This is a genomic window from Hominiventricola sp. (assembly GCF_057604405.1).
This window is the reverse complement of record NZ_DBLYVB010000011.1, coordinates 1-56668: the sequence shown is the minus strand read 5'-3', so window position 1 is coordinate 56668 and position 56668 is coordinate 1. Positions and strand designations below refer to the sequence as shown.

55 protein-coding genes and 1 riboswitch are annotated in these 56668 nt (G+C 46.5%); of the genes, 3 read left to right on the top strand and 52 right to left on the bottom strand.

Annotation, left to right across the window (positions count from 1 at the left end; all coding sequences use genetic code 11):
- Positions 1-95 precede the first annotated feature (95 nt).
- From ACZMB2_RS08510 to ACZMB2_RS08430, 17 genes are all read right to left on the bottom strand, one after another.
- Positions 96-266 (bottom strand): hypothetical protein, encoded by a 171-nt coding sequence (locus tag ACZMB2_RS08510; protein WP_487596401.1) that lies wholly within the window; start codon positions 264-266, stop codon positions 96-98.
- Positions 267-294: 28 nt separating this feature from the next.
- Complete coding sequence (locus tag ACZMB2_RS08505; protein WP_487596400.1) at positions 295-1470, bottom strand: pyridoxal phosphate-dependent aminotransferase; 1176 nt, start codon at positions 1468-1470, stop codon at positions 295-297.
- A 50-nt stretch (positions 1471-1520) separates the two neighbouring features.
- Entirely contained in the window at positions 1521-4052 is a 2532-nt protein-coding gene (locus ACZMB2_RS08500) for an excinuclease ABC subunit UvrA (RefSeq protein WP_487596399.1), read from the bottom strand.
- A gap of 117 nt (positions 4053-4169) precedes the next feature.
- Positions 4170-5411 carry a saccharopine dehydrogenase family protein gene (locus ACZMB2_RS08495; RefSeq protein ID WP_487596398.1) on the bottom strand — a complete coding sequence of 414 codons (1242 nt, stop codon included), beginning with the start codon at positions 5409-5411 and terminating at the stop codon, positions 4170-4172.
- A 53-nt stretch (positions 5412-5464) separates the two neighbouring features.
- Positions 5465-6031 (bottom strand): NUDIX hydrolase, encoded by a 567-nt coding sequence (locus ACZMB2_RS08490; RefSeq protein WP_487596397.1) that lies wholly within the window; start codon positions 6029-6031, stop codon positions 5465-5467.
- 156 nt (positions 6032-6187) lie between these two features.
- Complete coding sequence (locus tag ACZMB2_RS08485; protein ID WP_487596396.1) at positions 6188-6913, bottom strand: nitroreductase family protein; 726 nt, start codon at positions 6911-6913, stop codon at positions 6188-6190.
- A 2-nt stretch (positions 6914-6915) separates the two neighbouring features.
- On the bottom strand, positions 6916-7311 hold the full coding sequence (locus ACZMB2_RS08480; RefSeq protein WP_487596395.1) for a DUF2500 domain-containing protein: 396 nt from the start codon (positions 7309-7311) through the stop codon (positions 6916-6918).
- A gap of 1 nt (position 7312) precedes the next feature.
- Complete coding sequence (locus ACZMB2_RS08475; protein WP_487596394.1) at positions 7313-8773, bottom strand: P-loop NTPase family protein; 1461 nt, start codon at positions 8771-8773, stop codon at positions 7313-7315.
- A gap of 28 nt (positions 8774-8801) precedes the next feature.
- A complete protein-coding gene (locus ACZMB2_RS08470; RefSeq protein WP_487596393.1) occupies positions 8802-9383 on the bottom strand; it encodes a thiamine phosphate synthase in 582 nt (193 codons plus the stop codon).
- The gene (gene thiH / locus ACZMB2_RS08465) at positions 9376-10635 is read right to left on the bottom strand and encodes a 2-iminoacetate synthase ThiH (protein WP_487596392.1); all 1260 of its coding nucleotides are present in this window, start codon (positions 10633-10635) and stop codon (positions 9376-9378) included. Before thiH ends, ACZMB2_RS08470 begins: the two co-directional genes overlap by 8 nt.
- A gap of 12 nt (positions 10636-10647) precedes the next feature.
- The gene (locus ACZMB2_RS08460; RefSeq protein WP_118769664.1) at positions 10648-11412 is read right to left on the bottom strand and encodes a thiazole synthase; all 765 of its coding nucleotides are present in this window, start codon (positions 11410-11412) and stop codon (positions 10648-10650) included.
- Positions 11413-11436: 24 nt separating this feature from the next.
- The gene (thiF, locus tag ACZMB2_RS08455) at positions 11437-12072 is read right to left on the bottom strand and encodes a sulfur carrier protein ThiS adenylyltransferase ThiF (RefSeq protein WP_487596391.1); all 636 of its coding nucleotides are present in this window, start codon (positions 12070-12072) and stop codon (positions 11437-11439) included.
- A 5-nt stretch (positions 12073-12077) separates the two neighbouring features.
- On the bottom strand, positions 12078-12272 hold the full coding sequence (thiS, locus tag ACZMB2_RS08450) for a sulfur carrier protein ThiS (protein WP_487596390.1): 195 nt from the start codon (positions 12270-12272) through the stop codon (positions 12078-12080).
- A gap of 158 nt (positions 12273-12430) precedes the next feature.
- Positions 12431-12539: riboswitch (TPP riboswitch) on the bottom strand.
- Between the two features lie 130 nt (positions 12540-12669).
- On the bottom strand, positions 12670-13794 hold the full coding sequence (locus tag ACZMB2_RS08445) for a DUF362 domain-containing protein (RefSeq protein WP_487596389.1): 1125 nt from the start codon (positions 13792-13794) through the stop codon (positions 12670-12672).
- A 20-nt stretch (positions 13795-13814) separates the two neighbouring features.
- A complete protein-coding gene (locus ACZMB2_RS08440; protein ID WP_487596388.1) occupies positions 13815-14441 on the bottom strand; it encodes a lactate utilization protein in 627 nt (208 codons plus the stop codon).
- A 213-nt stretch (positions 14442-14654) separates the two neighbouring features.
- Positions 14655-14858, bottom strand: coding sequence for a hypothetical protein (locus ACZMB2_RS08435; RefSeq protein WP_487596387.1), 204 nt, complete (start codon positions 14856-14858; stop codon positions 14655-14657).
- Between the two features lie 21 nt (positions 14859-14879).
- Complete coding sequence (locus tag ACZMB2_RS08430) at positions 14880-15527, bottom strand: Crp/Fnr family transcriptional regulator (protein ID WP_487596386.1); 648 nt, start codon at positions 15525-15527, stop codon at positions 14880-14882.
- A 137-nt stretch (positions 15528-15664) separates the two neighbouring features.
- Between ACZMB2_RS08430 and ACZMB2_RS08425 the strand changes: the two genes are divergently transcribed.
- Positions 15665-17455, top strand: a complete 1791-nt coding sequence (locus tag ACZMB2_RS08425) for a flavin reductase (RefSeq protein WP_487596385.1) — start codon at positions 15665-15667, stop codon at positions 17453-17455.
- 63 nt (positions 17456-17518) lie between these two features.
- On the opposite strand, the gene ACZMB2_RS08420 is transcribed toward ACZMB2_RS08425, so the two are convergent.
- From ACZMB2_RS08420 to gmd, 30 genes are all read right to left on the bottom strand, one after another.
- Complete coding sequence (locus ACZMB2_RS08420; RefSeq protein WP_487596384.1) at positions 17519-17962, bottom strand: EutQ-related cupin domain-containing protein; 444 nt, start codon at positions 17960-17962, stop codon at positions 17519-17521.
- A gap of 73 nt (positions 17963-18035) precedes the next feature.
- Positions 18036-19289: an ethanolamine utilization protein EutH gene (locus tag ACZMB2_RS08415; protein WP_487596383.1), complete on the bottom strand. Its 1254-nt coding sequence runs from the start codon at positions 19287-19289 to the stop codon at positions 18036-18038.
- A gap of 21 nt (positions 19290-19310) precedes the next feature.
- A complete protein-coding gene (locus tag ACZMB2_RS08410) occupies positions 19311-19583 on the bottom strand; it encodes a EutN/CcmL family microcompartment protein (protein ID WP_118771609.1) in 273 nt (90 codons plus the stop codon).
- A 3-nt stretch (positions 19584-19586) separates the two neighbouring features.
- A complete protein-coding gene (locus ACZMB2_RS08405) occupies positions 19587-19889 on the bottom strand; it encodes a hypothetical protein (RefSeq protein ID WP_487596382.1) in 303 nt (100 codons plus the stop codon).
- Between the two features lie 6 nt (positions 19890-19895).
- Complete coding sequence (pduL, locus tag ACZMB2_RS08400; protein ID WP_118771607.1) at positions 19896-20507, bottom strand: phosphate propanoyltransferase; 612 nt, start codon at positions 20505-20507, stop codon at positions 19896-19898.
- Positions 20508-21320, bottom strand: a complete 813-nt coding sequence (locus tag ACZMB2_RS08395; protein ID WP_487596381.1) for a cobalamin adenosyltransferase family protein — start codon at positions 21318-21320, stop codon at positions 20508-20510.
- 74 nt (positions 21321-21394) lie between these two features.
- The gene (locus tag ACZMB2_RS08390; RefSeq protein WP_118771605.1) at positions 21395-21676 is read right to left on the bottom strand and encodes a BMC domain-containing protein; all 282 of its coding nucleotides are present in this window, start codon (positions 21674-21676) and stop codon (positions 21395-21397) included.
- Between the two features lie 47 nt (positions 21677-21723).
- Positions 21724-23202 (bottom strand): acetaldehyde dehydrogenase (acetylating), encoded by a 1479-nt coding sequence (locus ACZMB2_RS08385; RefSeq protein WP_118771604.1) that lies wholly within the window; start codon positions 23200-23202, stop codon positions 21724-21726.
- The gene (locus tag ACZMB2_RS08380) at positions 23202-23774 is read right to left on the bottom strand and encodes a BMC domain-containing protein (protein WP_487596380.1); all 573 of its coding nucleotides are present in this window, start codon (positions 23772-23774) and stop codon (positions 23202-23204) included. Before ACZMB2_RS08380 ends, ACZMB2_RS08385 begins: the two co-directional genes overlap by 1 nt.
- Positions 23775-23794: 20 nt before the next feature.
- Positions 23795-24445: an ethanolamine utilization microcompartment protein EutL gene (gene eutL / locus ACZMB2_RS08375; protein ID WP_118771602.1), complete on the bottom strand. Its 651-nt coding sequence runs from the start codon at positions 24443-24445 to the stop codon at positions 23795-23797.
- A gap of 14 nt (positions 24446-24459) precedes the next feature.
- Complete coding sequence (gene eutC / locus ACZMB2_RS08370) at positions 24460-25377, bottom strand: ethanolamine ammonia-lyase subunit EutC (RefSeq protein ID WP_487596379.1); 918 nt, start codon at positions 25375-25377, stop codon at positions 24460-24462.
- A 19-nt stretch (positions 25378-25396) separates the two neighbouring features.
- A complete protein-coding gene (locus ACZMB2_RS08365) occupies positions 25397-26767 on the bottom strand; it encodes an ethanolamine ammonia-lyase subunit EutB (protein WP_118771600.1) in 1371 nt (456 codons plus the stop codon).
- Positions 26768-26781: 14 nt separating this feature from the next.
- Positions 26782-28212 (bottom strand): ethanolamine ammonia-lyase reactivating factor EutA, encoded by a 1431-nt coding sequence (gene eutA, locus ACZMB2_RS08360; RefSeq protein WP_487596378.1) that lies wholly within the window; start codon positions 28210-28212, stop codon positions 26782-26784.
- Positions 28213-28236: 24 nt separating this feature from the next.
- Positions 28237-29640, bottom strand: a complete 1404-nt coding sequence (locus ACZMB2_RS08355; RefSeq protein ID WP_487596377.1) for a GAF domain-containing sensor histidine kinase — start codon at positions 29638-29640, stop codon at positions 28237-28239.
- 9 nt (positions 29641-29649) lie between these two features.
- Positions 29650-30234, bottom strand: coding sequence for an ANTAR domain-containing response regulator (locus tag ACZMB2_RS08350; RefSeq protein ID WP_487596376.1), 585 nt, complete (start codon positions 30232-30234; stop codon positions 29650-29652).
- A 38-nt stretch (positions 30235-30272) separates the two neighbouring features.
- Entirely contained in the window at positions 30273-30716 is a 444-nt protein-coding gene (locus tag ACZMB2_RS08345; RefSeq protein WP_487596375.1) for a EutP/PduV family microcompartment system protein, read from the bottom strand.
- Positions 30713-31060 (bottom strand): ethanolamine utilization microcompartment protein EutS, encoded by a 348-nt coding sequence (gene eutS / locus ACZMB2_RS08340; RefSeq protein ID WP_118771595.1) that lies wholly within the window; start codon positions 31058-31060, stop codon positions 30713-30715. The genes ACZMB2_RS08345 and eutS overlap by 4 nt, the downstream gene beginning before the upstream one ends.
- Positions 31061-31066: 6 nt before the next feature.
- Positions 31067-32221, bottom strand: coding sequence for a 1-propanol dehydrogenase PduQ (locus ACZMB2_RS08335; protein ID WP_118771594.1), 1155 nt, complete (start codon positions 32219-32221; stop codon positions 31067-31069).
- A 234-nt stretch (positions 32222-32455) separates the two neighbouring features.
- Complete coding sequence (locus tag ACZMB2_RS08330; RefSeq protein WP_487596374.1) at positions 32456-33844, bottom strand: MATE family efflux transporter; 1389 nt, start codon at positions 33842-33844, stop codon at positions 32456-32458.
- A 9-nt stretch (positions 33845-33853) separates the two neighbouring features.
- A complete protein-coding gene (gene carB / locus ACZMB2_RS08325) occupies positions 33854-37051 on the bottom strand; it encodes a carbamoyl-phosphate synthase large subunit (RefSeq protein ID WP_487596373.1) in 3198 nt (1065 codons plus the stop codon).
- Positions 37044-38123: a carbamoyl phosphate synthase small subunit gene (locus tag ACZMB2_RS08320; protein ID WP_487596372.1), complete on the bottom strand. Its 1080-nt coding sequence runs from the start codon at positions 38121-38123 to the stop codon at positions 37044-37046. The genes carB and ACZMB2_RS08320 overlap by 8 nt, the downstream gene beginning before the upstream one ends.
- 107 nt (positions 38124-38230) lie before the next feature.
- A complete protein-coding gene (locus ACZMB2_RS08315; protein ID WP_487596371.1) occupies positions 38231-38872 on the bottom strand; it encodes a phosphoribosyltransferase family protein in 642 nt (213 codons plus the stop codon).
- Positions 38873-39002: 130 nt separating this feature from the next.
- The gene (locus tag ACZMB2_RS08310; protein WP_487596370.1) at positions 39003-39500 is read right to left on the bottom strand and encodes a heme-degrading domain-containing protein; all 498 of its coding nucleotides are present in this window, start codon (positions 39498-39500) and stop codon (positions 39003-39005) included.
- Between the two features lie 60 nt (positions 39501-39560).
- Entirely contained in the window at positions 39561-40394 is an 834-nt protein-coding gene (locus ACZMB2_RS08305) for a GDSL-type esterase/lipase family protein (protein ID WP_487596369.1), read from the bottom strand.
- A gap of 9 nt (positions 40395-40403) precedes the next feature.
- On the bottom strand, positions 40404-41711 hold the full coding sequence (locus ACZMB2_RS08300) for an MBOAT family O-acyltransferase (RefSeq protein ID WP_487596368.1): 1308 nt from the start codon (positions 41709-41711) through the stop codon (positions 40404-40406).
- A gap of 203 nt (positions 41712-41914) precedes the next feature.
- A complete protein-coding gene (locus ACZMB2_RS08295) occupies positions 41915-44197 on the bottom strand; it encodes a type I phosphomannose isomerase catalytic subunit (protein ID WP_487596367.1) in 2283 nt (760 codons plus the stop codon).
- Positions 44198-44227: 30 nt separating this feature from the next.
- Positions 44228-45952 carry a phospho-sugar mutase gene (locus ACZMB2_RS08290; RefSeq protein WP_487596422.1) on the bottom strand — a complete coding sequence of 575 codons (1725 nt, stop codon included), beginning with the start codon at positions 45950-45952 and terminating at the stop codon, positions 44228-44230.
- A gap of 39 nt (positions 45953-45991) precedes the next feature.
- Entirely contained in the window at positions 45992-47059 is a 1068-nt protein-coding gene (locus ACZMB2_RS08285) for a mannose-1-phosphate guanylyltransferase (protein ID WP_487596366.1), read from the bottom strand.
- Positions 47060-47069: 10 nt separating this feature from the next.
- A complete protein-coding gene (locus tag ACZMB2_RS08280) occupies positions 47070-48011 on the bottom strand; it encodes a GDP-L-fucose synthase family protein (RefSeq protein ID WP_487596421.1) in 942 nt (313 codons plus the stop codon).
- Positions 48011-49069 (bottom strand): GDP-mannose 4,6-dehydratase, encoded by a 1059-nt coding sequence (gmd, locus tag ACZMB2_RS08275; protein WP_487596365.1) that lies wholly within the window; start codon positions 49067-49069, stop codon positions 48011-48013. Before gmd ends, ACZMB2_RS08280 begins: the two co-directional genes overlap by 1 nt.
- A 124-nt stretch (positions 49070-49193) precedes the next feature.
- On the opposite strand from gmd, the gene ACZMB2_RS08270 reads away from it, so the two are divergent.
- A complete protein-coding gene (locus ACZMB2_RS08270) occupies positions 49194-50057 on the top strand; it encodes a helix-turn-helix domain-containing protein (protein WP_487596364.1) in 864 nt (287 codons plus the stop codon).
- Complete coding sequence (locus ACZMB2_RS08265; RefSeq protein WP_487596363.1) at positions 50057-51433, top strand: MATE family efflux transporter; 1377 nt, start codon at positions 50057-50059, stop codon at positions 51431-51433. Before ACZMB2_RS08270 ends, ACZMB2_RS08265 begins: the two co-directional genes overlap by 1 nt.
- Here ACZMB2_RS08265 and ACZMB2_RS08260 read toward each other — a convergent pair.
- From ACZMB2_RS08260 to ACZMB2_RS08240, 5 genes are all read right to left on the bottom strand, one after another.
- The gene (locus ACZMB2_RS08260; RefSeq protein ID WP_487596362.1) at positions 51412-53544 is read right to left on the bottom strand and encodes an ATP-binding protein; all 2133 of its coding nucleotides are present in this window, start codon (positions 53542-53544) and stop codon (positions 51412-51414) included. The genes ACZMB2_RS08265 and ACZMB2_RS08260 overlap by 22 nt on opposite strands.
- Before the next feature lies 1 nt (position 53545).
- Positions 53546-54613, bottom strand: a complete 1068-nt coding sequence (locus tag ACZMB2_RS08255; protein WP_487596361.1) for a metallophosphoesterase family protein — start codon at positions 54611-54613, stop codon at positions 53546-53548.
- Complete coding sequence (locus ACZMB2_RS08250) at positions 54613-55077, bottom strand: low molecular weight protein-tyrosine-phosphatase (protein WP_487596360.1); 465 nt, start codon at positions 55075-55077, stop codon at positions 54613-54615. Before ACZMB2_RS08250 ends, ACZMB2_RS08255 begins: the two co-directional genes overlap by 1 nt.
- Positions 55078-55386: 309 nt before the next feature.
- Positions 55387-55827: a hypothetical protein gene (locus ACZMB2_RS08245; protein WP_487596359.1), complete on the bottom strand. Its 441-nt coding sequence runs from the start codon at positions 55825-55827 to the stop codon at positions 55387-55389.
- Between the two features lie 331 nt (positions 55828-56158).
- Complete coding sequence (locus ACZMB2_RS08240; RefSeq protein ID WP_118627653.1) at positions 56159-56536, bottom strand: hypothetical protein; 378 nt, start codon at positions 56534-56536, stop codon at positions 56159-56161.
- Positions 56537-56668: the final 132 nt, after the last annotated feature.

Sequence of the window (56668 nt, the reverse complement as noted above, 5' to 3'; positions counted from 1 at the left end):
CCGATCATGGTCAGGCTCGCGTTGGGCTGAATACTCATAATGTAAGCAAATGGCAGACGTATCAACAAAGTCTGAATAAGTCCCTGGGTCATGACTCACACTACATGCCTGGACGGCCATCGTCGCAATTCGGAAGTGGAACCGATGGCATCCAGGTAATGAATATCAGAAGACGTTACTCCATCCGGCAGTGGCGGCAGCAGATCCCTTGCCCTTTTTGCCTGATAACAGGCATCAAACATTTTTTTCAGTGTTTCAGTTCTCATAATAAAAAATTGTCAATACTGTTTTTCTTTACAACAATTCTTTCAATTTTCCCAAACGGACCAGCGCTTCATCCAGTGTCTTTTCCTCTCGTGCAAAATGCAGACGGATCAAATGATTGACCTCCTCGCGGAAGAAACTGGAACCCGGCACTGCTGCCACTCCGATATTTTTAATCATCCATTCACAGAATTCCAGATCCGTAAATCCGGCAAACTGCGGCAAGTCAAGGAATTCTTGGATGTCAATCATAACAAAATACGTTCCCTGGGGCACATTGTGCTTTAATCCGATCTGATCCAGTCCTTTCAGAAAACGATCCCGTTTCTTCGTATAAAGCTCCAGAAGTTCCTCATAATATGTTTCTGGAAAATTTAAGCCTGTTACGGCTGCTTCCTGAAGCGGTGCAGCTGCTCCTACGGTCAGAAAATCATGCACTTTTTTGGCACCTTCAATCACTTCTGCAGGGCCGATGAGATAGCCCAGACGCCATCCGGTGATGGAATAAGTCTTGGAAAGGGAATTGCAGGTAATGGTGTGATCATACATGCCCGGCAGGGATGCCATACAAACATGCTTGTTCGGTGCATAGACCATATGCTCATACACTTCATCCGTTACTACAAATGCGTCATATTTCAGCGCCAGTTCACCTATGGCCATCAGTTCTTCTCTTGTAAATACTTTTCCGCACGGATTGGACGGGTTACAGACAATAATTGCCTTTGCTCCTGCTTTAAATCCTTCTTCTACCAGACGAATATCAAACTCATAAGTCGGCGGTACCAGCGGAATGTAGATTGGTTCTGCTCCTGAGAGAATCGCATCTGCTCCATAATTCTCATAAAATGGAGAAAATACCATAACTTTATCTCCCGGATTGCAGATGGTCATCATGGCACTCATCATTGCCTCGGTTCCACCGCAGGTGACCACAATCTCTGTATTGGGATTGATCTTTCTTCCAATTGCTTTTTCCTGCTTTCTGGCAAGGGCTTCCCTGAAATTCTGTGCACCAAATGTTACTGCATACTGATGTGGCCCCTTATAAGACACTTTCGCCAATGCATCCAGCATAGCCTTAGGTGGATCAAAATCCGGAAATCCCTGGGACAAATTGATTGCCCCATATTGGTTGCTGATTCGGGTCATACGACGGATGACGGAATCGGTAAATGTGTTTACTCTGTCACTTAATTTAGGCATCTATTTGTTTCCTCTTTTCGTATTTCTATATAAACAAATTTTAGACCTTTTTACAGAAATCTACCTGTAATACTATCTTTATTTTTCTTGATCTGCTCCGGGGTACCACAGGCCACAACTCTGCCGCCTGCCTCTCCTCCGCCCGGACCCATATCAATAATGTAGTCCCCATTCCGGATCACATCCAGATCATGCTCAATGATCACCACCGTGGCTCCATTTTCAATCAAGGTCTGGAATACCTGCAGCAATGTCTGCACATCCAGCGGATGCAGTCCGATGGTCGGCTCGTCAAATATAAAAAGAGAATCCGACTGAGCTTTTCCCATTTCGCTGGCCAGCTTCAGACGCTGTGCTTCTCCTCCTGACAGGCTCGGCGTCTCCTCTCCCAACGTCAGATAACCAAGTCCCAGCTGTTCCAGCACTTCCAGTCTCTGATGTACGGTCTTCAGATCCTTTGTCGCCTGCAATGCCCTATGCACATCCATCTCCATCAATTGTGGCAGTGAATAAACGTTTCCCTTTTTGTTGGTATAATGAATCTGCCAAGCCTCTTTACCATACCGGGAACCTTTGCACTCGGGACAGGGCACATCCACATCCGGCAGGAACTGGACATCCAGGCTGATCTCCCCGGTACCATCGCAGACCGGGCAGCGCAGTTTTCCCGTATTATAGGAAAAATCGCCTGCCTTGCACTGATGATCCTTCGCCTCCGGCGTTCTGGCATAAATTTTTCTCAATTCATCATGCACATTTGCATAAGTAGCTACCGTTGAACGGACATTGATACCGATAGGAGTCGCGTCGATCAGCTTCACATGGAAAATCCCCTCCGCCGAAACCTGTTTTACATGTTCCGGCAGCTTCATCCCACTGATCATGGCTTCCAATCCGGGAATCAGGCTTTCCAACACCATGGTGGTCTTTCCTGAACCTGACACACCGGTTACGACGGTCAGTCTTCCTTTGGGAATATCCACCTCCAGAGGCTTTACCGTATGAATCCGATCCGTAGATAAATGAATGGTTCCCAGTGAAAATAATTCCTGCTCTTCTGCCCTCTCACGCACCTGTGTCTTCGCCTGTCCGGAAAGAAACGGGCCAATCATGGACGCTTTATTTTTCACAATCTCCGGAATACTTCCCTCGGCAATGACATAACCTCCGCCATTTCCAGCCTCCGGTCCCATTTCGATGATCCAGTCCGCCTCCGACAGCACTTCCGTATCATGATCCACCAGCAATACGGAATTTCCATCAGCCACCAGGTCATGCATGACGGCATTCAATCCCACAATATTGGATGGATGCAGACCGATGGACGGCTCATCCAGCACATAGAGAACTCCTGTAGTCCGGTTTCTCACTGCTCTTGCCAGCTGCATTCGCTGCCGCTCACCAGTAGACAGGGTGGAAGCGGCACGATCCAGTGTCAGATAAGACAATCCGAGATCCATGAGCCGCTTCGCCACCGTCTGGAAAGATTCACAGATACTTTCCGCCATAGGACGCATTTCCTCCGGAAGAGTATCCGGCATGCCAGCTACCCACTGTACCAAATCCCCCAGCGTCATCCGGCATGCTTCGTCAAGACCGATTCCGCGAAGTCTCGGCGCTCTGGCCACTTCTGATAATCGGCTTCCATGACATTCCGGGCAGATTTCTTCTTTTAAAAATTTCTCCACCCGCTTCATGCCCTTTTCATCTTTTACTTTTGCAAGGGCATTTTCTACCGTATAGACTGCATTATAGTAGGTAAAATCCAGTTCCCCGGCCTGGTTGGATTTCTTTGCTTTATAAAAAATATGCTTCTTCTCCGCAGGTCCATGATAAACAATCTCTTTCTCCTCTTCCGTCAGATCCCGGAAGGGCACATCCGTCCGTACCCCCATCTCCCGGCAGACATCCGTCATCAAAGACCACATGAGACTGTTCCACGGAGCAACGGCTCCATCGTCAATGCTGATAGAATCATCCGGCACCAGAGAATCCAAATCTACCGTGCGGACACTTCCGGTACCACCACATTTCGGGCAGGCACCCTGGGAATTAAACGCCAGTTCTTCCGCACTGGGTGCATGGACTCTCTCGCCGCACTCCGGACAGAAAATGTCCTGCTCCGCCGCCACATTTAAAGTCGGCGGTACATAATGGCCATTAGGGCATCGGTGAGATGCCAGTCTGGAATACATCAGCCGCAGACTGTTCAAAAGCTCTGTTCCGGTTCCAAAAGTACTACGGATACCAGGCACGCCTGGGCGCTGATGAAGAGCCAGTGCCGCCGGTACATGCAGGACTTCATCCACCTGCGCTTTCGCCGCCCCGGTCATCCTTCTTCTCGTATAAGTGGACAAGGATTCCAGATATCGTCTGGAACCTTCCGCATACAAAACACCCAGCGCCAGTGATGATTTTCCGGAGCCGGACACGCCTGCAATGCCGACGATCTGATTCAGCGGCACATCTACATTTACATTTTTCAAGTTATGTACCCGTGCACCCTTCACCCGGATGCACTTCGGTACCATACGTTTCTCTTCCATCTTTTCTTTTAATACATTTTCTTTTATTTGTACCATTCTGTCCTTCGTAGCCCGGTATAAGGTCTGCGATTTCTGATTTCGCGCGATCTGGTTAAACCAATTTCTGCATTCTTCATCTGACAAAGTGCGATTTTCAAACTGCCCTCACTCCTTCTAAAGCTCCATTACATGCCACTCATATCCAGTCTCATCCATCAGTTTCAGATACGGTTCCGGATCAAAGTACTCCGGTGAGAAGACTCCTGTATCTTTCCAGATACCTCTTCCAATCAGTTCAATGGCCAGTGCCGCACCAAATCCAGTCTGTGCTACCACTGCCTGGGAGCCCCACTGTTCCATGGATGCCTGATTATCAAAATTCTGATACAGGAAATATTCTTTTCTGACTCCATCCTTTTCTCCAATGCAGTGGACGCCTACCAGCATTTCTCCGATCATCTCTGTACCAATATCCTTGGGCTGTGGAGCACATGCGGCTACCACATCCCTTGGAACCACTTTCACATTTCCCACCTGTACCGGTTTCAGGCTCCGAAGCCCCAGATGGTCAATGACTTTCAGAGCAGTGATCAGATTATCATCCAAGCTGATTTTGAAGGTTGCTTTTTTCAGACCATACTGGGCCAGATAACGGGCAAAGGTAACCACTTCCTCGTGTTCCACCTTGACAAGCGTGTTTTCTCCTACTCCGTCCGGCATCTGGAATGTTTCCTGTCCTGCAAATGCCTTTTCCACAATCAGTCCGCCTTTTTCCTGGTCATATTCTACATTCGGATTCATTACCTCATCTAGAACGGTCCACACATTAAATCCAAACTGAATCGCATCCGGATCTGCTCCCGGCACAGAAAGATTGCCGCCGTCTTTGACATGGGCCTCTGTCATCACATCAAACAGATGGGTTGCCGCATATTTCGCAAATACATTTACCACGCCCGGATCAATACCCAGACAGATAACTGCCATCTGTCCTTTTTCTTTCCACTGCTCATGCCGGTCAAAATTATATTTTGTCATAGGTTCCGTATAGCTGTTTTCAATTCCAAGCCCATAGGCCGGCTCTTCCATAGGAACAGACCAGGTTCCCATATTGGCATAATTGGCCCCTGCTTCATAAGCTGCATCAAAAATATAATTGCTGGCAAAGGGCGGTGCCGCATCCATGACAAAATCAATCTTGTGCTCCTGGATCAGATTTTTCATCTGCTCCTTGTCCGTTGCATTAATCTGAACCGCTGAAAACCGATCATCCGCAAGAAGCCCGGCTACCGCTTCTGCACGGGAAAGATCATAATCACCTACCAGTACATAAGACAGCCACTCTCCTTTTGGATCACGCCATTTTAAAATCTTTAACATACTTTCGCCGACCGCTCCGGCGCCAACTAACATCATTCGCATTTTTTCAGCCTCCATTTATCATCTTTCAAATTTCATTTCTTCTTATCTTACCACAGTTTTTCTTTCTCTGAAAGTTTCTTTCTGACCATCTGCAGTTCTTCCAATGAAATACAATTGAGAAATGTATTCTGTTCTACTCCGTGAATACACTTTTCAAAATCCATCCAACGTACACTGTCCACTTCTACCGGGTCAATATGGAACTGATCCTCCTCCAGATCACACCTCATTATGAATACTCTGGAAATCTGCCTGTCATGGAACGGTTTTCCCTGAAACACACAATCCCATACCACATTCCGATCTCCACAGACGATCAGATCTTTTTCCTCCGCGGTAATTCCCAGCTCTTCTTTTAATTCGCGCAATGCAGAAGATGCGAACTCGCCACCTGCCGGGATATGCCCCGCACTGGAAATATCATAGCAGTTCGGAAAGGATGGCTTATCTGCAGAACGTTTTTGAAGCAGAATCTGAAACGCACCATCTTTTTTCCGAAGCAGCCACAAATGGGATGTTCTGTGACGAATTCCGTCCCGATGCGCCACCTCTCTGGCAACTGTCTCTCCTGTCAGATTTCCATTGTCATCTATTACATCTAAATATTCAGCCATATTGGTATCCTCCGTATACGTTTGAAAGGCAGCAGTTTCACCTGCCCTCCTGATGTTACTCTTATTTTGTAACCGCCCCATTTGCATACCCTCTTGACCACCCAAACGGATAGGCTTCTATAAAGGCACATCAACCATTACTGATTGATGTGCCCCTTAAAAATAACTCTCCAGATATTTTGCTACTGACCTGCTCATTTCTTTTGAAAAATCCGAATTATATTTACGTTTGCAAAATGCGCTGCACCATTCTTCGTAAGTACGGTTCTTATGTTCATGTGCAAACATTTCCCGCAATTCTTCTCCATCCATGCTGCGGTATGTATTTTCATGTACGATATGTTTTCGGTCACACCGTGCCGGCTTCTGGCGCTGCTTCTGCTGCATGGTCGGCCATCCAAATACTAACATAACTACTGGGAACACATACTCCGGAAGCTGTAAAAGTTTCCGATGTTCTTCACAGTTTTCCATAATATCACCGATATAACAGGACCCGATCCCCAGACTTTCTGCTGCCACCACGGCATTCTGCGCCGCAATTGCGGTATCTGTAATCGCAAGCATCAGATCACCCACGCCCGGTTTTCTCGGCTCACATCCTGCTTCCAGATAAGCATCATACCATTTCTTACAGTCTGCACAAAATACCAGCACCATTGGTGCCTTTGCGATAAACGGCTGATGGTCACAGCTTTCTGCCAGCTTTTCCTTTAATTCCTGATCTGTGATGTCCAAAATCGTATATAACTGCTGACAGCCCGCTGACGGTGCCTGCATGGCCGCTTCCAGAATCAGATTCTTCATTTCTTCCGGAATTGCCCTGTCTTCATATGCTCTCACAGATTTTCTCTGATATAAACTTTCTATTATTTCATTCATTTTTAGTCAGATAACCTTTCCCGCTCAAATGACAGATATCTCGTTCCCTGAAAGCTTAATTTTCCTATATCCCCTTCTGCCAACATTCCGTATTCCATTCCATCTACAGCAAACTCCATCCGGTCACCGCTCTCCACCTGAAATGTCGCATAGTACCAGGTGGAGTGGGTTGCCATATCATTCCCATGATGATGTGTAACATCTGTCCGCTTTGCAACCACTGTTGCGTCTACCGTCAGTCTCGGCGAATGATTATTCTTATTCCAGGTGCTTAATCCTTTTACTATCATAAAAAGGAACATTCCAAGAATCAGAAAAAAGATCAGAAAAAACATCACATCGAATAACTGAAATCCCATACCAAATCCGGTGTCAAACTCATTGTATCCAAATCCCATACTATTTCCTCCCCTGTAAAAGATTCAAAAGCACCGTATAAACAGTTTCATTTTCCTTTACCACCAGTGCCAGTTCTTCTTTCGCCCTGCTCAGTTGATGAAAAAGTTTTCTCACATCCCGCTGCTCAGATCGTAAATAGCCTTTTTCATCATAATAATATCTGTCGTCCATCACCACGACCAGACATTCTTCGTTTTCCTGAGGCGGACGATACCCCTGCCGAAGATAATCTTTCCGGAAATTTTCGGCTTCCCTGTCATCGTTGGCATAGACCACTTCCACATGGGGATAAGGCCTTAAGCCCCGTCTCCCAGGAAGGTGCATCATGTTCAGAATGAACGAAGAGACCTCTGCATTGGTCCGAATCCGGTTGGTCAGGTGAAATACCTGTATATCCGGAAGGTGTACCAGATCTTCTGCCACATTCTGCTTTCGTTCTTCCGGAGAAATCATATCCTCGCAGTCACTGGAAAAGATCACCGGACACCGGGTTCCGGCCTGCTGCAAACATTCCAGCTTTTCCGGCAGTAAAAGATGCGCTTCATCTACCAGAATTGCACTGTAAGAACTTAATTTTTCTTCTGTAATTTCATTATCTGTTACATAATCAATGCGTCTTAACCGCTCATGAAGGGTTTTCCACTCCTGTCCGGCTTCTCCGCAATGGATGATTGCCACCCGCTGCCGGCCAGACAGTTTCATGGCAATATCGTATAAAAGTAATGTTTTCCCGGTACCTGGAAGTCCGGTAAACCAGCAGTATCCTTTGTGATCTGCCCGGATCTTTTTCAAAATCTGACGTTCAATATCCCGCTGCTGTGAGGTCAGGAAATATTCTTTATTCAGAAAACGGGCTGCTTCCGTCAAAGGAGAGATCAGATACAATTCTGCCTCAAACAGTTCTTCAATATCTCCTTTATAATCCTGACTCTCATTCAAAAGTTCGTGGCACAGCTGCTCCCAGTCTGCCTCCACAATCCGGTCATGGTTCGTCAGTCGTACCAGCCGGTTCTGGCTGCTGATATAGGTATACGAACGAATCGTTCGTCCCAAAGGTGCCAGATAATATCGGTTCTGTAAAAGCTGCTTTCTGATCGCCTCGTCTGTCACTTCTCTGCTTTTCAGTTCCACATTAACAATCTGGTCCTCTTTGATCTGAATCAGATCAAACTCCTTTCCCAGACGCGGAATCGTAAAAGAATAGAAAAAACGAAGGGCATACACTTTCTCCATGTGCAGTTCCAGCTGATCCACGAACGATCTCATACTGTTCATCTCCCAGTCACGCACTTTCAGAAAATATGCCCTTCCCGACAGCTGCCGTTCTAACTTCTGCAGCTGCTCCGTATTCTGTTTTCTTGTAATCGAATAAATGGACAGGGATTTCATCTCCGGCTCTTCCTTCTCCGTACAGTAATCATTATGTTTATCATAACACAGAGCCGTCGGCCATAAAAGCAAAACCTTCCCTTCAATTCCTTAAAAATGTTTAAAGACGCATAAATCCTGACATCATGCATCCACCTGCAGCTCCGGCATCCATGACCTGTGACAGGCGTTCCATGCTGATACCGCCGATGGCATAGACCGGAACCGGGCAAATTTCACTGATTTCTCTAACAAAATCAACTCCTTTTCCTTTCAGACCTTTCTTACATTCCGTCTCAAAGATCGTTCCAAGGACAATCTGTGTGGCACCGCTGCTCACGGCAAATTGCATGTCTTCCATGCTGTGGCAGGAAATGCTCAGTTCCCGGAAATCTTTTCGAAGTGCCGATCGTTTCTGCTCACTTAATGACTGAAGCGCCGGAACAGACAAGTGAATCTGCTCACATTTCAGCTTCCGAGCCATATCAATTCTGGAATGTAAAAAGCACAGTACTCCTTCTCTTTCACAAAGAACCAGTATGTTTTTTGCCAGCTTTTCGTATTCCTCATCCGGCAGATCTTTTTCCCGCAGAATGACAGCATGAGGATGCAGGGCAATCACTTTTTCCATCTGCTCTAAAAAATCTCCCTGCACCAGCATGCGGTTTGTAATTACAATGGCATGCTCATAGGACTTACACATAAATATAATCATTCAGAACCGGCTGCAGACCGCCATGTTCCATATCCTCATACATTTTTTCAAAAGAACGGTCGTCGTTAATCTCGAACTGCTCATCCCCCACGTCCGCATCTTCTTTACCTTCGTATTTCTCTTCATGATCACCGATACCGGTAGATACACCTGCTGAGACCTTCGTCGCGCAGATCTTTGTAATGCCGTTACGGAATGTCTCACTTTCTCTGCTGGAGACCGTAATTCCTGCAAATGGAAGGAACATCCGGTATGCACACAGTACCTGACAAAGTTCTTTTTCCCCTACATCCCTCGGATTGATCTTATCATTATTCACAATCGGGCGAAGCCGCGGACAGCTTAAGGACAGCTCTGCGTGGGGATATTTCCGGTTAATGTAGTAGACATGAAGTGCCGTTGCCAGTGCATCCTTCCGGAAATCATCAAGTCCAAGCAGTGCAGAAAATCCGGCTCCGCGCATACCTCCCATCAATGCACGCTCTTGTGCATCAAAGCGATAGGGCCAGACACGCTTATGTCCCATCAGATGAAGGGTCTCATATTTATCCGTATTGTAAGTTTCCTGGAACACCGTCACATAATCTACACCACATTCATGGAGATACTGGTATTCATCCACATTCACCGGATAAATCTCAATTCCGATATTTTTAAAATACTTTCTCGCAATCTTTACCGCCTCTCCAATATATGTTACATCAGAATAGGCACGGCTCTCACCGGTAAGCATCAGAATCTCTTCCATTCCGGTCTTCGCGATAACCTGTATCTCATGCTCAATTTCTTCAAACGTCAGTTTTTTCCGGCGGATATTGTTGTAACAGTTAAATCCACAATAAATGCAGTAGTTCTGGCAGTAGTTGGCAATGTACAATGGTGTGAAAATATAAACGGTATTTCCAAAATGATTTTTGGTAATCTCTTCTGCTTTTCTCGCCATCTGCTCCAGATAAGGGGCTGCCGCCGGGGATAAAAGTGCTTTGAAATCTTCGATGGAACAGGATTCATGAGAAAGCGCCCTCTCTACATCTGCTGCTGTATAGGCATCATAGTCAAATTCATCCATTGCTTTCAGCACTTTATCTTTAATATCGGACTCAATGACCTGCATTCCTTCCATATATTCCATATGATTGGTTCTGAAAGACGGATCCTGCTCCAGACGGTGTTTTCTGTCCAGTGCAGCCTGTGGCAGCTTGTCACTGTCTACAAAATATACCTGATTTTCTTCATTCATAATACACGCCTCCTAACGCAGAAATCCAGTCAGCGGATCAGATGCACTGCCGCCTCTTGCAAGCACTCTTCCCATACCGGTCAGATACGCTTTTCTTCCTGCCTCGATTGCCAGCTTGAAGGCTGCTGCCATCTCCGGCACATCTCCAGCAGTAGCAATTGCGGTATTTGCCATAATAGCAGCTGCTCCCATCTCCATTGCTTCACATGCCTGGGACGGTTTTCCGATACCGGCATCCACAATAATCGGAAGATCAATTTCATCAATGAGCACCTGGATCATGGCTTTGGTTGCCAGTCCCTTGTTGCTTCCAATAGGTGCTGCCAGCGGCATCACCGCTGCTGCACCTGCATTCTGAAGATCTCTTGCCACATTTAAATCCGGGTTCATATACGGAAGTACCACAAATCCTTCTTTTGCCAGAATCTCCGTTGCCTTCACTGTTTCGTAATTATCCGGAAACAGATATTTCGCATCCCGCATGATCTCCACTTTGACAAAATCTCCACATCCCATAGCTCTGCTCAGTCTGGCGATCCGGACAGCCTCCTCAGCTGTTCTTGCTCCTGATGTATTTGGAAGCAGTGTCACTCCTTCCGGAATAAAATCCAGAATATTCTCACTCTCCTGGGTATTTGCCCGACGCAGTGCAAGGGTGATAATCTCTGCGCCGCCCTGTTCTACGGCCGCTTTAATCAAATTCAGATTATATTTTCCAGAACCAAGGATAAAACGGCTCTTAAACTCTTTTCCACCTAATACAAATTTATCTTCCATTTCTTTTTTCCTCTTTTCTTTTTATCATTCAGTCTGCATAATCAGCTGCAGTACTTTGTTTGCTTCATGGGCAGCACAGGCTGCCACCCTCGGTGCAACCAGTCCGATTCCATTGCCCACATCCGTACTTTGATCCCCACACACATAAAGCCTTCTCATCATCTGCTGCGTGCGGATTTCATTGGTATCTCCATAACCTGCCATACCGTTTCCTGATACCACTGTCGTCTCCGGGCACTGAGTCAATAGTTCCCGCACAAGCATCGCCTTCTGATCCGGCTTATCAAAGGCCTCACAGACAATGGAATAATCTGAAAACAGTTCCTTTACATTCTCCGGTATCACCTTCACGCATACAGATTCATAGGTAAGATAGGGATTGATCTGACGCAAAATCTCCGGCAGTGCCTCTGCCTTCGGTTTTCCAAGCTGCGGAATAAAATACATCTGGCGATTCAGGTTCGTCACATCCACTACATCAAAATCCACCAGCAGAAGCTTTCCAATCCCGCTTCTTGCTAACATCACTGCAATATTTGATCCCAGTCCGCCAAGTCCCGCTATCGCTACCTTGGCACTGCGAAGCTTCACCTGCATTTCTTTGGAAAAACGGGCATCAAAGGCCCGGTCCAGTTCTTCCTGCGAAATGAGTTCTCCCATTTTTTTCAGCCTCCTCCTACAAACCTAAGAACTTCAATGACATCCTCATCCTGAATGGTCACATTGCCCAGCTGGTCTTTTGGAATGATCATGAGATTCCGTTCCACCACTACCCGTTCCGGCCCAAATCCGGTCTCTTTTAAAAATTCCAGAAGATTCTTTCCGGCAATCTCCTTTTCTTCTCCATTGATTTTTACCATCCTGTTTCTCCTTTCACGTTTTAACACCTTAATCTCCAAGCACACAAAAAAGGCACCGAATGACACACTTTTAGTGTCATCCGGCGCCTGTAAGTACTCTGTGAAAAGTGGTGCCCCCAGTTCACACAAAACAGAGAGCAACGGCACATACGTCCATCCATTCGCGACATGTATTTCCCTACGTTGGCATTATCCAAATCAGGTTCCAGGTCAAGACTAATCAAGTCTACTCTCAGCCCATTTATTTGAGCTCCCTATTTGAAAAATATTATACAGAAGTTTCAGGAGATTTGCAAGAGATTTCCACATCTTGTAAATTCTTTCGAAATACCTGCTGTAAACAAATCATAATCACCGAAATCTTCCCTATCCTCACTACAAGATCAGAATCTTGTGTTTATCTAATTCTCTTCAACTCATAAGCTCTCGTTCCAAGGCCGATCTTCTCTGCCTGATCGAGGGTTGCTTTCCACTCAATATTCGGGTTGGAGTCTTTGAAATGATCGTGGTGACAATGCCATCCCGGCTCTGCCAGATGCTCGCCCAGCTGGCTGTTTTCAATCGGGGTTGCTTTCAGGCAGGCATCCGCACATGCCTGATCCAGTGCCACCGGATCGAAGCTTGCGAACATTCCGATATCCGGAAGGATCGGGGCATCGTTCTCGCCATGGCAGTCACAATTGGGGCTGATATCCTGCACCAGTGCAATATGGAAATGCGGACGGCCATGACAGACAGCCTGTGCATACTCTGCCATTTTGCGGTCGAGAAGCTCATTGGCACTGCTGTTCGGATTGTAGACTGCATCGTAACTGCAGGCTCCGATACAACGGCCGCAGCCTTTACATTTATCATAATCAATCACTGCTTTTTTGTTGACATAGGTAATTGCATCACTGCCGCATTCTTTTGCACAACGGCGGCAGCCACGACAGACTTCTTCGTTGATTGCCGGTTTTCCGCTTGCGTGCTGCTGCATTTTTCCGGCACGGCTTCCGCAGCCCATACCAATATTTTTAAGAGCTCCGCCAAATCCGGTTGTCTCATGTCCTTTGAAATGACTCAGACTGATGAAAATGTCCGCATCCATGATTGCATGTCCAATAAGGGCTGTTTTGCAGTATTCCCCGTTCACAACCGGGACTTCTACTTCATCGGTTCCGCGAAGTCCATCTCCAATGATAATCTGACATCCCGTCGTAATCGTGTTAAATCCGTTAAGATTTGCACAATCCAGGTGCTCCAGTGCATTTTTTCTGCTTCCCGGATACAGGGTATTGCAGTCCGTCAAAAACGGCATTCCCCCCTGCTCTTTACAGAGATCAGCCACTACCTTCGCATAGTTCGGACGAAGGAAGGCCATATTTCCAAGCTCACCGAAGTGCATCTTAATTGCCACAAACTTTCCATCCATGTCAATGTCTTTGATTCCGGCTGCGATACAGAGCTTTTTCAGCTTATCCAGCTGGCTGGTGCCTACCGGACACCGGAAATCCGTAAAATAAACAGTTGATTTCTCCATCTTATATTTCTCTCCTATCCTTAGAATCCCAACGTATCATTTACCAGAATCACATGAATGCGATCGGTATGTCTGGAATATCTGGTAATCAGGAATTGACAGCAGATCGTATCCGGAGATTTGCAGTCAAAACATTTTCCTTTTTCCTTACACGGAGTTTTGATGTCAAATCTTTGTGTGTTTGCCGGTGCTGCCACATTTCTGGCACGTTTCATGGCACTGTCAAGGTCATCACAGACTTTATTCATGCCAACAATGAAAACGACTTTCCTCGGTCCCTGCGCGATACAGGATACGCGGTTGGCATTTCCATCAATATTCACCAGAATACCATCACTGGTCATGGCATTGGCACTGGAAAGAAATACATCTGCATCATAAGCAGCCATAAGACCTTCTCTTGGCTCCATCTTTGCACGATCCAAATAATGATAATTGCCTTCTTCCAGAGCTTTGATCAATCCGATTTCGTGTGCACTCATACATCCACCCATGGCAATTTTACTGCCTTCCGGAATCAGCTCCAGTGCCTTTTTCAGTGCTTCTTCCTTATTTGCAGCATAATAACCGGACATATTGCGAGACTCAAGTCCTTTGATGACCGTCTGTGCCAGACAGACATTTCTTTTAAACATATTTTCGTCCATAGATACATCCTCCTGTCGTAACTATTCAGAACCCCATTCACAAAATCGCTGCTACGCAGTTTTGCATGGCTCTGAATAGTTACATTTTATCAAAAACCTGTCTTTTAATCAATCAGGAGTCTGCTTCTTCGTCCATATATCCGCAGATGACTTCCTGGGTAATGGCATCCATTCCCAACACCAGATTCATATCAGAGGTATCAAATACTTTTATTACCGATCCAAGCTCTTCTCCGAAAATCGACTCATTTCCGCATAAGTAATCGGAACGCCAAGCTCCGGAGAAGAAGTTCCGATCCGTCCCGGCGTAATGAGAATCATCTTCTTTTTACTGTTCTCGTAAAAACGGTTGACCTCTCCGATGGCACGGGCGATCTTCGGCTTCTGGGCATAGGGATAGTTTTCTAATTTTTTCAACAATGCATAGATTTTTCATAGTCAGACATGCCTCTGCAGAAGCAAAATCTCCCGTCCGTCTTTTTTCAGTACTCCCTCATCCTCCAGATTTTTCAGTTCCCGCGTCATAGCGCTGCGATCCACACTCAAATACTGAGCCAGTGCTGTGTAGGACATGGGAAGATGGATCTTCCGACTGTTCTTTTCTGCAGAAAGGTGATTCAAATACGCCAGAATTTTCTTTCTTGTGGTGGATCTGGACAACACATAAATCCGTTCCATCTGCTTCCGGGACTGCAGGGCAGTCATCTGAAAGAGATTGCTGACCAACTGACTGTGATGCCAGCATGCATTCTCACACCGTTTGATCACATGCTCATAATCGATAAACATTACTCTGGTTTCTTCTTCCGCCTTCACATAATAATGCTGAAAGTCCGTAGGGAGAAGAAATGGTTCTCCAAAGACTGCATCTTTTTTCAGTTCATCAATCATATACTCGTTGCCTTCCTCATCACAGCAGTACAGCACGGCACGGCCATAGATCACCAATCCGATCTTCTTCATGGCGCTGGAATATTCCATCACCGTCTCCCCAGTTTGAAACACTGCTTCCCTTGCCTTGAAACAGACACGCATCCGTTCCTGCTCCTCCGGAAGAATATCCGTAAAAAGTGTATTGTCTATCATAAGTTCCCTCCAATTTTTTTCATTATATCATTCTGTTTGTGACTTTTGCAACAGAACTGTTCTTTTGATTCTGTTATTATTTTAACAAAGTTAAGAAACAACAAATCAACACACCATATAAAATGGAGGAAACTACTATGAAAGTCACAGATACCATTCAATACGTCGGCGTAAACGATCACCGCATTGACCTTTTTGAGGGTCAGTACAAAGTGCCAAACGGAATGTCTTATAATTCCTATGTGATCCTGGATGAAAAAATTGCAGTCATGGATACGGTAGATGCCGAATTTACCCATCAATGGCTTGACAATATCCAGCAGGTCCTGGATGGCCGCAAACCGGACTATCTCATCGTACAGCATATGGAACCAGATCACGCGGCAAATGTTGCCAACTTCCTGAAAGTTTATCCGGACACCACCGTTGTCGCTACGGCAAAAGCCTTCAATATGATTCATAATTTCTTTGAACTGGATCTGGAAGGTCAGAAAATGGAAATGGGAAATGGTGGAACTCTCTCCTTAGGATATCATCAGCTGACCTTCGTATTTGCACCCATGGTACACTGGCCGGAGGTTATGGTCACCTATGACAGTACAGAAAAAGTTCTTTTCTCTGCAGATGGTTTTGGAAAATTCGGTGCGTTGGATGTGGAAGAACCCTGGGATGATGAAGCAAGAAGATATTTTATTGGAATCGTTGGAAAATACGGTGTTCAGGTACAGAATCTCCTGAAAGTGGCTGCCACCCTTGACATTCAGATCATCTGCCCGCTTCACGGACCGGTTCTTACGGAAAATCTTGGACACTACATTGGTCTTTATGACACCTGGTCTTCCTATCAGCCGGAGGATGACGGTATTGTGATTGCCTACACTTCTGTATACGGACATACGAAAACAGCCGTTTCTCTCCTTGCAGACAAACTGACCGCCAGCGGATGTCCCAAAGTGGTTGTCTACGACCTGGCAAGAGATGATATGTCCCAGGCTGTCAGCGACGCTTTCCGCTATTCCAAGCTGATCCTTGCAACGACTACTTACAATGCAAGTATTTATCCATTCATGAATGATTTTATCACCAGACTGATAGAACACAATTATCAGAACCGCACTGTCGGACTCATTGAAAATGGTACCTGGGCACCGCTGGCCGCAAAGATTATGAAAGAAATGATGTCCAAATGTAAAAAAATCGACTGGCTGAAGAATTCTGTTCACATTTGGTCTTCTGTCAAAGAAGAAAATCGGAAGCAGATTGACGCCATGACAGAAGAACTCTGCAAAGAATACATTGCAAAAGACAATTCTCTTGCAAATAAAAATGATATGACTGCCCTCTTCCGCATCGGCTATGGACTCTATGTGGTTACCTCCAACGACGGGAAAAAGGACAATGGTCTCATTGTAAATACCGTCACCCAGCTGACAGATAATCCTTATCGTGTGGCGGTCAATATCAATAAGGAAAACTACTCTCACCATGTAATCCAGCAGACCGGCATCATGAATGTCAACTGCCTGTCCGTAGACGCTCCATTCTCCGTATTCCAGCAATTTGGCTTCCAGTCAGGACGAACGGTTGACAAGTTTGCAGGCGAAAAGATCAACCGTTCCGGAAACGGTCTGGTATTCCTGGATAAATATATCAACGCTTTTATGTCCCTGAAAGTAGAACAGTATGTTGATCTGGGCACCCACGGCATGTTTATCTGCAGCGTCACTGAAGCCCGCGTCATGAGCGATCAGGATACTATGACCTACACCTACTATCAGCAGAACGTCAAACCGAAGCCGGAAACCGACGGCAAGAAAGGATTTGTATGCAAAGTCTGCGGATATATCTATGAAGGGGATGAACTTCCGGAAGATATCATCTGCCCGCTGTGCAAACACGGCGCCGTGGATTTTGAACCGATTCAGTAATTCAAAAATAAAAGCATCAGCCAAACAAAAAATGGCTGATGCTTTTTCTATCATTTTCAACTTTTAAGCCAGATCTGCCCAGTTTGCCGGATATACGAAATATGCATATCTGGTCTTGTTCGGGGTCTGGAAGTGGATATGGCTGTTCTTCGGGATGTAAATGATCTGTCCCGGTCCTGCCGTTACCACACGTCCATCGATCTCGATTTCCAGAGTTCCCTCAAGAACAAGATCGTACTCATCATAAGTCAGTGTCCACTCAAAGCTGGTGTGGTCAAGCTCCATGATTCCGCAGCCCATTCTCGGTGCTTCCTCAAGAGTTACCACATCCTTCAGTGCGACGCCGTCCTGCTCAAAGCGCTCGCATTTGACAGTCTCAGTCGCAATTTTAATAATACCGCTTGGATCTTTTTCTTTTACAAAATCCTCTGCCGGAGCCTGCTTTGCAGCGGACTCTTCCAGAACCTTCTGTACGATCTCGCGGATCAGTTCTTCACTTACGTTCATACTGTGTCCATCCTTTCATTTTCACGAACCGGAATCTTTGTTGCTGTTCACTCGCACCTCGTTCCAGCAACAATTATTTTTCTTCAGCTTCCTCTTCTGCTTTTGCTTTTGCAACAGAAGCTTCTACTTTAGAGAGAAGCATCGGAGCCAGTGCATTGGCAAGGATCAGGGCAGTGATACCTGCAACCAGTTTACCAACGATAACCGGGAAAATCATATCGGAGTTTACACCAGCGGTAAATCCAAGATGATCACCAAATACAAATGCTGCAGATACTGCAAATGCAACGTTTAAAAGTTTTCCCTTCGGGTTCATCTTATCCATGATATTGAACATTGCAATATTGTTAGCCAGAGTCGCTACCAGTCCTGCAGAACCATTCTCGTCCATACCCAGTTTCGCACCAATGGCACTCAGTGCTTTACCGAATGTACGGGTAATCCACAGAACCATCGGGAATGCACCAATTAATACAACTGCAATCTGTCCGCAAACCAGAAGTCCGGACTCCAGAGGAATCACGCCGTCAGCATCCGGCTCCACCATGATGTTCATGAGCGGGAATTTGATACCGGTCTGATACTCAAATACTGCTACTGCAGTAAAGAAAGTAATAACTACGGTAACAGCAGTTCCGAATTTGTTGAATCCGCTGATCATCTGGTCCGGTTTGAACCACAGGCCTGCTACGATAAGCCCTGCAATGATGATAACCGGAATCAGGTTACGTACAATCGTAATGATATCGATCTTGTACTGGGTCATGTTCATCACAAGACCACCTACGATACAACCGATCGGTACGGTAATGAGACCTGCCAGGATACCTGCTCCCAGATACGGACGGTCAGATTTTTTAATAATGGACAGTGCAACCGGGATGGTAAATACGATGGTCGGTCCCATCATGGTTCCCAGGATCAGACCTGAGAAGTTACCAACAGCTTCGCTTCCTGCCATCTGCATTGCCAGTGGATATCCACCCATATCGCACGCCAGAAGAGTAGTCGCAAACATGGACGGGTCAGCCCCCAACAAGGTGTAAATCGGGACAATGATCGGTTTCAAAATGATTGCAAGTACCGGAGCGGCTGCTACAACACCTGCCATGGCTGCTGCCAGGGGACCCATGGCATTAAATCCCTCATCAAACTGCTCGCCATAGCCTAACTTGTTGCCGCGAATCTTATCAATTGCTCCTACAATCATGAAAATCATCATAATAAAGATAATGACTTTGTTAATAGAAAGAGTGGTTGCCCACTCACCCAGGCTCTCTGTAAAGACGCCTACATTCGTAATGTTGTCAATTAATTCCTGAAACACTTGCTTCCTCCACCTTTTTGTTTATTCCAGAATTTCGTGGTCATCCACAATACCGACGATGGCTGCGTCTACCGGAATGTCCGGTCCGCCGGAAGCGGTTCTCGCTGAGCTTCCATTGACATAGAGAACCCGCTCTCCAACACCGGCACCAATCACATCGGATGCCACCAGCGGCGTTCCGTATGCTTCCCCTGTGGTAAGGCTCACGGGCTGAACAATCATGAGTTTCAGACCGGCCAGTTTGTCCTCTTTCCTGGTTGCCCATATATTTCCGATTACCTTACCAACTTTCATACGTTACCTCCGCGCCTTATCTGTTCTACCGTCGATGATCAGAAGAAGTCCATGCTCATGGGCATACTCTTTTGCCAGATCCGTGATCTTGGAAGTTCCCGGAATATCAACGGCACCTGCCCCCTGCTCTTTAGCGGCACGAACATCCTTCTCCATAATAAATTTCTTGTTGAGTGCAACACGTTTTACTTTTTCCGCTGTAGTACACTCTTCTTTTTTGCCGCAAACGGCCTTTTTCGCTTCTTCCTCAGCCAGCCGTTTCCGGACCTCTTCCATTACTCTCTGTATCAGAAGTTCATAATCCATGGTCGTCTACCTGATAATCTTTCCAAGCGTAAATCCGCTTATATCAGCGCCATTTGCCTCATCAAAGTCCACGTGCATCCGAAAACGGAAGTTATCGCTGACTCTGATAATTACGTCCTTAAATACAACCGGACGCTCTGTAATTGCCTCTACGCTGACTCTCTGTTTATCATGAAGTCCCAGCTTCTCTGCCATCTCCGTCGGTACATGAATGTGCTTGTGTGCAACAATCACGCCCTGCGGAATATCAATGGCTCCGCACGGTCCTTCAATTCTGATCTGACCAGATCCTGCTACGTCACCAGACTCACGAAGCGGTGCTTTTACACCCAGAGCAATACAGTCACTTCTGGAAAGCTCCACCTGTGTGTCCTTGCGGACCGGGCCTAATACTGCTACATTCGTCATCTTTCTCTTCGGTCCGATGATATCCACTCTCTCCGCAGCCAGATACTGTCCCGGCTGGGAAAGGTCTCGTTTCGGGGTCATGGTCTTTCCTTTCCCGAAAAGAATTTCAAAATCAGACTGGGTCAGATGCACGTGACGGGCAGATACTTCGATCTCCACCAGTCCCGATTTTTCTACAGCCGCCATAACCTGGCGAACAATTTCTTCCATTTATGGTCTTCCTCCCTGCTGATAGTCACCTGCCAGATATTTACACATCATAATATGCAGTGCACTTGACAGTCGGTTTAACTCTTCAATGATGTCCCCATGTGTATACTGATTGCCTTCTTTGTATGCACCTGCCGCTGCCACTTCCGTCTCCCGGATAGCGGTGCGGACCTGATTTAATAATGCATACTCCACTCCCATGGAATAATCCGGCAGTACCATTGCCTTGATCTTATAATACTTCATGGGATTGTGGGAATGTGCACGCAGTTCCTCATGGGTAAGACCGATGATGGTCTCATTGTGAAATGCCTCATCAAGTACGTCACAGCGCATCATTTCCCTGAGACTTCTCAATACATCATTAAGGTCATCAATGATCTTTTGATTTTCTCCGAGAGACGCCATCATAGCCTGTGCAAAGACTACCTGTGCCTGCAGGCTGTCCAGCTTTCCGCGGAAATAAATCCGCGGATTGTCCTTATTAACCAGGACATTGCCATACAGCTGAGTCATATGCTCCGGCTTTTTCATATAAAATGCGCCTGTGGCATAATCTGTGTATTTCGGTTTCAGTTCCGTATCCTTCGGCACTTCCACAGGAGGCAGTTCGGGCAGTTCAGTTGCAACGACCTTGACCTCTTTTTCCGGTTTCTGTTTTTCCACTTCACCGGCTTTTCTGATCTTAATCTTTCTCTGAGACAGATACTCTCTGGCTGCCGGAGATAATAACGATCCTTCAGGAATCACATAAACCTCCGGCTCTTCACATTTCAGTTCCAGTCTCAGGGCTGCTTCTGTAATTACCTTCACTGTGTCACCTCCTTACCACCGTTAGATATGCCTATTCAAAGCCTATTCGCAAAATCGCTTCTTGGGCTCTAAAATTAGCCTAACTTCGGAAGGATTCCCTCAACCTCATCATGAGGTCTCGGAATTACGTGGATACTTACCAGCTCACCAACACGCTCTGCTGCAGCTGCACCGGCATCTACAGATGCTTTTACTGCTCCTACATCACCGCGAACCATAACGGTTACCAGTCCGCCGCCTACATGCTCTTTACCAATCAGAGTTACGTTTGCTGCCTTTACCATTGCATCTGCTGCCTCGATAGATGCTACAAGTCCTTTTGTTTCGATCATTCCTAATGCCTGCATTGCTGCCATAATTCATTTCCTCCTGGATAATTGTAAATTTTGATATTTATTGTTTTTTATTTCGCTGACTGAATTCTTGCGATAATCTCTGCTACGATCTCGTCTACTTTATCAGCACTTACTTTTTTCTCTGCGCCACAGCAGTTCTGCTCTTTTGCAGCTGCACCGCGGATCTCTTCCATTTCACGAAGTCCATAGGCTACGTGCTTCAGGTTCAGAAGGTTCATCGGTCCTACATTCTCAGATGTTGCACTTCCGCCGATGGCACCACAGCCAAGGGTCAGAGCGGGCATCAGTGCCGTAGATGCTCCGATACCTCCAAGGGCACTCGGGGAATTAATGATGATACGGGAAGCCGGCATTCTCTCTGCGAAATACTCGACCATTCTGTCATCTTTGGTATGCATACTGAACGTATGTCCTGCACCTTCGTAACGAAGAATCTCATCACAAAGTTTTGCGATTGCCTTATAATCCGGTGCTGTATAGAATGCCAGGATCGGAGCCAGCTTTTCGTTAGAATAAGGATGTCCTTTTCCGATTCCGTCTTCTTTTGCAACGATGACTTTTGCACTTGCCGGTACGTTGATACCTGCCAGTTCACCAATCACCTGCGGGGATTTTCCTACGATAGCCGGATTCATGGTTCCATTTGCACGCAGGATGTATTTTCCAAGTTTCAGGCGCTCTTCATCTGTTAAGAAGTAAGCTCCCTGTTTCTCCATTTCTTTCTGTACTGCCTCTGCCATGTCATCATCGCATACCACAGACTGCTCTGATGCACAGATGGTTCCATAATCGAAGGTCTTGGAATCCATGATTCTCTTCACTGCCAGCGGCAGATCAGCAGTCTTCTCGATATAAGCCGGACCATTTCCAGGTCCTACACCGATGGCCGGTGTTCCGGAAGAATAAGCAGCACGTACCATAGCGCTTCCGCCGGTTGCCAGGATCAGGGCTACATCCGGATGTTTCATCAGATTATCCGTAGCCTGCATGGTCGGAAGGCTGATGCAGCTTACCAGATTTTCATTGCCTCCCGCCTCTGCAATTGCCTGACGAATTACTTTGATTGCCTCGCTGATGCTTCGCAGTGCACTCGGATGCGGTGAAAATACAATGGCATTTCCCGCTTTGATGGAAATCTCTGATTTATAAAATGCGGTGGAGGTCGGGTTGGTGGACGGGATCAGTCCTGCGATGACTCCTACCGGTGCTGCGATGGTGTAGGTTTTGTTAGCCTCATCGCGGTCCAGAATACCAATGGTCTTCATATCTTTGATATGCTCATATACCATCTGGCTTCCGAAAATATTTTTGATTACTTTGTCGGCAACTTTACCGAATCCGGTATCCTCATTGGCCATCTGTGCAAGGCGCTCTGCATTGCGAACACCTGCTTTTGCGATAGACGCCACAATAGCATCTACCTCCGCCTGGGATTTCTGTGCCAGTTCCTGCTGAGCAGCTTTCGCTTTCTCTACCAGGTCACGCACTTCCTGTACCGACAAAAGGTCTTTGTCATATAACTGCATTACTTGTTCTCCTTTTCAAGAAATTCACATATTTTCGCAATCAGTTCCGTCTTGTTTGCAAAACGGATCTCCTTGCGGGTCATATTTGTAATTTCAAGTTTACGGGCCAGGGCACGCAGTTTGTCTACGGTCATGGCTTTCATTTCTTCTACATCCGGGATGTAAGCAAGCTTTCCCTTCTTCTGCTCAGCCGGTTCTTCTTTTACTTCTTCGGTCACTTCACTGCTGTCTTCCGGCTGCTCAGCTTCTGCTGTCTCATCATGATTGTCTTCCAGCTGCTCACTTATGATCGGCTGCGGATCAGGGTTCGGCGTGATCATCTGTGTCACATCCTCTGCCGGTCTGGGAATCACGTGTGTGGAGATCACGGTTCCAATCTTTTCTGCCGCTGCCTGTGCAGCATCAACTGCTGCACGGACAGCTCCCACGTCGCCCTCAATCAGTACACTGACCAGACCGCCGCCGACTTTCACTACATCAAGACGGTTCACATTGGCAGCTTTTAATGCGCTGTCCAGCGCCTCCACTGCCGGAACCATTCCCCGGACTTCAATCAGCCCTAATGCTTTCATTGCATACCTCCGTTATCGAATTATGCAATCGGGTTGTCTGCTACAAACTCAACTGCTGCTGCGAACGCGTCGCAAGCAGATTTGCATGCGGACTGGCTTCCGGTCAGCAGAGCGCCACCAAAGTTGGTCTCTGAAGGCGGAGCATACAGAACGCACATTTTTACATCTGCTGCCTTAAGGGCTGCATCCACACCGTACATTGCTTCCAACGGCGGTGCGATCAGATATGCAAGCGCTTCTCCTTCTTTGATTCCGGCACCTTCAGAAAGGTAAGAACCGGTTCTGGAAATGCAGTGTGCATAATAGCAGATACTGTCATCTTCATTTGCAGATACGAAATGTGCCTGGTTCTCGATCACATCAACTGCTGCCTCAAGGCCACTCTTTACCTCTGCCGGATTCGGACCAGCCAGGATACCGATGATCTCACCGGCAAGCTTCGTATTTGCATTGGCAGCGCCGCCGTAAAAGCTTTTTGCATAAACAACGGTTACATCTGCCTTCTTGGTTGCTTCATCAAGCGCTGTGTAAGTCACGTCATCGCTGTCAGCAGTAATGAGCGCTAATGATTTCATATCCGGTCCCAGATTCAGCTCTTTTGCAAGATCAGGGCTGACATTTGGGATGATCTTTGTGGCAAGGACACTTGCCTTTAACGGATCTCTCTTCATTTTTTGTTTCCTCCTTACAGCTTCAGATCAGTTCCACTTGCCTTCTTCTCCAGCATGATCTTGATGATCTCTGCGATATGAGCTCCGGCCTCTGCAGGATTGGTTCCTGCTCTGTGAATATTGGATACAACGGTTCTTCTTGCCTCCGGCATTCCAACCGTTGCTTTGTATGCGATATATGCGGACATGGACTCTGCAGTAATCAGACCCGGTCTCTCACCGATCAGTACGCAGGTCACCTCTGATCCGGTCAGTTCGGATACCTGATCCATAACACCTACACGGCCATATTTTACGAAGAACGGGGTTCCTGTATCGATACCATAGCTCTCCAGTCCCTGCATAATACCCGGCAGAACGTCTGCTACATTGGCAGCAACTGCTGCAGAACTTAATCCGTCAGATACATAGATCTGTACGGTCGGATGCATTTTGCATTTTTCCTTAATAGTTTTTACAGCTTCGTCGTTCAATTTTCTTCCCAGATCCGGACGGGTCAGATATACATCTTTGCTCTCGCACTGGGTCTGTACGGTGAAGAGTCCCATCTTATCGATAAACTCCTGATCAACATCATTGAAAACTGCATCCTGTGCTGCAGAATGAGCTGCACGGAACTCCAGATTCGGAAGAGTCTTATAACGGGCACCTGCTTTGCCGATACCAAGACGGCACGGAGCGTACTGTTTGAGATCAAGGTAAGCCTCTCCGTTCTGCGGATGTTCTACCAGATACTGTTTCTTAATGTCAATCTGAGTGATATCCGGAAGGCATCCTTCCTCCACTCCTGCCTGCTCACAGCCGGCATTTTTCACTGCATTGACAACTGCAGTTTTTACTGCATTTCCATCTGCTGAGGCAGATGCGGTACCGCTTACATTCATCTCTGTAAGTACCTGTTCAATAATTGCTCTTAATTCATTATCGTTCATTGTTGTTTCTGCCTCCTTTCTATTTTGCTAAAAATACAGATGCATCACCTGCAAGCGGTGTCAGCTTTCCATCTTTAGAGAATCCCATCTTTTCAAGCCATGCGTCAAATTCTTTTGTCGGACGAAGTCCCAGAATTTCACGGAGAGCTGCCGCCTCATGATATCCGGTACACTGGTACATCAGCATACAGTCATCACCTTCCGGTACACCCATGATATAGGTACAGCCTGCTGCGGCAAGAAGCATGGACAGATTCTCAATATCGTTCTGGTCTGCTTTCATATGATTCGTGTAGCAGCAGTCACAGCCCATCGGAAGTCCTGAAAGTTTACCCATAAAATGATCCTCAAGACCTGCACGGGTTACCTGCTTGGAGTCATAGAGATACTCCGGTCCGATAAATCCAACAACCGTATTTACAATAAACGGATCATATTTCTTTGCAAAACCATAGCATCTTGCTTCCATAGTTACCTGATCCCAGCCATTGTGAGCCTCAGAAGAAAGTTCGGAACCCTGTCCTGTCTCGAAGTACATTACGTTCGGTCCGGTAGAGGTACCTTTCTTCAGCATCATTTCACGGCCGTCCTGCAGCATCTGTGCGTTCAGACCAAATGCTTCATTACCCTTCTGAGAACCAGCGATAGACTGGAACATCAGGTCGATCGGTGCATTCAGCTTATCAGCTGCTTCTGTCTGGGTCGTTACATGAGCCAGTACACAGATCTGGGTCGGAACTTCCCATTTATTTTTGAACTCATCAAAGCTCTTTAAGATTCTTGCAACACTCTCTACAGAGTCGTCTACCGGGTTCAGACCAATAACGGCATCACCACAGCCGTAGGAAAGACCTTCCATAACGGAAGCCATGATACCCTTCGGATCATCCGTGGTGTGGTTCGGCTGCAGACGGGATGAGAAGGTTCCCGGCAGTCCCAGAGTAGTATTACAATGGGTTGGGTTGTGAATCTTCTTTGCTCCGTAGATCAGGTCCAGGTTGCCCATCAGTTTGGCAACACCAGCTACCATCTCACTGGTCAGACCTCTGGATACCCGTTTGATCATGTCTCCGGTGGTCTCTGTATCGAGGATCCACTCGCGGAGCTGTGCAACGGTCCAGCCCTTGATGCTGTTGTAAATAGATTCGTTGACTCCATCCTGGATAATTCTTGTTACTTCATCCTCTTCGTAGGGAACGGCAGGATTCTCTCTTAAATTCTCCAGTGTCAGATTAGAAAGTACAACTTTGGCAGCTACACGCTCCTCTGCGGTCTCTGCAGCAATGCCTGCCAGCTTATCGCCGGACTTTTCTTCGTTTGCCTTGGCCATAACTTCTCTGACAGATTTGAATTCATAAGTATGACCAAAAAGCGTTGTCTTTAATATCAATCTCTCTCCTCCTTTTAAGTATTGAAAATTAAAGTTTTTGTTACGACCGGAACAACTCTTCCGTTGGCCAGTGGTTCTCCGATATCGATATAATCCCCGCCCTGTGCATGAATTCCATCAATGCACACAACTGGTTTTTCTCTGTGAAGCGCCACGTTAAGGGCATTTCCCAGAACTTTTCCGATATCATTTTCCACTACCAGGATCAGTGGGAACTCACTGTCAATAATTTCCCTTGCCCCCTTGATGATGGCGGCTGCAAGGGCCTGGATTTCCAGGAAACTTACGTAATGCCGGCCTTCAAAAGAGATGGCTATCTGTTCCAGTTTTCCCTCCGAATGGTACAGAGGGAGTTGTTGTATGATTGAAGAAGCAAATGCTTCCAAATCAGCTTCATCATCCGATCCAATTCTTAAGACCGGGATATTTTTAACCGGCAGCTTATCCTTTGCATAGGAAATGGTGCTGCCGCTAACACTGGTGGTATGGGTTCCCGCACCTACCACGGTCGCTCTGATCGTCTCTGCTGCGGTAAACCAGCGTACATTCTTAAATGCAGGATGATCGAGAATGGCCCTTCCAAGGAGCACTCCGATGTCTCCGTACTGAAATGTCTCTTTTCCTTCCGGATGATAGATACAATCTGCAACTCCTCCGGAAAATGTCACGGCATCAATCTTATGATTATCCGGCAGCCGTTTACCGTCATTGGTATAAAGTCCGGCATGCTCGGCATCCGCATCCTTCAGATACAGTGCCTGCGCCAGTTCATCTGCCATCCGGTCACAGATTTTTCGAAGTTTTTCCGGATCGGCAGGATCTCCCACCTTGATGGAGATTCCCATATGAGATGCCAGTTCCGCGGTTTTATGGAAAATATAGCTGATCTTTCCATTTTCTACTTTGATCAGCCGTCCTCCAATATCCAGGCAGGACGTACCCATAACCTGTCCTTTATAAAAGGATGCAATGTTGCTGGTACCGCCTCCGATATCTACATTTGCCACACAAATACGTTCTTCTTCTGAAATCCGGTCTGCACCGGCCCCTTTACCGGAAAGCACGGATTCCAGATCCGGTCCCGCCGTTGCCACAACGAAATCTCCCGCCATGTCACTTAACATTTCCAGCACCAGATTGGCATTCTGCTTTCTGGCAGTCTCACCGGTAATGATGACCGCTCCAGTCTGGAGCATATCCGGCGTCATACCGGCTTTCTCATATTCTTCTTTTACAATCTTCCGCACTGCTTCCACATCAATCTCCTGCTGAGATTTCAGCGGTGTAAAATAAATGTGACTGCGGTAGATCACTTCTTTGTCCACAATACTGATTCTCGGAACCGTATAGCTGCTGGCCAGATTTTCGATGGTCAGCCGGCTGAAAATCAACTGTGTCGTGGAGGTACCAATATCAATGCCTACACTTGTAATTGTTTCTTTCATTCTTTTTTAGAACCTCCGGCATTTTTATAGTTCCAGTGTATCCACATTCTGGTTTAAGAAATCAAAGGTCACTACACTTCCCTGCTCTCCGGACTCTACATGGATGGTTCCATGAAGCTTATCCTTTACCAGTGAACGCACGATTCCCCATCCCAGATGATTCGGTCTGCTGATATCCGCATCAAATCCGATGCCATCATCGCGTACCGTGATATTCGAATAGAGCTCTCCTTTTTTTACAAGAATCTCTATCAAACCTTTTTCTTTTCCTTCAAATGCATATTTCATACTGTTCTGAAGAAGTTCATTAACCACCATGGCTACTGATGCCGCAATCTCTGAATCTGTTTCAAAGTCTCCTGATTCCATTGAAATCTCAATATCCACTTCAGAATGTTCAAAGCTCTGCAGCACATTACTGCGGATTTGCCTGAGCACCTCGCCAATTTTCACCTGATCCACGCCGTTTCTTGCAAGCAGTTCATGGGTGGCCGAAATAGACAGAATTCTGCTCATAGTCTCCCGCAATACCTGTATCGTTTCCGGATTTTCGCTTCTTCTGATTTGCAGTCTTAACAACGATGCAATCGTCTGAAGATTATTTTTCACGCGATGATGCATCTCCTGGATTGCCACTGATTTCAGAACCAGTTCCTGCTCACGCTGCTTTTCCGCTGTTTCATCCCTGATAATTACTGCACAGGAAAGATCTGCTGTTTCCAGTTTCACATGACGGATAATAAAATAATTTTTTCCAACGGATGCTTCTGTCACTGCTTCGTCAGATATTCCATACTGTGGAACTACCAGCTGAACGTTTTCATATCTTTGGCCAATCAGTTCTCCCACATATCCGAGACGCCGATACAATCTGCATGCCACATCATTGGCAGAGCAGACCAGACCTTTACGGTCTATAATAAGTAAGGCTTCATCAATGCATTCTGCCAGCCAGGATCCTTTTTTACTGGTTATTGCCTGTGCCATAGATTCATAGTTTTCATGAGACAAATGCAGCGCACTTTGACCGCTGTACTGTTCCTCAATCCTCTTTTCCCGAATCAGTACACCGATAATCTCTGTTCCATTACTGATCGGTTCTACGGACTGAATCACTCTCGTATTTTCCTGGGTCAGCGCCTTCATATGTTTCGTTGCCACGCCAACCTTAAAGGTTCTTGCAACAGCCGGTTCATTCTGCTGATAGGCAATCATGCCCACCACACTTTTTTCATAGGAAGAAGGACTGTCCTTAGGATTGGCTTCCGCTACTACAATGGCATCTCCGGAGGGCAGGAGACAGTCGATAAAAATGTCCGCATCCTCCAGATTGGCAAGATACGGAATGGTTCTCGCCATATTTTCAATCTTCTCAATATCTCCCGGCGCAAGGCTGGTGTGCTTTTCACACAGTTCCCGAATTGTCATTATACCGCACTACCTCCCGCACTTCATCAGAAGGATCTCGGCAATCCGTTTCATAGACACATTTTTTAACTTGCTCATCTTCCGGATGTATTCATATGCTTCCTCTTCCGGCACATGGTTCGTTTCCATGAGATAACCTTTGGCTTTTTCCACAACTTTTCTGGTTTCCAGCCGTTCGTTGGCTTTCTCCACATCAGTTTTCAACGCTTTCATCTCACTGCTTCTGGCCATGGCCAGTTCGATACAGGGCACCAGTGCTTTTTCGTCCACCGGTTTTACCAGATAGCCGCTAACGCCGCTTTCCTTGGCTCCTTCAATATAAGAACTTTCACTGTATGCCGTCAGAAATACAATAGAACCGGCAAGTCCCTGCTCATGAATAATCTGAGCAGCAGACAGACCGTCCATCAACGGCATTTTAATATCCAACAGTACCAGATCTGGTACATGCGTTCTGCAGAGTTCTACAGCATCAAATCCATCAGCTGCTTCGCCGACGACCTGATAGCCCTTCGATTCCAGAATTTCCTTTAAGTCCATTCTGATAATCGGTTCGTCATCTACTATGACGATACGAATTTCAGACTTCTTCATCTTCCATCACCTATCGTGTATTCTATTTTTTATCACTTTTACAGTGTATCAAGATAATCAAATAATTCTTTAAATCCAGTTCCTGCCACACTGCTGGTCACAAAAATATGGTCTGCTCCGGCTGCTTTCAGATGCTCCGTCGCATCTTTTAACTGCTCTTCCGTTGCAATATCACTTTTTGTCACAACACCTACCACCGGCTTTGCAAAACTTCCTGCATATGCTGGCGGGAACATTTTCTCTTTTGCTGTCGGATCCTGTACAAACAGGATAATATCTGCATCTGCCGCCGTCACGGAGAGCGCTCCTCTCATCCGTACACGTTCCAGATACTCGCCCGGCGTATCAATAAACTGTCCACCCATGACTGCGATCGTCTGAGTCTTATGATATACCAGATCCTGATGGGTCAAATACTGGCAGAGAGTTGTCTTTCCTGCCGCTGTCTTTCCAATCAGAATCATGCGTTTCTGCTGCGTCACGTCTTCGTCACCACCGTCGGTGTGAAGCCCATCATTTCACAGAGCGTATGCATCACTTCACGAAGTGCGGATTCCACTGCTGCCACATCTCCACAGATAATCAGTGTTCCGTTAAAACGGTCTACGAATCCGATGCTTACATCTGCCGCTTTAGTTGCCACATCTGCTGCGATGATAGCACCCTCACTCGGCGTAATGGTAAAAATTCCGATAGCTCCTCTGGCATCAATCAGTCCCATTTTCTCATAGAGGCTAGGAACCGGATTGGCGATAACATGTGCCAGAGTGACCTGTTTACCAGGAACAAATTCCTGAATAATTCTCTGTTTGGTTTCTTCTGCCATTTATAATTACCTTCCTGTTCCGATTTTTCCATCATATGCCTGCAGGAAAATCTTTCTGATATCCTCCGGCGTACATTCTCTCGGATTGGTTGAGGTACAGTTGTCTGCTTTTGCAGCCTTACACATCTCATCCAGTACTGACTCAAACTCTTCTTTACTGATACCCAGCTCTTTGATGGTAGCCGGAATACCAAGACGAGTGTTGTACTGACGCATGGTACGGATCAGAGAGAAAGCACTCTGACGGATTCCCGGTCCTTCAATACGGAGCAGTCTGGAAATACGGGCATATTTTTTTGCCACATCCGTCAACTGGCTGTCATAGCATCCTGCATTGAATCCCATAACATAGGGAAGCAGAATGGCATTTGCTTTTCCATGGGGCACGTGAAAATGTGCACCAAACGTATGTGCCATACCGTGAACCAAGCCAAGTCCTGCATTGGTAAATGCAATACCTGCCAGACAGGATGCATCATGCATCCCCTGACGTGCTTCCATATCTTCCGGATTCTTATAGCAGCGAAGCAAATAACTTCTTACCAGCTTCATGGCTTTCTCTGCACATGCATCAGTGAAATGATTTGCCTCCGTGCAGACAAATGCCTCTACTGCATGAGTAAATACATCCATTCCAGTTGCAGCTGTGATCGCTGGCGGTACCGTTTTTACAAGTTCTGCATCCAATACTGCGATATCCGGATACAGTTCATCATTTACCAGTGGATATTTTGCTGCCTTTTCCGGATTACTGATCACTGCAAAATTGGTCATCTCAGAACCAGTACCACTGGTTGTTGGAATAGCCACAAACTTACATCTCGGTGCATTGCTCTCTTTAGCAGCAAAATAAACGATGGCCTTTGCAGCGTCGATGGAAGATCCACCGCCCAGAGCTACAACCGCCTGGGGCTGAAACTCCAGAATCATGGCAACACCTTTGCTGACCGTCATGATATCCGGATCCGGACGTACCTCCGAGAAAATTTTCCACTCCACCTTCAGATGATCCAATACATCCGTCACATAAGAAACGGTGCCACTCTCATGCATGAACTTATCCGTTACAATCAATACTTTTGTCATTCCGTCAAAGATGCCGGAAAAACGCTCTTTTCCAATCAGCACCTGGGTGCCGACATGAAACATATCTTTTGCCATTCTTCTCCTCCTTTCTGGCAATCATGACCGCGCAATCCCTTACCCACCAGGCTTCCGCTGCCATATACGCGAAAAAGCACCCTAAACAATGGCTTGTTCAGAATGCTTCTACACATTTTCATCTCAGCTTCCACTACGTCGTGAAACCTGCTTAATTATCTTTGACTAATCTATCACAATTTGGGCAATATGTCAAGCACTGTTTCAAAAACAGTTTTCCCCTGTTCCGGCATTTTATGCAATTCGTTTCCTACACCAGAAAAACGCCGGAATCAGAAAGATATCCGCAAATACCCATGCCAACGGATGGGCAAGACAAATCCCAATAAATCCCACTTTTCCAGCCACTACGGTAGATGCCAGAATTCTTGCAATCATTTCCATCACACCAGAACAGATGGCAAAAACAGAAAATCCCATTCCCTGAATCGTAAACCGCACCGTGTTCACCAATGTCAGCAGACAATAACCACCAGTGCAGAATAAAAGGAACTCATAGGAGTAAGCAATAATGGCCGTCTCACCTGCATCTACAAAGAGAAGGGTCAGCTGTTTTCCAAAAAGTACAGCAATCACAAAACAAATTGCAGACATCAAAAAACCAATCAGTGAAGCGCTCTTTAATCCTTTTCCAATCCGGTCAAGCTTTCCGGCTCCCATGTTCTGCCCCGTGTAAGGAGCCATGGTCTGTCCTAAAGATTCCACCGGGCAGGAGATAAAGGCATTAATCTTCTGGGCTGCCGTGACACCGGCAACTACCGCTGCACCTAATCCGTTGATAGCCGCCTGCAGTACCAGTGTACCGATAGCGGTGACCGAGTACTGTAATCCCATGGGAATTCCAATATAGCAAAGCTTCGCCATATAGGAAGGCTCCGGTTTCCACTCATCCCTTGTGGCATGCAGAATCGGGAATTTTTTCCACATGTACCAAAGACAGATCACACCTGAAATACCCTGTGCCAGTACCGTCGCAATAGCCGGGCCTTCCACTCCCATGTGAAACAACAACACGAACACCAGATCCAGCACGATATTGATCGCGGATGACAGTGCCAGAAAGACAACCGGCGTCTTACTGTCTCCCAGTGACCGGATAATACCTGCAAGGATATTATAAAGAAAAGTACATGGAATTCCCCAGAAGACAATTAAAATATAGATATAAGCATATTCAAAAATTTCTTTTGGCGTGTTCATCAATGTCAGAATGGCTCTGCAGGATGCCACTACTGCTAAAGTCATCACAACGGAAAATACCATACAAAGCCACGCGCTGTTGCTCACATATTTCCGGAGACGGTGTTCCTCCTGTGCGCCGAACATCTGTGCCACCGGAATGGCAAACCCATTACAGACGCCTGTGCAGAATCCGATGACCATAAAGTTGAGGGATGTGGTGGAACCTACCCCTGCCAGTGGATTTACACCAAGAAATCGTCCAACCACCAATGTATCCACCATGCTGTAAAACTGCTGGAACAGCATTCCAAGAAACATAGGAATCGCAAATCCGATAATCAGCCGGACAGGCGAACCAGTCGTCATATCCTTTGTCATATTTCCTCCATTAAAAACAACTGGCAACAGAGTTACCTCTGCTGCCAGTTTTCTTATATTCATTTCCTGATATTAGATTTTTGCAATATCAATCAACGTCAGATTCTTGTGGTCCGTATCTTCCAGAGAGGTAACCAGTGCTTTTGCTGTGTCAATCGCTGTCAGAACATTGACACCGGTCTCGATGGCATGTCTTCTGATAACAAATCCGTCATGGCTGTGCTCAACGCCCTGGGACGGTGTGTCGATAACCAGATCAATCTCATGACCAAGAATCAGATCCAGGATATTCGGAGACTCCTGCTCTACCTTTCTGGTCAGACGAACCTGTACATCTGCATCCATAAGTGCACGGGCAGTTCCCTTGGTTGCGTAGATATTGTAACCCAGAGCTTCGAATCTCTTGGCAATCTCCACAGCCTCTGCCTTGTCCTCATCACGGACAGTCATGATCATGTTCTTGTATTTCGGCAGGCAGATTCCCGCACCCAGAAATGCCTTGTAAAGTGCTTCGTTAAAGGTCTTTGCGATACCCAGACACTCACCAGTGGATTTCATCTCCGGTCCAAGGCTGATATCAGCGTCACGGATCTTCTCGAAGGAGAATACCGGCATCTTCACTGCAAAGTAATCTGCTTCTTTCTGAAGTCCCGGTGTGTACCCCAGATCCTTGATCTTATATCCAAGGATCACTTTAGTTGCCAGCGGCACAATCGGAATACCAGTTACCTTGCTGATGTACGGTACCGTACGGCTGGAACGGGGATTTACCTCGATGACATATACATCCTCGCCTACAGCGATGAACTGAATGTTGATCAGTCCGATAACATGCAGGGAACGTGCCAGGCGTTTGGTGTACTCTTCGATGGTATCTTTTACTTTCTGACTGATGCTCTTTGCCGGATATACGGAAATACTGTCTCCGGAATGGATACCCGCACGCTCAATATGCTCCATGATACCCGGAATCAGGATATCCTCACCGTCGCATACCGCATCGACCTCGATCTCTTTACCCTGCAGGTATTTATCAACCAGAATCGGATGATCCTGTGCAATCCGGTTGATGATACCGATGAATTCTTCTACATCCTCATCATTGATGGCAATCTGCATACCCTGTCCGCCAAGTACGTAAGAAGGACGAACCAGTACCGGATATCCCAGTCTGTTTGCTACTTCTTTTGCTTCCTCTGCCGTGTATACGGTGCCTCCCTTCGGTCTCGGGATCTGGCACTGTTCCAGAATCTCGTCGAAGAGCTCTCTGTCCTCAGCTGCATCTACATTTTCTGCGGAAGTTCCAAGGATCGGCACACCCATCTTCATAAGAGCCTCTGTCAGTTTGATGGCAGTCTGTCCACCGAACTGTACCACAGCTCCGTCCGGTTTTTCCAGGCGAACCACGCTCTCCACATCTTCCGGAGTCAGCGGTTCAAAATACAGTTTATCTGCAATATCGAAGTCCGTACTTACGGTCTCCGGATTGTTATTAATGATAATGGTCTCATAACCTTCTTTGGAAAATGCCCAGGTACAATGTACGGAGCAGAAGTCGAACTCGATACCCTGACCGATACGGATCGGGCCAGAGCCAAGTACCAGCACCTTCTTACGATCATTGGTCTCAATGGCTTCATTTTCACTTCCATATACAGAATAGTAATATGGCGTGGATGCTTCGAACTCTGCTGCACAGGTATCTACCATCTTGAATGCTGCTACGATACCATTGTCGTAACGCATCTTCTTGATCTCTTCCTCGGATTTTCCGGTCAGATTTGCGATCACGTTATCCGGGAACTCGATTCTCTTTGCTTCTCTTAAGAGATCTACCGTCAGTTCCTGCGTCTTCAGAGCCTGCTCCATCTCTACCAGAATAGCAATCTTGTCGATGAACCATTTATCAATCTTCGTAATGTCATGAATCTCGTCATAGGAAACTCCCTGACGAAGTGCTTCTGCGATAACCCAGATTCTGCGGTCATCTACCACTTCCAGCTGCTCCAGAAGTCCTGCTTTATCCAGATGGCTGAAATCGTAGGACATAAGGCTGTCTACATGCTGCTCCAGAGAACGGATGGCTTTCATAAGGCCGCCCTCGAAATTATCACAGATACTCATAACCTCACCGGTTGCCTTCATCTGTGTGGTCAGGGTTCTCTTTGCACTGATGAATTTATCAAACGGAAGACGCGGCATCTTGACAACGCAATAGTCCAGCATCGGCTCGAAGCTTGCCATGGTCTGTCCGGTAATGGCATTTTTAATCTCATCCAGCGTATAACCAATGGCGATCTTTGCAGCTACCTTTGCAATCGGATATCCGGTTGCTTTGGAAGCCAGTGCAGAAGAACGGCTTACACGCGGATTTACCTCGATAACACAGTACTCGAAGCTTTCCGGATGAAGTGCAAACTGTACGTTACATCCTCCCGTAATCTTTAACTCACTGATAATATTCAGCGCAGAAGTACGGAGCATCTGGTACTCTTTATCTCCAAGGGTCTGGGACGGAGCTACTACAATACTGTCACCGGTATGAACGCCGACCGGATCAATATTTTCCATGTTGCAGACGGTAATTACATTGCCCGCGCCGTCACGCATTACCTCGTACTCGATCTCCTTCCATCCTGCGATGCAGCGCTCTACCAGAACCTGTCCTACACGGGAAAGACGAAGACCATTTGCAAGAATCTCCTCCAGTTCTTCCTGATTGTGAGCGATACCGCCGCCGCTTCCGCCCAGGGTATATGCCGGACGAAGAACAACCGGATAACCGATCTTATTGGAGAATGCAATACCATCTTCCAGGTTCTCAACAACCAGAGACGGAGCTACCGGCTCACCGATCTTCTCCATGGTTGCCTTGAACTCCAGACGGTCTTCTGCCTTCTTAATGGTCTGGGAAGTGGTTCCGATGAGTTTTACACCGGTCTTCTCGAAGAATCCTCTCTCATCCAGCTCCATAGCCAGGTTCAGTCCTGCCTGTCCGCCAAGGGTCGGCAGTACACTGTCCGGTTTTTCCTTTAAAATGAGCTGTTCTACTACATCAGCCGTCAGCGGCTCAATGTATACACGGTCTGCAATGTCCTTATCAGTCATGATGGTAGCCGGGTTGGAGTTCAGAAGTACAACTTCCAGTCCCTCTTCCTTCAGAGAACGGCAGGCCTGTGTTCCTGCATAGTCAAACTCGGCAGCCTGTCCGATTACGATAGGACCGGAACCGATTACCAGTACTTTTTTAATATCCGGATTCTTAGGCATTCTTCTTCTCCTCCATCATCTTCAGAAATCTGTCAAACAGGTAGCTGGAATCCTGCGGTCCCGGGCATGCTTCCGGATGATACTGTACCGTAAAGATGTTCTTGCCCACATATTTCAGTCCCTCGTTGGTTCCGTCGTTAACATTGGTAAATGCCGGTACGGCAACTTTCGGATCCAGGCTCTCCGGATTTACGGCATAACCGTGGTTCTGGGAAGAAATATACACACGCCCTGTTTCCATATCTTTTACCGGATGATTTCCACCACGGTGTCCATATTTTAATTTGAATGTATCTGCACCAGTTGCAAGAGCCATCAGCTGATGTCCCAGACAGATTGCAAAAATGGGAATATCTGTCTCATAAAGTTTACGAATCTCTTTAATTACCTGTGCACAGGCTTTCGGATCTCCAGGTCCATTGGAAAGCATAATACCATCCGGATTGGAAGCAATGATCTCTTCCGCTGTTGTGAAGGACGGATAAATCGTGACCTCGCATCCTCTCTCATTCAGGGAACGCGCAATATTTCTCTTCGCACCCAGATCCAGAAGCGCTACTTTATATCCATCACCAGGAAGAACGGATTTTTCACGGCAAGTGACTTTCGACACTTCATCTCCCGTAGAATAAGCTTTCAGCTTCTTCATCACTTCATCCATATCATAATTTTCATTGGTAGTAATCATACCATTCATTGTGCCAGACTCACGAAGGATCTTGGTAAGGGCACGGGTGTCAATTCCGCAAATACCCGGAATATCATTTTTCTCAAGAAAATTCTGAATCGTATCCTCGCAACGAAAATTACTCGGCATTCTGGAAAGTTCACGAACAATAAATCCGTCTACCCACGGCCTTTCCGACTCCATATCCTCATAACAGATTCCATAATTTCCGATTAACGGATAAGTCATAACGACTGCCTGTCCTGCATAAGAGGGATCTGTCAGAACTTCCAGATATCCTGTCATGGATGTGTTGAAGACGATCTCACTGACCGCTTCCCTGGTGGAACCGATGCTTCTGCCTGTAAAGACATGGCCATCTTCCAGAATAAGAAATGCTTTCATCTTTTCACCTTTGTCCTTTCCTGTCTTAAAAATACCCAAATTATCGATATTATACACAAAAAGGAGGAAGTTGACAAGTCCTTCCCCCTCATTTTTATAAAATTATTTTACATCCGGCTATAACCATATCCATTGACGATAGCGTCAATCTTCTGTTTCGCCTTACACATGGGGCAAACTTTGGCATCGTAGGATGCATATCCCTTTAAATCTTTGGCATCGAAGATACTGTTCACTTCAATCCCTCTTGCCTTACTGATAAAGCTGAAAACGGATGCAATCCCCTGTACTTTACCACCATAATATTCTACACTGTCAATTGCTTTGTCCAGTGTCACACCTGTAGTAATAGACGTGGAAAGAATCAGCACATTCTTACCTTCCACCATGATTTTCGCATTGTCACGGAAGATCATCTGACCGTTAATATCCTGCTCCGGAGAGGTGATATAGATCGTACCATGTGCATTCATACACATGATTCCGGATTTGGTCAGTTCCTGTGCAAGATATGCACCAATCACTTCACAGCCATTCAAGCAGATGATGGTATCCACAATCGTATTATGCGCATATCTGGATGCCAGAAGTCTTGCAGCTGCTTCTGCCTCATTCTGTCTTGCCCGCAGTGTAGTCATATCCACATAATGGGTAATATGGGAATGAGAAGTTACAAAGTGTCCCGGAATGACTTTCATGACAACCTTGCTGTCACCCGGCGAGTAAATTTTGAACATGCGATCTTCCATACCTGAGTCCCCCTTTTTTCCGGCATCTGTTTCAACCTTTTGTTGAAACTCCCCCTGCCGTCAGCTTATGGGAATATTGTACATAATTTTCTAATTTTTGGCAAGTTCTTTATGTATTTTTTAGTTAATTTCAGAAATGTACCGGCAAACGTGGGATTTCATCCACTCTTAAATATTTGCTGATACATGCCACTGCAAATTCATGGTCTGCCATATGGTCAAGACCGGATACGATAATACTTCCGATCACGCCCGCTCCCGCCACACGAATGGGGAATCCACCGCCGCATGCCACATATTCCTCATCATTCAATCCACGGTCCTTCAGCTCTTCCTGATTCATCTTCAAATCCATATACAGACGAAGGCTGCTCATCTCCATGGTCCGGACAGTATTGTGTTTTCTCTTCATCCAGATTTCATTACAATAATTGGTTCCTTTGAATCCATACTGGAACAGGGTATATCCATTGTTCAGACGGATACTGATGACTACCGGAAGGCCGTTATGTGCTGCCTCGGATACCATATAGCTTCCCAGTTCCCATGCATCTTTATTGGTAAAGTGCGGAAACTGAAGAATCTCTTCCTGCATGCTTAAAATTCTGATTGTCTCTTCCAACATCATATCGAATCTTCCTCCTTTATATTCTCCCGTAAGATAGCTCTATTATAACACTTTTTCCGATTATTTTACATCCTGTTGCTGCAATTTCTGTAAAATCCAGTCTGACCAGTCTGCATAATACTTTCCAAGTACATGCGCCCCGTCCGCAGAGAGATCTGCATTCAGATTTCCATTTTCATCATCAAACAGCTCATTGACATCCAGCCATCCCAGATTTTTTTCTTCCGCAAGCTGATGAATGGCATCATTCATCTCGTTAATATTTTCATTATTGAAAATAGCATCGCCTTCAGATTTTTCTTCTGTCATATGAAGGTTGGCCTCCAACACCAGACAGGCATCCGGCTGAAGCTTCTGGATCTGATTCACCAGCTCTCCGTATTTCCGGATGGCTGCCTGCCGGTCATAACCCAGTTCATTGATCCCCAACATCACCAGAATGAGTTTATACTGCCGCTTGCTTAGAAGCTCCTCCAGCGTATATTGAGTTTCATCCTCTCCCGCCACCCGCAGCTTCTTCGTCATGGCCGTGTAGGCACTCAACCCGGAATCGGCAAATACATCCGCATTTCCCAGATGCCCATATTCCGAAAGACCATCTGTCCTGGAATCTCCGATAAATAAGACATCATCAAAGGAATTATCAATCTCCGGGAAGGAGGGGTTGTCAGGTTCTGTTTCTTCCTCCTGCGGCTCTTCTTCTGATTCAGCAGGCTCCTGACTCGTGATATTTTCTTCCGTCGTCTGCGGCGAAAATTCATCAACCGTATTCTCTGCCTCATCGACCGTGTTCCGATCATGCTGCCATTTCTGTACACGCATATCCATTTTCCATCCCGCTGCCAACAACAGACTGACCAGCAAAAGAATGGTATACCAGTTTCGTTTTTTCATCCCTATCCCCTAAAATGAGAAGTACAAAAAAGGATCATCCTGTCCCATATGGATGCAGTAAATGCTGAACCAGAACAGCATCAGCAATACCACTGCTGAAATCAGGCTCCCTTTGTATTTTTCATAGATTTTCCGCGGCCATGGTGTTATGAAAATAAGTCCTGCCAGCAATGGCCACACATACATCTGACCATATTTCAAATAATCCCCGGCGTACCAGGTGTAAGCACCCGGTACATTAAAAAACGGGAACAATCGTTCCAGATACACTACGATATTCCGAATTTCTGCCACTGCAAAAGGCAGCCAGGACAGCGGAATCAATATCATCATATAAAGATGTCCCAACCATGGATACCGATTCAATATTTTTAAATAAAGAAATTTTTCTGCCGCAATCATAACAAACAGACAGCCGCCCCACAAAAGGAAATTCCATCCTGCCCCATGCCAGATACCCGTGAGCAGCCATACGACCAGAAGGTTTCTTAACAGTTTCCAACGGGAGCATCTGCTTCCTCCCAGCGGGATATAGACGTAATCCCGGAACCAGCTTCCCAGGGTCATGTGCCATCTGCGCCAGAACTCCGTCATCGAACACGCCATATAGGGATAATGAAAGTTTTCCGGCAGATGGAAGCCAAGCAGCCTTCCAAGTCCCACTGCCATGAGAGAATAGCCATAGAAATCAAAATAAATCTGAAATGTAAATGCGATCAATCCCAGCCAGGCAAAGGGTGTGGAGATGCTTTCGTAACCGATCGTTCCCACTTTCTGCCACAGACCGGACAGCTGGTTGGCCAGCAGCACCTTCATGGCAAGCCCGATGGTCAGCTCCCGTAAGGCTTCCTCCACATCTGAGACTGTTACCCGCCGCGCCCCCAGATCTGTTTCCGTATCCTTCCATCGAAGAATCGGCCCGGAGCTCATATGCGGCCACATGGATGCCCATGTTCCAAAATGAAGGAACGAAGGAAATACCCGGATTTCTCTTCGATAGAGATCAACCAGCCATCCAATCATCTGGAAAGTATAAAAACTGATTCCCAGGGGAAGAAGCAGCCCACGCCCGGTAAAGAATCCACTATATTTAAATACCATCAGGGGACACAAGTTAAAAAGAACACCGGCAAAGAGCCGCTGCTTTCGGTGTTTCTCATCTGCTGCCTGGACCATCCAGGCACCCAGATACCAGTTGAGAAGCAAAGATATAAGAAATAAAATCAGATACACCGGAGTCTTTCTTACTCCGTAAAAGTAAAATGCAAGGCTGCCTGCAAACAACACCAGGTTTTTCCATTTTGCAGGGCATACCATATATACCACCAAAAAACAAGGTAAAAAGCGGAATAAAAATGTAAAGCTTGAAAATACCACGATTGTCTCTCCTGCTCTTTCCAGTTACTAAAGGAGAAGCTCTTATTCAACCGGAACTTCTCCTTAGTCACATTATAGGAAACGGGCGGATTCTTTGTCAATATGGGTCGAATCACTTTCAGAATTCTTCAGAATATATCGCTTTACACCTGTACCTTCAGCACGATACCACTGCCTTCAAACGCCACCGTCTTCTTTCCGGCCGGGACGAAGAAGCAGTCTGCGGGGCGGTAAGGAATCTCTTCTTCTCCGCACCGGATCGTACCGGTCCCTTCCAGCACCACGAAAGCCCGGAAGCTGGAATCATCGAGATTAAAGGAATTCTCTTCAGCCAGATCATACCGTTCCACGGAGAAATATTTACACTCCATGGTTTTTGCTGCTTCCATATCCTTCTTATGGAAATTCACCACATCCATGGCTTTGTCCACATGAAGTTCCCGGAGTTCTCCATATTTATCGCGGCGTTTATAATCATACAGACGGTAGGTCACATTAGAACTTTGCTGGATTTCGCAGATCAGCACTCCCGGTCCGATCGCATGGACGGTTCCCGTCTCAATAAAATAACTCTCACCCTTCCGTACCGGAATCTTGTTCAGAATCTCGGGCAAAGTGCCGTCCTCGATCCGCTGCCGTACCTCTTCCTCGTCTGTGTCTTTGGAAAATCCACAGTAGAGATAGGAGTCCGGCTCGCAGTCCACTACATACCAAAGTTCATTTTTGCCGTATTCGTCTTCTTTCTGAAGCGCGTAATCATCCCCCGGATGCACCTGAATGGACAGGCACTGATGGGAGTCGATAAACTTGATCAGCAACGGAAACCGCTCATAGGGTTCACATTTCCAGCCCAGGATACCGCGGCCAAACCGGTCAATATATTCGCCCAGCATGAGTCCTTTACTTTTTCCCGTGGCAACTACGCTCTGACCTGCCTTATGAGTAGACAACTCCCAACTCTCCGCAATCACATCATAATTGCATTTCTTACCGTAGACGTCGCGCAGGCGGGTTCCTCCCCACAGGTTGTCCTTGAATGCCGGTTCCAGACGAACCAGTTCATCACAATCCGTTTTCACCATTGGCTGACCAGCCAGACGGGTCAGATCCGTACCGTGACCATACTCCAGCTCGCCCACACTGACCTCGATAATCACCAGATCCTCTGCAGAACGGTTGGCAATCTGATGTGCCGTGCCCATGGGAACGAAAATATTTCCTCCAGGACCGTATTCCTTCAGTTCCTCTCCCAACAAAATGGAAGCCGTACCGCTGACCACAGTCCAGTGTTCCGTTCTTAACTTGTGCACATGACGGGACAGTTCTTTTCCCGGGAAAATGGTGATCTTCTTCACTCTGCAGGAAGTACCATAGTGAAGCGTTTCCTTGATTCCCCACGCCGTGTAGTATACTGTGCCTTCATCAAAATAAGCCTGCTGCTCTTCATAGTTATCACGTATGATATTTTTGATCTGATCGGTCTCATTTTTTCTGGAAATATAGACTGCATCCGCCGTGTTGACGACGATCACATCAGAAAGTCCGTTGGCTACCACCAGCTGATGGGATGCCTCGTTAAGCACGGAGACATTTTCACACTCATTCTGGATGACCTTACCGGAGTCCTCGCCGTGATAGTAGTCTGCCAGAGACTCCAGTGTCATAATGCGTCGCCAGTTAAATTCTCCTGTGAGCAGCTGCACCTTTTCTGATACACTTGTCACAGCTCGGCCAATACTCACCGGCTCAATCTCTTCCACCAGTGTTTTAGGAATCTGCACATTTCTTCCGTAAGTATCCAGACGATCCACGCATTCCCGGATCTGGGCATAAAGCATGGGACTTTTACGGGAAAGCTCATGAAGATAATCACCACCGTTAAAAAGCAGGATTCCTGTATCATATTCCCAGGATTCCCCTTCCGGGATCTGCTCTGACACTTCACTATGATGGAACTCCGTATGTCCATTTATCTGCCGGAAATAACCATATCCCGGTTCAAACCGGTCTGCCGTCACGCCGATGCTTACCAGTTTTCCCTGTGGAATATAGCTTTTCGCTCTGGCAATGGCACCTTTATAATCACCGCCTTCAATAATGTGATCTGTCGATACTACCAGATAATCTTCGGAACGGTTATCGCAAAGGCAGGCAATGGCAACAGCCGGAGCTGTTTTCTTGCCTTCTTCCTCATAGAAACACCGATATCGAAGGCCCTGAAAAACCTGTAACTGGCCTTCCACAATATTGGCATAGCGATCAGAGGTAATAATATAAAATTCTTCACAGAACGGGATGTTCCGGGCGATGGTTTCCTGGAATAAAGAACGGTTTTCCTTAATATGGATAAACTGTTTGGGATAATTTTTGCGGGAGAGGGGCCATAACCGGTCCCCACTCCCGCCTGCCAATACAATACATTTCATAAAAATACATTCTCCACAATGGCAGATAGATTATTTCACCAGCTCTGTCATAGCATCTTTCAGGCTTTCCAGTGCTGCCTCTGCATGGGCAATGCTGTCTTCCTTCACGCCCATATAAAATTTCACTTTCGGCTCTGTTCCGGACGGACGCACGCAGCACCATGCATCACGATCCAGTTCGTAATAAAGCACATTTGATTTCGGAAGCCCTGTCTCCGTCACCTTGCCGGTCTCCATATCAAGTCTGGTGTCAGCGTCATAGTCACGGACAGCCAGCACTTTGTGGGTTCCAATCTCTTTCGGTGGATTAGCGCGCATATCAGAAAGAATCTTCTGAATCTTCTCTGCTCCATCCACACCCTTCATGGTGATAGATACCAGTGTCTCTTTATAATAGCCATATTTCTCATAGATCTTCAGCATCTGATCCCAGAGTGTCAGGCCTTTTTCTTTATAATAAGCAGCAGCTTCGCAGAGGGCCATCACAGCGACTACTGCGTCTTTATCTCTTGCATGGGTTCCTACCAGGCAGCCATAGCTTTCCTCATAACCAAACAGGAAGGTATGCTCATGATTCTGCTCAAAGAATTTGATCTGCTCACCAATATATTTGAATCCGGTCAGCACTTCGATCACATCCACATCATATGCTTTTCCAATTGCTTCTGCCATGTTGGAAGATACGATCGTGGTTACCAGTGCACCGTCTTTTGGCAGACGTCCCTGTTCCTTACGGACACTCAGTTCATATTCTGCAATGAGCAGACCGGACATATTTCCGGTAAATGGCATATAACTGCCCGTCTTTGAATCCTTTGCATAGACGCCAAGGCGGTCTGCATCCGGATCCGTAGCCAGTACCAGATCTGCATCCGTCTTTTCTGCCAGATCCAGAGCCAGCTTAAAGGCATTGGGATCTTCCGGGTTCGGATAAGAAACCGTCGGGAACGCACCATCCGGAAGTTCCTGCTCCGGCACTACCTGTACCTGGGTAAATCCAAGCTTCTTTAACACTCGGCGAACCGGAAGATTTCCGGTACCATGAAGGGGAGTATAAACAATCTTCAGGCTGTCTGCCATACGTTTGATGGCTTCCGGACTTAATACCAGTTTCTTTAACTCTTCCATATAGCGGTCGTCGATCTCCTGACCGATCACATGAAACAGTCCCTTCTTTTCTGCTTCTGCCCGATCCATCATCTGAATAGAGGCAAAATCCGTCACCGCATTCACTTCTGCAATGATTTCTTTATCTTTTGGAGCAGTGATCTGTGCACCGTCCTCCCAGTATACTTTGTATCCATTGTATTCCGGCGGATTATGGCTTGCAGTTACCACAATACCCGCAATACAGCCAAGCTCTCTCAATGCAAAAGAAAGTTCCGGTGTCGGACGCAGAGTTTCAAAACGATAGGTTTTGATGCCATTGGCATTAAGACACAAAGCTGCTTTCTCAGAAAACTCGGTGGACATATGGCGGGAATCAAATGCAATCGCTACACCTTTCTCTTCTCCGCCCTGTTTTTTGATGTAATTTGCCAGTCCCTGAGTTGCTTTTGTCACAGTATATACATTCATCCGATTGGTTCCGGCCCCGATCACGCCTCGAAGTCCACCGGTTCCGAAAGAAAGATCCTTATAAAAACGATCCTCGATTTCTTTCTCATCTCCGGCAATGGCCTGAAGCTCTGCTTTCGTTTCCTTATCAAAAATCGGGTCTGTACACCACTGCTCATATTTTGATTGATAATCCATCATACTTCTCTCCTATGCAATTCTTTCCCAAAAGCCCGTTTACAGAAGGTCCGTTCTTCCCTGCTCATTTAAGGTATCTACAACCTTCTTCACATCCTGCACACGGTTCTTGTCACATACAAGAATCGCATCCTCGGTCTCCACAACAACCAGATTATCCACACCGATAGTCGCGATCATCTTCCCACTGGAGAAAGAAATGGTATTGGTCGTATCAATATTCACATGATCTCCCACCAGGATATTTCCTTCCGCATCCTCGTCATAAATGACCTTCATCATATCCCAGCTGCCCACATCATTCCAGCCAAAATCACCGGACAGTACCAGCACGTCATCAGAACGCTCCAGAATACCATAATCAATAGAAATCTTTGGAATTACCGGATACACTTCCTGGATCACGCGATCTTCATCCGAAGTCTTCATGGCATCACCAATTGTCGTCAGGCAGGCATAAATATCCGGAAGAAGTTCCGCAAATTTTTCCAGAATAGTGGATGCTTTCCATACGAACATACCGCTGTTCCAGGCATAGTTTCCGCTCTCCACATAGGCCTTTGCCGTCTCATAATCTGGTTTTTCCTTAAATTCCTCTACCTTGCGGGCAATCGCATTCTCATTTTTATCAAATTTGATATAACCATATCCGGTAGACGGGAAGGTAGGCGCAATACCGATCGTAATCAGCTTGTCCTGCTCCTCTGCCGCCTGAACAGCCTGATTGAGAATTTTTGTAAATTCTGGTTCATTTTTTATGAAATGATCGGACGGGAAGATACACATGATACCATCACCATATTTTTTCACGATCTCCATCGCTGCATAACCGATGCAGGCTGCCGTATTTCTCGCAGACGGCTCGGCCAGAATGTGGTCTTTCGCAATTCTGCCATCCACACACACCAGCATTTTGTCTGCCTGTTTTTCGTTGGTGACGATGAAAATATCTTCCTTTTCTACCGTGCCGTGCAGACGATCGATGGTCTCATTAATCATCCGGTCCTTACCGCTTAAATTCAGCATTTGTTTCGGCATTGCCTGACGGCTTAAGGGCCAGAAACGGGTTCCCCCGCCTCCGGCCATAATTACTCCATATCGTTTCATGGACTGTCTCCTATCGCTCTGCTCTCATGGGATTATGAAGGAAATCTTCGTAAGTCAGACGGATTCCCTCTTCCAGTTCAGTCTTATAATGGAAGCCAAGGCCCTCCAGTTTGGATACATCGAGAAGCTTTCTCGGTGTTCCGTCCGGTTTGGTCGGATCCCATTTGATCTCTCCGGTGTAGCCAACCACTTTTGCTACCAGCTCGGTCAGCTCTTTGATGGTCAATTCTTTGCCGGTACCCATATTGACAGTCTCATTACCACTGTAGTTATTCATCAGGAATACACAGCCGTCTGCCAGATCATCTACATACAGGAACTCACGGAGCGGTGAACCGGTACCCCAACAGGTAACCTCCGTAAGACCCTGCTCTTTTGCCTCATGAAAACGGCGGATCAGTGCCGGAAGCACATGGCTGTGGGTCGGATGATAGTTATCATTCGGTCCATACAGGTTGGTCGGCATACAGCTGATATAGTCGGTTCCGTACTGACGGTTCAGAAACTCGCAGTATTTCAGGCCGCTGATCTTTGCCAGAGCATAAGCTTCATTGGTCTTCTCCAGTTCAGACGTCAGAAGACAGTTCTCCTTCATCGGCTGCGGTGCCATACGCGGATAAATGCAGCTTGAACCAAGGAACAGAAGCTTTTTACAGTTATTTTTCCATGCTTCGTGGATTACATTCATTTCCAGAATCATATTGTCATACATGAAATCAGCCAGAGCCTCGCTGTTGGCAACAATGCCGCCTACTTTTGCAGCTGCCAGCAATACATAATCCGGCTTCTCCTCTGCAAAGAATTTCTCCACCTGGTCCTGACGGGTCAGATCCAGTTCCTTGTGGGTTCTGGTGATAATGTTATGATATCCGTTTCTCTCCAGAGAACGTACAATGGCAGAGCCAACCATTCCTCTGTGGCCTGCTACATAGATTTTTCCTTCTTTGTTCATCATGCGTTTGTTACTCCTTTCAGTGCTGCTTCTCTCTTTGCACGTGCAAGGTCATGTTCTACCATGATCTTTACCAGTTCTTCATAAGTTGTTTTCTGCGGATTCCATCCAAGTACAGTCTTCGCCTTGGTCGGATCGCCCCACAGATTGTCTACGTCAGTCGGACGGAACCATGCTTTGTTGACACATACCAGCATCTTGCCAGTTGCTTTGTCATAGCCCTTCTCATCGATGCCGGTGCCTTCCCAACGAAGGTCAATGCCGACTGCCTTGAATGCTTTCTCAGTGAAATCACGAACCGTATGCTGCTCACCGGTAGCGATAACAAAATCTTCCGGAGTCTCATGCTGCAGCATCATCCACATACACTCTACGTAGTCTTTTGCATATCCCCAGTCTCTTAAAGAGTCCATATTTCCCAGCTCCAGGTGATCCTGCAGACCGCATGCAATACGTCCTGCTGCCAGTGTGATCTTTCTGGTAACGAAGGTCTCACCACGGCGCTCAGACTCATGATTAAAGAGAATGCCGTTTACTGCGAACATACCGTATGCTTCTCTGTACTCCTTGACAATCCAGAAACCATACTGTTTTGCCACTGCGTAGGGGCTGTAGGGATGGAACGGGGTGGTCTCACGCTGCGGAACTTCCTCTACCTTTCCGAAAAGCTCGGAAGTAGATGCCTGATAGACTCTGGTTTTCTTGGTCAGGCCGCAGATCTTCACTGCTTCCAGAATACGAAGCACGCCCAGTGCGTCCACATCTCCGGAATATTCCGGTGCGTCAAAACTTACCTGTACATGGCTCTGTGCTGCCAGGTTGTAGATCTCATCCGGCTGTACCTCACCAACAATACGGATAATACTGGATGAATCGGAAAGATCTCCGTCGTGCAGCTTCACTGCATTCTTCTCCAGCAGATGATCAATTCTTCCGGTATTTGCAAGAGACGAACGGCGCACAATGCCGTGTACCTCATATCCTTTGTCCAGCAGAAACTCTGCCAGATAAGAGCCGTCCTGTCCGGTAATTCCTGTGATTAATGCCTTTTTACTCATATATTCCTCCTGAAAATAGTATTCCTTTACAAAAACTGTTCTATAGTATAAGATAGATAAATCAAGAAATCTACGCAAAAATTTGCGTAATAATAGTAAAATATTGCTCTATAGGAGATTTATCATGGAACGTGTTTCCCCACACATTCAAACTTGCCGCTACATTCATACTCCCAGTTCTTTTGCCCGCCAAAGCCTGCTCTATGTACAGGAGGCCGGACACTTAAAAAGCCGCGACCGGCATATCAGCCGTCGTTCTCATCTGGAATCCTATCTCTTCTTTATTGTATTATCAGGCAGCGGTACTGTCAGCATCCAGGACACTCATTTTGCCCTGCGTAGCGGTGATCATGTCTTTCTCGACTGTCGACAGCCTTATTTTCACGAAAGCAGTCAGGATGACCCATGGGAACTTCTCTGGGTACATTTTAACGGGACTGCCATGGACGGTTACTGGAAGTATTTCACCGGGCATCAGAAATCATCCATTTTCCATCCTGGTAATGCCTCGCCATTTCAATTACTGTTAGAAGAGCTTCTGACACTGGAAGAAACCCGCAGCAGCAACCGGGAGTTGCTGGAAAACGAACTACTGCACCGCCTTACCACCCAGCTTCTTCTCTGGCAGAAAGAAAAAGATACTGACGGACATACCGACAGTACCCTCTCTAAACTTCAGGAAATCCGTTCCTATCTGGACGAACATTATACAGAAAAACTCTCCCTTGACGAACTTGCCAACCGGTTCTATATTAGTAAATATCATATGTCACGTGAATTTAAAAAAAGCTTTGGTATCACCATGGGAAACTACCTGACTTCCCTGCGTATCACCAAAGCCAAAGAGATGCTCCGTTTCTCCGATCTTCAGATCGAAACCATCGCCAGAAATTGCGGCATCGAAGACAACAGTTACTTTAATAAAGTATTCCAGAAAGCGGAGGGGATTACCGCCCGGGAATATCGCCGAAAATGGAGGGGACAATAATGTCCAAGGATTCGTACAAGATCGATATGTGCAATGGCCCAGTTTTACCAAAGGTCATTGCATTTAGTTTACCCTTAATGCTGTCCAGCTGTCTTCAGCTTCTCTTTAATGCCGCCGATGTCATTGTAGTCGGCCGCTTTGCAGGAAGTTCTTCGCTGGCAGCCGTTGGTTCCACGACTACCATTATCAATCTGCTCACCAATCTGTTCATCGGATTTTCCATCGGCGCCAATGTCAATGTGGCCCGCACCATTGGAAATCAGGACGAGCAAGGTACACAGGACAACGTCCACACTGCCGTATCTGTCAGCCTGATCTCCGGTATCGCATTGGTCATCATCGGCGTCCTCACGGCCCGGCCGTTTCTGACATGGATGGGTACACCCGATGACGTTATCGGAAAAGCAACCCTTTACCTGACGATCATTTTCATCGGCATGCCATCCAACATGGCTTATAACTTTGGAAGTTCCATCCTGCGTGCCATGGGTGACACCAAGCGGCCGCTTTACTTTCTGTCCGCCGCCGGTGTGCTGAATATTATCCTAAACCTGATCTTTGTCATTCTGTTCCGCATGGACGTAGCCGGTGTGGCACTTGCAACTATTTTATCAGAAACCTTAAGTGCTGTTCTGATCCTCGGCTGCCTCTGTAAAACCAAAGGTTCCTGCCACTTAAATATCCGGAAGCTTTACATTCATCCAACACAGTTAAAGCGTATGCTGCGGATTGGTCTTCCTGCAGGTATCCAGGCTGCCCTGTTTTCCTTCTCCAATGTGTTGATTCAGTCATCCATCAACTCCTTTGGATCTGTAGTCATGGCAGGAAGCAGTGCGGCTGCCAGCATTGAAAACTTTGTCTACATCTCCATGAACGCTGTTCATCAGGCCATGGTAAGCTTTGTAAGCCAGAACAACGGTGCCGGAAAAGCAGAGCGGATCAATAAGATCCTCTTCTCCTGCCTCTTCCTTGTTACCATCGTCGGCATCGTCATGGGTGGCGGAGTCAATCTCCTGTCTGTGCCTCTCCTGTCCATCTATTCCTCTGACCCGGCTGTTATTGCCGCGGGGCAGACAAGATTATTCTGGATCAGCGCCCCATATTTCCTTTGCGGAGTCATGGAAGTCATCATGGGCGTCATGCGAGGTCTCGGCTATGCCATCACTCCTATGCTGGTGGCTCTCTCCGGTGCCTGCCTGTTCCGGATCATCTGGCTTCAGACTGTATTTGCCTGGCATCCGACCCAGGAAGTATTGTATCTTTCCTATGCCACCTCCTGGATTCTGACCTCGTTCATTCATCTGATGACCTATCTGTACGCAAGACGGCATCACCCATTGTTTGTAAAAAATAATCACTCCCGGCAGCTGAAATAGATCAGCTGCCTTTTTTCGCCCAGCTTTTCCAGAATCTTTCTGGCATTCTTATACTTCTTCGGATCCAGGTTCACAAAAGGATCATCAAGCACCACCGTCGGCTGATCTGCATCGCAGATGGCATCCACCAGTGCAAAGCGTTCCGCCAGCCGGAATAAATCCTGCCAACCAGTGCTGAAACATTCGGTATCCCGAAGGCTTCCTTCCTGCTGTACCTTCATCTTCAGATTGACATCCATGGCAACTGACGGTTCCCACTCCGGCACTAATTCTGACAGGTAGTCTTCCGTACCTTCTTTCAGACGATCCAGATATCTCGACAGCAGCTGGTTTTTGGCTGTCTCCAGGAATCCCAGCGTCTGTTCCAGACGGTCACAGGTGCGGACTGCATCTTCAATCTGTGCAGTCAACGCTGCATCCTGCTCTTCCAGCTCCGGCAATCTCACTGTTTCCTCTTCCAGCATGCGAATCCGGCTCTCTATTCGTCCGGTCTCCTGCTGGATTGCTTTTTCTGCTTCCCGGTTCTGCTGCAATCGTCTCTCCAGCTCTTCCTGGGAAATAAATTCCATCTCCGGCAGCGGTTCCGCTGCTTTGGGGTGATCATTTAAATAAGACTGACAAATTTCCTTCGCATCTCTCGAAGCATTTCTCCGGCTCTCGCACTCCGCTTTCAGCTGCTGATATTCCTGCGAACGCTTCCGTTCCTGCTGCCAGCAGGCTTCCAGTTCTTCCGGCGTCGCATCCTCCGATGTCTGGAATGTTTCGGTCAGTCGATGCCGAAGTTCCTTCATGGTCTGGTCCAGTTCCTCGTAAACTTCTGCATCCTGTTCTGCCTGTTCCTCATAATTTTCAAGTGCAACCTTTACCTTATGAAGTTCTCTTCCCTGTTTGCCCCATTTTCCGGTCTCCCGAAGCGCTTTTAAGAAGGAACCAATGATCAGTAAAGCCCCAAATACCAACGTTGCAGCTCCGGCCAGCATCGATGCTTTCTCACTGGAAAAGATCTCCGCATTAGCTACTGTCTTAGACAGCAGCACAAAAACTGCACCTGCTGCAGCTGTCCCAAATGCACCTGCCAGTCCCTGCTTTCTTCCTGCCACCAGCTCCTGACATTCCTCCAGCACTTCCTGCTGAGAACGCACTGACGCTTCACTGCGCTCCTTTTGCTGTGCCGCTGCTTCCCGTTTTTCTATGGTTGTCCGCAGTTCATAAATCTGGCTTCTCAAAAGATCCAGCAAGGTTTCATCAGCCGGAACGGTCTCATACTGTGCCAGTGCCACATTTGCTTTCTGCAGCACAGCTTCTGTCGCATCCGCTCTCTGTTTTAACTGTAGATACTGTTCCTGCTCATTTTTTTGAATATTCCGTTCCTGCAGCTTCCGTCCTGTCTTCTCCAGCTGCTCCGTTTTTTCATGAGCAAATTGTTCCTGACGTTTCTGCTCAATATGAGCTGTCCTCTCATTTTCCAGTTCTTTCATCCGGTTCATAAGTATCATCTGATCTTCCCGGACTGCTCTCTGATCATCCCGAAGCTTCGCAATCTGTCCCCGGTTGCCAGTCTTTCGAAAATATTTCATCCGGTCTTCCAGCAAACGCACCGCCTGCTCATAATTCTGCATGTCACCGGACTCTTCTTCCACATGGGTAAGTCTTGCATTAAGACTGTCATTGACCGCCACACCCAGATTCAGCTGTCCAAGATAGCAGGTTCTCTCCCATGCTGCCCGGTCAATATGAAATAACTCATCTCCCAGATGTTCCGAATAATCGGTACTTGGAAGCCCTGTTGCCAAATCATAAAGAGCAAATTTGTCTTCCCGTTCCTTCGTTCCGAAAAACCGCTCCATTCGATAAGATTTTCCATTCGCCTCAAATTCCATGCTGCCGCCATAAGCACCGCCCTGCCATGGCTTATATCTGCGCCGCTCATTTTCCAGCAAAGACCGCTTCGTGGTGACATCCATTCCATAAAGCATGGCTTTCAGAAATGCAGCCAGGGTAGATTTGCCCCAGCCATTTTCTCCGTTAATCACATTGAGTCCTTCTGAAAAATCCATCTGCATCTCATGCAGCTTTCCAAAATTTGAAATATGTATCTTCTTAATCTGCATGCTATTCCTCCCCATTCAACGCGCGGAGTCCCAGCCGCAATATTTCTTCTTTTTCCTCTTCCGACAGTTCAGATACCATCACCTGGCGCACAAACTCGCCTTTCAGAGACACATCATACTGATAATCCTCCGGCTGGATCAACAACCTTGTCTGATCCTTTACTTTCAGAAAATAATAAGCCTCTTTCAGCTTCGTTTCCATCCAGTCAACGTCTGGAGTCAGTTCCGGCAGTAACTCTCCCGTCAGCACCAGTTTTACCAGGTCCTTTTCCGGAATCTTTGCAAGCGCCTGCTCTGCTGCCGCAAACATCTTCTGCTCCGTCTGGCAGTCTGTCAGATCTGTTTCCACTTCGTGAAGTGTCCGGCATGCGCAGGGAACAAATTCTGATTGCACATGACCATCCTCAATCTCCAGCTTCACATATCCCTTCGGACCACATTCATCAAATCCTCGCCCTTCCAGACAGCCACTATAGCACCAGATGCCTCTGTCATCCAGTTGCTCCTGCTGGTATGAATGAATATGACCAAGTGCCAGATAATCAATTCCTTTATCCCGGAAATCCCGCAGCGCAATGCCATCCGCTCCTCCGCCGTATTCACTGGCCATTCCATGGAGCAGCACAAGATTTACCTTCTCCGCATCCAGCTCCAGTGTCTGTGGAAGCAATCCCACATTTTCTTCCGAAAGTTCCGCTCCGGTAATACAGATGCCATCCTGCTCATACGTCTTCCAGCTATTTCCAAACATACGCAGATTTTCCGGCAGTTCATTCTCACCAGTAAGCAGATCCTCCCGGTCATGATTTCCCTTCAGATAATAAAAATAAATCTGCGGATATTTCCGCATCGCATTCAGCACACAGTTCCGTGCCCGCACGGACACCTTGCCCGCATCAAATAAATCTCCACACAGTAAAATTGCTTCCACGCCGTCTTCTGCCGCCATGTCCACCATTTTTGTAAATGTATGCAAAAGCTCCATCCGCCGCTCCCGGGCTTTCTCCGGCGGCAGTCCGGATTCCATTCGGGAATCCAGATGCAGATCCGCACAATGTATCAGCTTCACTACTCCATATCCTCCTTCAGGATGTGTTCCAGAAGAGCCTGGCAGCCCTCCATCACATCCGTATATGTCTCATCAAAATTACCCGTATACCAAGGGTCCGCAATGTCCCCGCCCCGGTTCGTAAATTCCAGAAGTTTGTGAATCTTATGCTCCGGATCGCCGCCTGCAATGCGGTTCATATTGCGTATATTCCAGGTGTCCATACCGATCAGGTAATCATATTTCTCATAATCGGAACGCTTCATCTGTACCGCCCGATGATCCCCGCAGGGAATGCCAACCTCATATAATTTTGCCTGGGTGCCCCGGTGCGGCCGGTTGCCGATCTCCTCCGTGCTGGTGGCAGCGGAGTCGATGTAAAAACAATCACTCAGACCACGCTTGTCCACTAAATACTGCATGACGTACTGGGCCATGGTGCTGCGGCAAATATTGCCGTGGCAAACAAATAATATTTTTATCATGCCTTAAAAACTCCTTGAAAATATAGATTTTCCTTGATTTTACGCCACTTTCTACGATTTTCTGTGATAGATTGTTTTCTTCTTTTTCGTCGCATATCGTGGCATAAATTCGTATATCTTGTCATCCTGTTCTTCGCCTGACAGGATTACTTCTACATAGTCCTCATACCATGTAACTTTCCAACAACTACTGGTGATGCTTCCACCGTCATTGTGCAATTCAAAATCTGTTTGAGATATCTTATCTTTGCTTTCCATAAGGACTAATCGTCCACTTGCTGAACCAAATAGTATCATCTCCAATCCATTTTAATGTCCACGTATATCCAGTTCTTTCAATAGAGAATTTCCACTTCCCCATGAATATACAATATAATAACCGCTGTCCTCTATTTCTTCCGAAAATTGTAGTGCCTTATGTTCAATCACCTTAATGGACTGCCCTTCTTGAATTTCCACCAAATATTCCCACTCGTTGCTTCTGTAATCTGAATAATAAGTTTCCAATTCTTCCAAAGACAATTCACTCTTGATTAGAATTGCCCCGAAATATTGCATCCCATTTCCATTCCCCGTCAGCTTTCCTGTCTGTGATATAGCTTCTATCAATTCTGTCTGTTCTGGCAAAGGTGTTTCACACAACATTTTCTCTACATTATATGCACAGTAATTATTGTAAACAGGAACCGATACAAATGCTGCAAGTATCAAAACAATCAAGCATATCCCCGCTATTTTTATTTTTTTCATACTCTGCTTTCCTTTACCCAACTTTTATTCCCAACCGAACTAATTGTAACATGTTGGGAATAAAGTTGGGAATAAAAATAAAAAAACTTCAGATTTTCTTATAAGGTTTCTTCTTTTCCCTTTACCTTTTGTGGCATAGGCTTTTCTGTTTCTCCAGTAACAAAATGTCAATAGTTTTTTAATCACTTTTTCAAAAAAAGACAAAAAAATAGAACGCATAGTTTATTTCCATACGCTCTATCTAACATTTCATATTAAATTTTTGAATTCTACAAACTGGAATTTTTCGTTCTGTTTCTAAACAAAACAACCTGAAAAATAATCGTCTGAATTACTCTAAACCAAGTGTTATATATTGAGCTAATATTGCATTTATACTTTCTTTCTCTTCGGCTGTTACAGGTAAGTTCTGATTGTTCTCTTTATCATTGAAGGTTCCACATTCCGAATGATAATAATATGTCCTTTCATCAATTATAAGTTTGCAATCATTGGCACATTCGGTAGTCCCTTCTGTGTTCCAGGTGCCATTTTCAATAATGTCTGCGATTATTTTTACTTCTTCTTCGGTCAAATCATAAATTTTATCTTCCTCTGTACGAGTAATTATTCCACTTGTTACAGGTGCTTCACTGCCAGTTGCTTTATCACAAGCGACGAATGACAACATGCAAATTAATACCCCAAATAATACCAATACCCTTTTCATAGCAATCCCTCCTTAAATTCCGATTGAGATTTCACCTGTTTTATAAAGTGTACCCTTTGTCAAGGACACTATGACTTTTTCCTTTTCAGATTTCTATTTTATATTTGTTTGTTGTGTAGAGGCATCAAAGTG

What these genes read in the sequence shown, in the direction of transcription:
- ACZMB2_RS08420 (WP_487596384.1), bottom strand. Translation starts at nt 17,962, where the DNA reads ATGAACGTAAGTGAAGAACTGATCCGCGAGATCGTACAGAAGGTTCTG.
- ACZMB2_RS08290 (WP_487596422.1), bottom strand. Translation starts at nt 45,952, where the DNA reads ATGGATTATCAATCAAAATATGAGCAGTGGTGTACAGACCCGATTTTT.
- ACZMB2_RS08280 (WP_487596421.1), bottom strand. Translation starts at nt 48,011, where the DNA reads ATGAACAAAGAAGGAAAAATCTATGTAGCAGGCCACAGAGGAATGGTT.
- ACZMB2_RS08245 (WP_487596359.1), bottom strand. Translation starts at nt 55,827, where the DNA reads ATGAAAAAAATAAAAATAGCGGGGATATGCTTGATTGTTTTGATACTT.
- ACZMB2_RS08305 (WP_487596369.1), bottom strand. Translation starts at nt 40,394, where the DNA reads ATGAAAAAACGAAACTGGTATACCATTCTTTTGCTGGTCAGTCTGTTG.
- ACZMB2_RS08385 (WP_118771604.1), bottom strand. Translation starts at nt 23,202, where the DNA reads ATGCAGTTATATGACAAAGACCTTTTGTCGGTACAGGAAGTGCGTGAC.
- ACZMB2_RS08485 (WP_487596396.1), bottom strand. Translation starts at nt 6,913, where the DNA reads ATGAATGAAATAATAGAAAGTTTATATCAGAGAAAATCTGTGAGAGCA.
- ACZMB2_RS08495 (WP_487596398.1), bottom strand. Translation starts at nt 5,411, where the DNA reads ATGATGTTAGTTGGCGCCGGAGCGGTCGGCGAAAGTATGTTAAAGATT.
- ACZMB2_RS08380 (WP_487596380.1), bottom strand. Translation starts at nt 23,774, where the DNA reads ATGAAAGCATTAGGGCTGATTGAAGTCCGGGGAATGGTTCCGGCAGTG.
- ACZMB2_RS08285 (WP_487596366.1), bottom strand. Translation starts at nt 47,059, where the DNA reads ATGAAACGATATGGAGTAATTATGGCCGGAGGCGGGGGAACCCGTTTC.
- ACZMB2_RS08310 (WP_487596370.1), bottom strand. Translation starts at nt 39,500, where the DNA reads ATGATGTTGGAAGAGACAATCAGAATTTTAAGCATGCAGGAAGAGATT.
- ACZMB2_RS08500 (WP_487596399.1), bottom strand. Translation starts at nt 4,052, where the DNA reads ATGGTACAAATAAAAGAAAATGTATTAAAAGAAAAGATGGAAGAGAAA.
- gmd (WP_487596365.1), bottom strand. Translation starts at nt 49,069, where the DNA reads ATGAGTAAAAAGGCATTAATCACAGGAATTACCGGACAGGACGGCTCT.
- ACZMB2_RS08295 (WP_487596367.1), bottom strand. Translation starts at nt 44,197, where the DNA reads ATGAAATGTATTGTATTGGCAGGCGGGAGTGGGGACCGGTTATGGCCC.
- ACZMB2_RS08440 (WP_487596388.1), bottom strand. Translation starts at nt 14,441, where the DNA reads ATGGACGAAAATATGTTTAAAAGAAATGTCTGTCTGGCACAGACGGTC.
- ACZMB2_RS08335 (WP_118771594.1), bottom strand. Translation starts at nt 32,221, where the DNA reads ATGGCAAAAGATATGTTTCATGTCGGCACCCAGGTGCTGATTGGAAAA.
- ACZMB2_RS08405 (WP_487596382.1), bottom strand. Translation starts at nt 19,889, where the DNA reads ATGGATTATGAACTTCTGATACAGAGAGTAATGGAAGAGGTCCGGAAA.
- ACZMB2_RS08355 (WP_487596377.1), bottom strand. Translation starts at nt 29,640, where the DNA reads ATGACAATTCGGGAACTGTGTGAAAAGCACACCAGCCTTGCGCCGGGA.
- ACZMB2_RS08240 (WP_118627653.1), bottom strand. Translation starts at nt 56,536, where the DNA reads ATGAAAAGGGTATTGGTATTATTTGGGGTATTAATTTGCATGTTGTCA.
- ACZMB2_RS08270 (WP_487596364.1), top strand. Translation starts at nt 49,194, where the DNA reads ATGGAACGTGTTTCCCCACACATTCAAACTTGCCGCTACATTCATACT.
- pduL (WP_118771607.1), bottom strand. Translation starts at nt 20,507, where the DNA reads ATGGAAGAAATTGTTCGCCAGGTTATGGCGGCTGTAGAAAAATCGGGA.
- ACZMB2_RS08330 (WP_487596374.1), bottom strand. Translation starts at nt 33,844, where the DNA reads ATGAATATAAGAAAACTGGCAGCAGAGGTAACTCTGTTGCCAGTTGTT.
- eutL (WP_118771602.1), bottom strand. Translation starts at nt 24,445, where the DNA reads ATGAAGAGAGATCCGTTAAAGGCAAGTGTCCTTGCCACAAAGATCATC.
- ACZMB2_RS08460 (WP_118769664.1), bottom strand. Translation starts at nt 11,412, where the DNA reads ATGGAAGATAAATTTGTATTAGGTGGAAAAGAGTTTAAGAGCCGTTTT.
- eutS (WP_118771595.1), bottom strand. Translation starts at nt 31,060, where the DNA reads ATGGCAGAAGAAACCAAACAGAGAATTATTCAGGAATTTGTTCCTGGT.
- ACZMB2_RS08425 (WP_487596385.1), top strand. Translation starts at nt 15,665, where the DNA reads ATGAAAGTCACAGATACCATTCAATACGTCGGCGTAAACGATCACCGC.
- thiS (WP_487596390.1), bottom strand. Translation starts at nt 12,272, where the DNA reads ATGGTAAAAATCAATGGAGAAGAAAAGGAGATTGCCGGAAAGAATCTT.
- ACZMB2_RS08490 (WP_487596397.1), bottom strand. Translation starts at nt 6,031, where the DNA reads ATGGCTGAATATTTAGATGTAATAGATGACAATGGAAATCTGACAGGA.
- ACZMB2_RS08300 (WP_487596368.1), bottom strand. Translation starts at nt 41,711, where the DNA reads ATGGTATGCCCTGCAAAATGGAAAAACCTGGTGTTGTTTGCAGGCAGC.
- ACZMB2_RS08410 (WP_118771609.1), bottom strand. Translation starts at nt 19,583, where the DNA reads ATGAAAGTTGGTAAGGTAATCGGAAATATATGGGCAACCAGGAAAGAG.
- ACZMB2_RS08445 (WP_487596389.1), bottom strand. Translation starts at nt 13,794, where the DNA reads ATGGAGAAATCAACTGTTTATTTTACGGATTTCCGGTGTCCGGTAGGC.
- ACZMB2_RS08505 (WP_487596400.1), bottom strand. Translation starts at nt 1,470, where the DNA reads ATGCCTAAATTAAGTGACAGAGTAAACACATTTACCGATTCCGTCATC.
- ACZMB2_RS08320 (WP_487596372.1), bottom strand. Translation starts at nt 38,123, where the DNA reads ATGAAAGCATTTCTTATTCTGGAAGATGGCCATGTCTTTACAGGCAGA.
- thiH (WP_487596392.1), bottom strand. Translation starts at nt 10,635, where the DNA reads ATGAATGAAGAAAATCAGGTATATTTTGTAGACAGTGACAAGCTGCCA.
- carB (WP_487596373.1), bottom strand. Translation starts at nt 37,051, where the DNA reads ATGCCTAAGAATCCGGATATTAAAAAAGTACTGGTAATCGGTTCCGGT.
- eutC (WP_487596379.1), bottom strand. Translation starts at nt 25,377, where the DNA reads ATGAACGATAATGAATTAAGAGCAATTATTGAACAGGTACTTACAGAG.
- ACZMB2_RS08250 (WP_487596360.1), bottom strand. Translation starts at nt 55,077, where the DNA reads ATGATAAAAATATTATTTGTTTGCCACGGCAATATTTGCCGCAGCACC.
- ACZMB2_RS08510 (WP_487596401.1), bottom strand. Translation starts at nt 266, where the DNA reads ATGAGAACTGAAACACTGAAAAAAATGTTTGATGCCTGTTATCAGGCA.
- eutA (WP_487596378.1), bottom strand. Translation starts at nt 28,212, where the DNA reads ATGAAAGAAACAATTACAAGTGTAGGCATTGATATTGGTACCTCCACG.
- ACZMB2_RS08265 (WP_487596363.1), top strand. Translation starts at nt 50,057, where the DNA reads ATGTCCAAGGATTCGTACAAGATCGATATGTGCAATGGCCCAGTTTTA.
- ACZMB2_RS08260 (WP_487596362.1), bottom strand. Translation starts at nt 53,544, where the DNA reads ATGCAGATTAAGAAGATACATATTTCAAATTTTGGAAAGCTGCATGAG.
- thiF (WP_487596391.1), bottom strand. Translation starts at nt 12,072, where the DNA reads ATGGGAGAACTCATTTCGCAGGAAGAACTGGACCGGGCCTTTGATGCC.
- ACZMB2_RS08315 (WP_487596371.1), bottom strand. Translation starts at nt 38,872, where the DNA reads ATGGAAGATCGCATGTTCAAAATTTACTCGCCGGGTGACAGCAAGGTT.
- ACZMB2_RS08470 (WP_487596393.1), bottom strand. Translation starts at nt 9,383, where the DNA reads ATGTGTAAGTCCTATGAGCATGCCATTGTAATTACAAACCGCATGCTG.
- ACZMB2_RS08480 (WP_487596395.1), bottom strand. Translation starts at nt 7,311, where the DNA reads ATGGGATTTGGATACAATGAGTTTGACACCGGATTTGGTATGGGATTT.
- ACZMB2_RS08430 (WP_487596386.1), bottom strand. Translation starts at nt 15,527, where the DNA reads ATGATAGACAATACACTTTTTACGGATATTCTTCCGGAGGAGCAGGAA.
- ACZMB2_RS08390 (WP_118771605.1), bottom strand. Translation starts at nt 21,676, where the DNA reads ATGGCAGCAATGCAGGCATTAGGAATGATCGAAACAAAAGGACTTGTA.
- ACZMB2_RS08350 (WP_487596376.1), bottom strand. Translation starts at nt 30,234, where the DNA reads ATGAAGAAGTCTGAAATTCGTATCGTCATAGTAGATGACGAACCGATT.